The following is a 57671-nucleotide window of genomic DNA, read 5'->3' as shown; positions in this document are numbered from 1 at the left end:
GGCGATGGACTTGCCGCCGACGCGCACCGCGAGCACCTCGGGTTTCAACCGCGCCCCATGGCAGGCCGGGCACGGTACCTCCCGCATGTAGCCCTCGTAGCGTTCGCGGGACCAGTCCGAATCGGTCTCGGAGTGGCGCCGTTCGATGAAGGAGATCACCCCTTCGAAGCCGGTGGAGTAGGACCGCTCCCGGCCCCACCGGTTGCGGTAGCGCACGTGCACCTTGTGGTCCTTGCCGTGCAGGATCGCTTCCCTGGCGCGCTTCGGCAGGGCCCGCCACGGCACGTCCATGGAGAACTCGAGTTCCTCGCCCAGGGCGCCCAGCACCCGCTCGAAGTAGGCCGCCGACCCGGTGGTCCACGGCGCCACGGCGCCCTCGGCCAACGTCAGGTCCTCATCGGGGATGACCAGATCCGGGTCCACCTCCAGTCGCGTCCCGATCCCGGTGCACTCGGGGCAGGCGCCGTAGGGTGCGTTGAAGGAGAAGGTGCGCGGCTCGATCTCATCGAGTGTCAGTGGGTGGTCGTTCGGGCAGGCCCGGCGCTCGGAGAACCGGCGCACCCGCTCCGGGTCCTCCGGGTCGGCGTCGACCAGGTCCACCAGGAGGAGTCCCTCCGCGAGCCGCAACGCGGTCTCCACCGAATCGGTCAGTCGCTGGCGGATGTTCTCCCGGACCACCAGCCGGTCCACCACCACCTCGATGGTGTGCTTGAGGTTCTTCTCCAGCGGGGGCGGTTCTGCCAGCGGAACGGTCTCACCATCGACCCGAGCCCGGGCGAATCCTTGTGCGCCCAGGTCACGGAACAGGTCGGCGTACTCCCCCTTGCGGCCACGGACCACCGGCGCGAGCACCTGGAACCGGGTCCCCTCGGGCATCTGCCGCAACTGATCCACGATCTGCTGCGGGGTCTGGGCGATGATCCTCTCGTCACACACCGGGCAGTGCTGGGTACCGGCCCGGGCGTACAGCAACCGCAGGTAGTCATACACCTCGGTGATCGTGCCCACCGTGGAGCGCGGGTTGCGGTTGGTGGATTTCTGGTCGATCGAGACTGCGGGTGACAACCCCTCGATGAAGTCGACATCCGGCTTGTCCATCTGCCCCAGGAACTGGCGGGCGTAGGCGGACAGGGATTCCACGTACCGGCGCTGCCCCTCGGCGAAGATCGTGTCGAAGGCCAGCGACGACTTCCCCGAACCCGACAGCCCGGTGAAGACGATCAACTGGTTCCGGGGAAGGTCGAGGTTGATGTTGCGCAGGTTGTGTTCCCGCGCGCCGCGGATCAGGAGGTGGTCACTCACGTCGCCAATGGTAAACGCTGGCACCGACATCGTACAACTGTTCGACGGCTTGCGTTCGGCCACACCGCGTCCGCCGGTCATCTGCGGTGCACCGGCCGCACCGGCACAATGGGTCGATGAACACCTCCGCAGACTTCGTCCCCGGCCACGCCGAGCCCGGGGGTCCCAGCATCACGTGGGACCTGGGCGTCGTGCAGATCCGCAAGGCCTCGGTATCGGAGCAGGACAACAACGCCTACCTGCTCACCGAGACTTCCTCCGGAGCGCACCTTCTCATCGACGCCGCCGATGATGCCGACCGACTGTGTGCGCTGCTCGCCGAGCCCGGCCCCGCCGGCGAGGTCGCCGCGATCGTGACCACGCACCAGCACTGGGACCACCACCGGGCCCTCCCGGCCCTGGTCGAGCACACCGGTGCGCCCGCCCTGGCGGGAGCCGACGACGCCGCTGCGCTGCCGGTGCCCGTGCACCGTCACCTCCGGCACGGGGACCACGTGCGGCTGGGCACGCAGCATCTGGACGTGATCGGACTGCGCGGACACACCCCCGGGTCGGTTGCGCTGGCCTGGACCGACACCAGCAGCGGGGTGGTGCACCTCTTCACCGGCGACAGCCTGTTCCCCGGGGGGGTGGGCCGAACCACGAGCGAGGAGGACTTCGACTCACTGCTCACCGATGTACAGACCAGGATCTTCGACGTCTACGGCGACGATGCCGTGGTCCACCCCGGGCACGGCGACAACACCACCCTGGGCGCCGAACGTCCCCAACTGGACCACTGGCGCGAACGCCGGTGGTGAGCCTCGCGTACTAAGGTCGGCGCATGACGATCTTCGCCGTCGAGTACATCTATGACGTCCAGCGCACCGAGGACCTGAACGAACTGCGGCCCTCGCACCGGGAGTTCCTCGGGAGGCTGCACGACGAGGGCGCGCTCCTGGCCTCCGGACCATGGCTGGACAATGCGGCCCCGGGTGCCCTGCTGGTCCTGCGCGGCGAGTCCGACGCCGAGGTGTCCCGGCTACTCGACGACGACCCGTTCCAGCGGGCCAAGTTGATCACGCACCGTACCTTGCGTGCCTGGAAGCCGGTTTTCGGGCCGTTCGAGGACGACTGAGCAATCCTCAGTTCCCCAGTGCCCGCGGTGGTTTCACCGGCTTGGGCTTACCCTTCCGCCGGCGTCCGATGGTCAACGAGGCCACCGTGGTGACGATCAGGATGCTCAGGACCGCCAGCAGGGAGACATTCGTCGGGATCTCCGGCACCACCTCGATCGGCTCACCGCTGTTGAGGAAGGGCAGGTCGTTCTCGTGCAGAGCGTGGATGATGGCCTTCACCCCGATCAGCGTCAGGATCGCGGCGAGTCCGTAATGCAGGTAGACGAGCTTGTCGAGGAGCCCGTCGATCAGGAAGTAGAGCTGGCGCAGGCCCAGCAGTGCGAACGCGTTCGCGGTGAGGACCAGGTAGGTCTCCTGGGTGACGGTGAAGATCGCGGGGATGGAGTCCACCGCGAACAGGACGTCGGCAGACCCGATCGCGATCATCACGATCAACATCGGGGTGACGTACAGGAGGCCGTCCTGCCGGACGAAGAGTTTGTCGTCGGCGTAGTCGTCGGTGGTCCGGAACAGCCGGCGCACCAGACGCAGCATGGCGTTCTCCTGGTACTCCCCCTCCTGTTCCGAATCCTGGCGCAACTGACCGATCGCCACCCAGATCAGGAATGCGCCGAAGATGTAGAAGATCCAGGCGAACTCGTTGACCGCGGCGGCGCCGACGAAGATGAAGATCGTGCGCAGCACCAGCGCGATGACGATGCCGATCAACAGCACCTTCTGCTGGTACTGCCGCGGCACCCGGAAACTCGACAGGATCAGCACGAACACGAACAGGTTGTCCACACTCAGTGACTTCTCCAGCACGTAGCCGCTGAAGTACTGCTGGCCGTACTCCGATCCCCAGGTGACCCACACCACGACGCCGAAGATCAGCGCGATGAGCACGTAAGCGGCAGACCAGAGGCCCGCTTCCCTCAGTTGGGGCTCATGCGCCTTGCGCACGTGACCGAGGAAGTCGACCAAGAGCATGGCCAGGATGACCCCGACCGTGACACCCCACACCCACAGGGGCACATCCATACCTAACCTCCGGCGACACTCATGATGGGCACCGGAGGTCTCTCCCACCCACGCTCGTGGGCTGGCGGCACCGGATGGGCACCTACGCTCATCGTGATGACGACGCCGCCATGGTCGGGATACTCCCCTCCAACGGGCTCACGCTAACAGGTGCCCGCGCAGTTCGACACCCGCAAGCCCCTGTCACCTCCATCACAGCGGGACCGACGCGGTTGGTCAACGAGCTCCGAAGCGAGCCGACCGAAGGTAACCTTCGTACATCCCGCGGCTCGCTACCTCGAACCCACCACCCGGAGGCCTCACGTGAGCATCCAGTCCCAGATCCAGGCCAAACGCGGCTTCCTGGCCCCTTCGATGCAGCGAGTGGCCGATGTCATCCTGACCGACCCCCACGTGGTCCTGGAAGGCACGATCTCCGAACTCGCGCGCCGCTCGTCGACGTCGGAGACCACGATCGTGCGGTTCTGTCGGACCCTCGGGCTGCACGGCTATGTGCAGTTGCGCCTGGCCCTGGCCACCGAGATGGGCCGCGAGGATGCACGCCGCCTGGACACCTCCTTCCACGGGGCCGACCTGACCGGGGGCGCGGAGGCCGACGACACGTCCCTGGGGTCGATGATCGCCACCATCGGTTTCACCGAGAGCCTGGGCATCGAGGAGACCATCGCGAAACTGGACCTCGGGGTCCTGGAACAGGTGGTCTCGGCCATCGACCGAGCGGACCGCATCTCCGTCTACGGCGTCAGCGCGTCCGGCTGGTCGGCGGCAGACCTGCACCGCAAGCTCTTCCGGATCGGGCGCCACTCGTCCCACTTCGTCGACGGCCACGAGGCGGTCCTGTCCACTGCGTTGATGCGGCCCGGCGACGTGGCGATCGGCCTCTCCCACCGTGGCACGACCACGGAGGTGATCGGCTTTCTCGCCGCAGCCAAGAGCCGGGGGGCCACCACGGTCGGGATCACCAACGTGGCCGGGTCTCCGGTCGCCACAACCTCCGACCTCACCCTGTTCACCAGCGTGCGCGAATCCCAGTTCCGGGCCGGTCCGATGGCCTCCCGGACCGCGCAACTCGTGCTGGTGGACTGCGTCTTCGTGGGTGTGGCCCAGCGCCGGCTGGATGACTCGGTTGCGGCGCTCCGGGACACCTACGACACGGTTGCCAAGTACCGGCAGACGTGATGGACGGCCTGGAGGCGACCCTGCAACGGGCTCTGGACTCGGCGACGCTGGCCGCGCGCGTCCCGGTCACGCCACCGGGTCGCCACGGCGAGCCGGGTGCGGAACCACGAAGGGGTACACCCGCTGCGCACGCGGTGATCGCTCACCGGGGTCATGTCGTGGCGACGGCGCACGCCGGTGCCGCTGAACTCTTCACGCCCGACGGCGGCCTGCTCGCCGACCCACGCCCGCTGGGTCCCGGCGATGTCTTCGACCTCGCCTCGCTGACCAAGGTGCTCGTCGCGGTGACCGCGCTGACCCAGGTGCGCTCCGGCGTCATCGGCTTGGAGGATCCGGTAGTGCGGCACCTGCCGGCGTTCACCGGCGACGGGCGCGAGGACGTGCTGGTGCGCCACCTGCTCCTCCACACCTCCGGCCTGCCCGCGATGTTCGAGCACTGGGACACTCCGGCGCACCGGGGCGAGCGGGTCGCGGTGGTGCTCGCCCAGCGCCTGCGGCACCGGGCCGGCCGCGTGCACACCTACTCGTGCGTGGGCTACCAGGTACTCGGCCTCCTGCTCGAGCAGGCCACGGGGCGCCCGCTGCCGGAGTTGCTGGCGCGGGAGGTCACCGACCCCCTGGGCATGGCCGATACCGGCTACCACCCCGCCGAACCCGACCGGGTGGTGCCCACCGAGTACCAGCACGACCCGGCCCGGGGGCTGGTGCGCGGCCAGGTGCACGACGAGGCCGCGTGGGTGCTGGGCGGCGCCGGGAACGCCGGGGTCTTCGCCACCGCTGCCGATGTCCTGACCTTCGCCGAGGCGATCCGTACCGCGACCGGTCCGATCGATGACGCCGTGCGCAACCTCCTCAGCACCGATCTGCTCGATGCCCGCGGGCGCGTCGCCGCCGGGTTCGGCCAGGCCGTCGGTCTACGGGTGGGCGACGCCTCATTCATGGGCGTCGACGCCGACGGGCTTCTCGGGCACACCGGATTCACCGGCACCTCGCTGGTCATCGATCCGGCCCGGGAACTGTCGGTGGTCCTGCTGACGAACCGGGTGCACCCCTACCGCTCGGCGTTCACGGTGATGGGGTTGCGCCGAGCCGTGGTGGAGTTGGCCCAGGCATGGGTGGATCGGGCCTGATCAGCCCTGTTCCAACGCCACCCGCAGCACGCCCCCGGCCTGGTCCAGCGCCTGCTCGGCGCCGGTCCGGTCCAGTCCGTGCCGGATCATCAGCGCCGCCACCGGAACGCGCAGATCCGATTCATCCAACGCGCGGCTCGCCTGTGCCCTATCCACACCGGTGACCGCCATCACCAGCCGCTCGGCCCTGTCCCGCAACTTCGCGTTCGTCACCGATACGTCCACCATGAGGTTGCGGTAGGTCTTGCCGAGCCGGATCATCACCCCGGTGGAGATCATGTTCAGCACCTGTTTGGTGGCCGATCCCGCTTTCAACCTGGTGGAGCCGGCCAGCACCTCCGGTCCCACGGCTACCTCGAGTGCGTGATCGACCACGAGGCCGAGTTCCGATCCGGTGTTACAGGCCAGTCCTACTGTCAGCGCTCCGGCCTCGCGGGCAGCACGGAGCGCACCCAGCACATAGGGCGTGCGCCCGCTGGCTGCGATCCCCACCACCGCATCACCGGCTCGCACCGAGGCGGCGGTAACGTCCTGGGCGCCTTGGTCCGGGGAGTCCTCGGCCCCCTCGACGGCATCGAACATGGCGGTGCGGCCACCGGCGATGATGCCCTGGACCAGGGAGGGATCGGTGTGGAAGGTGGGTGGGCACTCGGCCGCGTCCAGCACTCCGAGCCGCCCGGACGTCCCGGCCCCGATATAGAACAGGCGGCCACCGGCCCGCAGGCAATCCGCGACGGCGTCGACCACCGCCGCGATCGCCGGCAGCACCGCGGCCACCGCCGCCGGGACCTGCCGCTCCGCCTCGTTCATCGCCGCCATCACCTCGAGGGTGGGAGCCAGGTCGAGTCCCTGGTGGCGGGGATCGACCTGTTCGGTGGCCAGTGCGTCGATCGTTCGATCAGGTGGGGTGGGGGCGTGGTGACTTGTCATGTTCGGCACAACGCTGGTGCGCAACCAGCCGACTCCTCGGGATCGCCGGCGAGGCAGACTCGCCGCTGCGTGGGGGTGGGCCCGTCCTCCCGCGGGCCGCGGGAGAACAGGGTGGGCGGACTATTTCATGGTTCCCTGGGCGACCGACCCCTGGAGGCGACGCTGGAAGATGACGTAGATGACCAGCACCGGGATGACCGTGATGACCACGGCGGCGAACATGGCGCCGTAGTCGGTGCGGTAGCCGGCCGAACTGACGAAGGAGGCGATGCCCTGGGACAGCACCCAGTTGTCCCGGTTGGTGTTCAGCGCCACCGGGAGCAGGTACTGGTTCCAGAGCCCGAGGAAGTTGAAGATCGCCACCGAGGCCATCCCCGGTACCGCCATCGGCAGCATGACCGAGAAGAAGGTCCGCCAATGCCCGGCGCCGTCGACCTGCGCTGCTTCGCTCATCTCCACCGGCAGACTGCGGAAGAACGCGTACAGGAAGAACACCGTGAACGGAAGTGCGAAGGCCACGTACACAACGATCAGCCCGGGAAGCGTGTTGCGGATGCCCAGGTTCTCCATGACGAAGAACAACGGCACGATGGCCAGGAAGACCGGGAAGGTCAGCCCTGCCAGCATCATGTAGTAGATGCCCCTGCGCCCGGGAAACTCATACCTGGCCAGGATGTAGGAACACATCGCCCCCAGCAGCATCACGAGGAACAGTGCTCCGCCCACCACCAGGACGGTGTTGACGAAGTACCCGCCGATCCCGTGCTGGGTCCACGCCGTGACGTAGTTGTCCAGGTTCACCCCCGTCGGCAATGCGAACGGGGAAGAAAAGATGGCCGTGTTCGTCTTGAACGAGGACATCAAGGTCCACAGCATCGGGAGGATCACGACAATGGCCCAGATCGCCAGCACGACGTGGGCGCTGCCCATCACCACCCGGTCCCCGCCGTCCTCGCGACGGTGGCGCACCCTCACCGCCCCCGCCGCCGGGGGCCTGGCTTCCGTTTGCAGGCTCATCAGGATGTTCCCTTCTCATCGCGCCCGCCGAGGAGACGGTTGACGCTGAAGACGATCGCCGCGAAGAGCAATGTCACCAGGGCCAGCACCACGCCCATCGCGCTGGCGATCCCGAAGCGTCCATCGGTGAAGGCCGTGCGGAACAGGTACTGCGACATCACCAGGGTGTCGTTGGCCGGACCGCCACTGGGGTTGAGGGCTTGGACGTAGACGAAGCCGTCCAGGGCGATGATGCCCAGGTAGATCCAGGCCGTCTGCACGTTGTTGCGGATCAACGGCAAGATGATCGAACGGATGGTCCGGAACCGACCGGCCCCATCCAGGCGGGCGGCCTCGAACGTTTCGGCCGGCACCCCCTTGATCGCCGCGATGAACAACAGCATGTAGAACCCGACCATGCCCCAGATGATCACGAACATCGTCACCGGCATCGCGGTGGCCACCCGCCCCAACCAGGGATAGGACTCGAACTGGTCCAATCCGAAGGCGGTTAGGATCCCGTTGATCAGACCGATATTCGGGTCGAAGATCAACCGCCACATCAGCGCGATCACGATCGCCGGGATCGCGTACGGGAAGAAGGACACCACCCGGTAGAAGTCCGATCCGGCCAGGCCACGCACATTGCCCCTGCCGGCACCACCCACGGTGATCAGACTGGCGAAGATCAGCGCAATCGTGATCGTGACGAACGGCACGACCAGGGCCAGGCGGGTGCTGTTCCACACGGCGGTACGGAACAGATCATCGTTGAACAACCGGACGTAGTTGGACATACCGATCACGTCGAACTCGGCGGTGAAGCCGGTCCAGTTGGTTACCGAGTAGTAGGCCGCTTGCGCGAACGGCCAGATCACGAAGACGAGGAACAGGCCCAGGGGCAGGCCGAGGAACATCACGAAGAAGCTGATGTAATCCAGAGTCAGCGGGTGGCGCCGACGACGCCGGGGGGGCTTGACACCCCCCGGCGTCGGCCCAGCCGTGACGGCCAGGGCACGCCCTGGGTCCTGGCTGGTGGCAGTCACGTCACCTCAATGATCTCGATCGAGTCGTCCTCACGGATCTGGTCGCTCTGCGACTGCAGCGCCTCAGTGAGTTCGTCCACGCTGGTCTGGCCATCCAGGAAGGAGTTCCAGTGCACCAGCATCTCCTGGTTCATCCCATAACGACTGACGAAGTCGTGGGTGTAGATCGCTCCGGAGGCCGCTTCCAGCATCTCCGTCTGGGAGACCAGTGCGGTGGATCCGAAACCATCCTCGGGTACGGTGCCGGCGACGATGGTCGGAGCCAGCTTCTCCCGAGCGAAGTACTCCGCCGCCTCACGAGAGAGCATCGTGCGCAGCAGTTCCTTGCCGGCCGCGAGGTTCGCGGCGTCGGCGGGAACGATGAACGGCTCACCAGCGGTGGAGTGGAGCGCGGTTGCACCCAGAGCCGGACTGTCGGTCAACGACATCGCGGGGAATCCGCGCATCTCGAAGCCGTCGGCGGTCTGGTCGGACATTTCGTTCTCGATCCAGGAGCCCGAGGGGTACAGAATGGCCTGCTGCTCCTGCGACCACTGTGCCTGCGCAGCAGTGAACTGAGTGCCGGAACCACCGGGCAGGAAGTAGCCGGCGTCCACGATGTCCTTCATGTGCTGGAAGACCTCCTGGAGCGCATCGTGCCTCCAGGCATCCGGCTCCAGGTTCTCCAGGGCCAGTCGGAGTTCGTCGCCGGCCTCCTTGATCGCCGAGTCGATGGCCAGCGTCTGGTAATAGGTCGCAGCCTCCTGGCCCCACACGAACAGGTACAGGTCCTCCTCCTGGGCTGCCGCCCCGAGTTCCTTGGCCTCATCCCAGGTGGTCGGCGGCTCCCAGCCGTACTCCTCGAACAACGACCCGGAGTACCAGAGGCCGTAGACGGTCAGCACATAGTTGATCGCGACGAACCGGCCACCGAAGGTGCCCGGCTCCAGAACGCCGTCGAACAGGGTGTCCCGGATCGTCTCACCCTCCAGGTTCGGAGCGTCGATGACGTCGTCGAGTTCCTCGAGCTGGTTGAGAATCGTGGTGAACCCGATCTGCTGGGCACCGGCGTTGTCGATCAGGTCCGGTGGGTCACCACCGACGAACCGGGGCTGCAGTTCCGGCGCGATGTTGACGGTGCCGGAAACGTCGAAATTCATGTCGGGGAAGCGTTCCGCCATGATGTCCGCGGCGAACTCGACGTAGTCGATGCCGTAGCCGCCGTCGAAGATCACCGCCTCCACCGATGACGTCTCGTCCACGCCGAACGGGTTCTCCGTGTCGACTTCTTCCGCCTCGCCGTTGCCGTCCTCCGTCGGGTCCTCGGTCGGGTCACCGTCGGAGCCGCCAGTGGCACAGGAGGCGAGGGTCACGCCCAGGGGCGCGCCCATCGCGGCAATCAGAATGCTACGTCGCTTCATCGACGTGCCGTCGTTGGTCATCACTGACACCTTTCTTCGGGGTTTCGTGCTGCGGCGGGCTCTGCCGCAGCCGGGTCGGGGTGGATGCGTGTGTGGTGTCCCGGGCATGGACCGCCTTGATCGCTCACTGCGGCACCGCCTGGGCCGGACGTTCGTGCCGGTCCGGTCGCTCGGCAAGGCGGTCGGTCCGGCCGGGCCTGCGGTGACCAAGCACCGCGGCGGCCGAGGCGGCGATCCGCTCGAGGGTGGCGTCGTAGTTGCGCTGGGCCACCAGCAGGTAGAGCAGGTCCAGGACGAACAATTGCGAGTGCTTGGCCGACAGGTCCGCCGGGTGCAGGTACCGCTCGGGCACCGAGGCGATCAGGCAGGCATCAGCCAGTTGGCCCAGAGGCGAGGTGAGCCGGTTGGTGATGGCCACGGTGTAGGCCGCGGACGACTTCGCCCGCCCTAGCATCTCGATCGTCTCGCTGGTCAGCCCGGAGTTGGAGATCCCGATCGCCACGGTGTGCTCATCCTGGATCGAGGCACTGGCCAGACCTGCGTGCACATCTCCCCAGGAGTGGGCGTTCACCCCGATGCGATAGAGCCGGTTGCGCAGTTCCGATGCCATCGCCGCGCTGCCACCGGTCCCATAGATGTCGAGGTGACGGGCGCCCGCGATCCGGTCGGCCACCTGACCGCAGAGTTCCAGATCAAGCAGCGCGGCGGTGGCGCGCAGAGAGCGTTCGTGGGCGTTCAGCACGTTGCGCAGCACGTCCTGGGCGGAGTCGTCCGGGCGCAGACTGCGGCCGATGTCGGCACGGCGTTCCTCGTCGGAGGTCCGAGCGGAATCAGCCGCGACTGCCACGCGGAACTGCACGTATCCCCCATACCCCAGAAGCCGGCAGAACCGGGTCACCGTGGCAGCCGACGTGCCCGCCCGGTCAGCGAGGTCGGTGATCGACAGTTCCAACGGCGCCGTGGGCTGGGCCAGCAGGAGTATGCCGATCTTGGCCATCGTCTCCGACATCTGCGGTAGCAGCGCCTCGATCCGCTCGACCACCCGGACGGGTGCATCGGCGGAAAGTGACGACTCTGACCTCATGAAAATTCCTCTCACGCAACCGTGCGCATACGTGAAAGATATTCTCACAGCCGCGTGCGGTCAAGGATCCCTTGGTCACAGGTTGATTACAGGTGCTCGCGGGGGTTCGGAAAGCGTCATCCGTGAGCACGACAAGGTCGAGAGCGTCGCACCGGCGCCCGCCTCCCGGGACTGAGCCGTCTCAGGCGGTTGCCTCGCTCATCTGTCGCAGCTCCTTCTTCAGATCGGCGATCTCATCGCGCAGCCGTGCGGCCAGTTCGAACTGCAGTTCCTCCGCCGCGGTATGCATCTGATCGGACAGTTCCTGGATCAGCCCCGCCAGGTCCGAGGCGGCCGCGCCGGCCAGAGCCTGCCGTCCGGTGGTCTGGCTACGCGGAGTCGGTGCCTGCCCGCGCCCCTTGCCCTGCTGCCGGTAACCACCGGCCAGGAGCTCGGCGGTGTCGATGTCCTCACGCGCGAGCATGTCAGTGATGTCCCCGATGCGCTTGCGCAGTGGCTGCGGGTCCACACCGTGGGTGGTGTTGTAGGCGACCTGCTTCTCCCTGCGCCGGGCTGTCTCCTCGATCGCGGCACGCATGGAGTCGGTGATCCCATCGGCGTACATGTGCACCTGGCCGGACACGTTCCTGGCCGCCCGTCCGATCGTCTGGATCAAGGAGGTGCCCGAGCGCAGGAACCCCTCCTTGTCCGCATCGAGGATGGACACCAGGGATACCTCGGGCAGGTCCAGGCCCTCACGCAACAGGTTGATCCCGACCAGCACGTCGAACACCCCCGAGCGCAGTTCCCGGAGCAGTTCCACCCGGCGCAGGGTGTCCACCTCCGAGTGCAGGTACCGCACCCGCACCTGTTTCTCCAGGAAGTAGTCGGTCAGGTCCTCGGCCATCTTCTTCGTCAGGGTGGTGACCAGCACCCGCTCATCGCGCTCGGCGCGCGCGTTGATCTCGGCGAGGAGGTCATCGATCTGGCCCTGGGTCGGCTTGACCACCACCTCGGGGTCCACCAGGCCGGTGGGCCGGATGATCTGCTCGACCACCCCGTCGGACTGGGACAGTTCATACGGGCCCGGGGTCGCCGAGAGGTAGACCGTCTGGCCGATCCGGTCCAGGAACTCCTCCCAGCGCAGCGGCCGGTTGTCCATCGCGCTGGGCAGGCGGAACCCGTGCTCGACCAGGGTGCGCTTGCGGGACATGTCCCCCTCGAACATCGCCCCGATCTGGGGCACCGTGACATGCGACTCGTCGATGACGAGCAAGAAGTCCTCCGGGAAGTAGTCCAGCAATGTGTGCGGTGCCGATCCGGCGGGCCGGCCGTCGATGTGCCTGGAGTAGTTCTCGATCCCGGAGCAGCTGCCGATCTGGCGCATCATCTCGATGTCGTAACTGGTGCGCATCCGCAGCCGCTGCGCCTCCAGCAGTTTGTTCTGCGACTCCAGCACCTGCAGGTGCTCGGTCAGTTCCTCCTCGATGGATGTGATCGCCTTCTCCATCCGCTCCGGCCCGGCCACGTAGTGGGAAGCGGGGAACAGGAAGCTCTGCGTCTCATTGCGCAGCACCTCCCCCGTGAGCGGGTGCAGCGTGTAGAGCGCCTCGATCTCATCCCCGAACATCTCGATCCGCAGCGCCAGTTCCTCATACACCGGGATGATCTCGATGGTGTCACCGCGCACCCGGAACGTGCCCCGGGTGAACGCCATGTCGTTGCGGGTGTACTGCATCTGCACGAACTGGCGCAGCAGGTCATCACGCTCGATCTGCTGGCCCACCTGCAGCGGCACCATCCGGTCCACGTACTCCTGCGGAGTGCCGAGTCCGTAGATGCAGGAGACCGAAGCCACCACCACCACGTCGCGGCGGGTCAGCAGGGAGTTGGTGGCCGAGTGCCGCAGGCGTTCCACCTCGTCGTTGATCGATGAGTCCTTCTCGATATAGGTGTCCGACTGCGGTACGTAGGCCTCGGGCTGGTAATAGTCGTAGTAGGAGACGAAGTACTCCACCGCGTTGTTCGGCAGCAGGTCACGGAACTCGTTCGCCAACTGCGCCGCGAGCGTCTTGTTCGGGGCCATCACCAGCGTGGGGCGTTGCACCTGTTCGATCAGCCAGGCCGTGGTCGCCGATTTCCCGGTACCGGTGGCACCCAGGAGCACCACATCCTTCTCCCCGGCCTGCAGCCGCTGGGTCAACTCCGCGATCGCCGTCGGCTGGTCGCCGCTGGGGGTGAACTCCGAGATTACCTCGAACGGTGCCACCGTCCGCTGCAGATCGGTCACTGGTCGCATGGTTCAACACTACGACTTCCCTCCCACATCGGCCCAAGAGGTTCACCCTCAGCACAGCCCTCGAACGCCGAGCAGGCCCGAGCACCGAGCAGCCTGAGCGCGACCTGACACGGACGCAGGGGCTCCCCGCTGACACGAACGCACTCGCTCCCGCTGGCCGCGGGCCCGTTTCGCCGGGTTGCCCGGCGAACCCGCCCATAGACTGATGGCGGCCCAACCGACAAGGAGAGCGCGATGAGTGAGGCGGGCGACGGCCAGCAACGGTCCCGCAGGGCCGCGGACAACCCGAACAGGCGCGACCAGGACGACGTGCCACCGTGGCGCACCGAGGGCTTACCCGACGACTCCGAGCCCCCGCGACCCAAGTGGGGGCGGATCCTGCTATGGATCGGGCTGGGCTGGCTGGTCCTGTTCGGTATAACCACCACCCAGGACGTGATGAGTTCCCAGGTGGTCACCGTGCCGTACTCGGAATTCACCCGCCAGGTCAAGGAAGGCAACGTCGAGTCGATCTACGCCCGCGGGCAGAGTATCGAAGGGGTGCTCTCCGAACCCGCCAGCCACCCGGAAACGGACGAGAACTACGAGCAGTTCACCACCGAGCGCCCAGTGTTCGCCCAGGACGATCTGCTGGCGGAGTTGGAGTCCCAGGACGCGATCGTGCAGGCGACCCCCGTGGTGCAGGAGCGAGGTGTGTTCTCCAACCTGCTCATCTCCCTGCTCCCCCTGGCCCTCATCGTGCTGTTCTGGGTGTGGTTGTTCCGCCGCCAGGCCCGGGCGATGGGTGGGGGCGCTGGCGGCATGCTCGGCAGCGGCAAGAAGGTCAAGCCGGTGGAACCCGACGACGTGCGCGCCACGTTCGACGACGTCGCAGGCATCGACGAGGTGAAGGCCGAGCTCAACCAGGTGGTCACCTTTCTGCGCGAACCGGAGCGGTACTCGAAACTCGGCGCGACGCTACCCAAGGGCGTCCTGCTGGAAGGCCCACCGGGGACGGGGAAGACGCTCATCGCCCGGGCCACCGCCGGCGAAGCCGACGTACCCTTCTTCTCCGCCAGCGGCTCGGAGTTCATCGAGATGATCGTCGGTGTGGGCGCCCAGCGAGTGCGCCAGCTGTTCGAGCAGGCACGCAAGGTTGCCCCCGCGATCGTCTTCATCGATGAGATCGACACCATCGGCCGGTCCCGCTCCGGTACTCAGGCCATGGGGTCGAACACCGAACAGGAACAGACCCTGAACCAGATCCTCACCGAGATGGACGGGTTCAGCGGCGCCGAAGGAGTGGTGGTGCTCGCGGCGACCAACCGCTCCGACGTGCTCGACTCCGCGCTCACCCGTGCCGGACGCTTCGACCGCAAGATCGCCGTCTCCCCACCGGACCAGGTGGGCCGGGAGCAGATTCTGAAGGTGCACACCCGCGGCAAACCACTGGGTGCGGACGTAGATCTGGAACAGGTCGCCAAGACCACACCGGGAATGACCGGCGCGGACCTGGCGCACCTGGCCAACGAGGCGGCGATCATGGCCGCCGAGCGGGGTGATACCCACCTGAGCGCGCGGGACTTCGCCATCGCCCTGGAGAAGACCCAATTGGGCAGTGAGCGAGCGGTCGTGATGCCCGAGGAGGAACGCATCCGCACCGCCTATCACGAGGCCGGCCACGCGGTGCTCGGCATGGTCCACCCCGGCGCGGACCCGGTGCGCAAGATCTCCATCATCCCCCGTGGGCGCGCGCTGGGCGTGACGTTGTCCACCCCGGAGTCGGACCGGTACGGCTACGACGCGGAATACCTTAAGGGCCGCATCATCGGAGCCCTGGGCGGGATGGCCGCCGAGCAGGAGGTCTTCGGGGTCATCACCACCGGTGCGGAGTCGGACCTGCAAACGGCGACTAGGATCGCCCGGCAGATGGTGGGCCGCTGGGGCATGTCCGACACCGTGGGCCCGATCCAGGTGTACCCGCGTGAGGGTGACCCCCGGCAGAGCGGTGCCTCGGACCAGTTGCTGGCCGCCGTGGACGATGAGGTGCGCGCGTTGATCCTGGAGTGCTACGAGAAGGCACGGGATCTCGTGCGCCGGTACCGGCCGCAGTTGGACGGCATCGTGACGGCGTTGCTGGAGCACGAGACCCTGGATGAGCAGCAGTCCTACGAGGCGGCCGGCATCACCCAGGCCCCGGCCCCGCCGTTGCTGGTCGGTGCCCGCCCGGACGCCCCCGGGAAGGACGACCGGGGGGACGACGGGCAGGACGCCGGCGACGGGGACCCGGCCCGGGCGGACGACGACGCACCGCCCCGATCCTGACCCACGCCCCGGGAGACACTCACCTCGTGAACACCACACCGACGCTGCTGTCCATCGATGAGCAGGCGACCATCTGGTCCGTACCCGAAGCGGAGCGGCTGGAGGCGCTCACTGACCGCCCGTTGCTGCTGATGCTGCATGGATTCGGCTCGAACGAGCGGGACCTCGCCGGATTGTTCGAGGCGGTGGGCCCGGACTATCTGATCGCCAGCCTGCGCGCGCCACTGCCCCTGCCCGGGATGGCCGGCTCCTACGCCTGGTTGCCGCTTGATCCGGAGCGGGTGGGACATCCCGATCCGGCCCTGGCCGACGCCGCGGTGCGCGGCGTGCTGCGCTGGCTGGAGGCGATGCACGCCCAGGTGCGCAGTCCCGGTCCGGTAGGCCTGCTGGGATTCAGTCAGGGTGCGGCGATGAGTCTGCAGTTGTTGCGCCACGAGCCGGAGTCGTTCCAGTGCGCGGTGCTGCTCTCCGGGTTCGCGGTCCCGGGCCTGCACGGCGGCGATGAGGCCATGGCCCAGATCCGCCCGCCGGTGTTCGTCGGGCACGACCCGGCCGACCCGATCATCCCGCCGGCGGCGCAGGAACGGCTGGAAGCGTTCGCCCGGGAGCACACCACCCTGTCCGCCCGCACCTACCCCGGCGTCGGGCACGGAGTCTCCTCGGCGGAACTGCACGACGTCGTCACGTTCCTCGAGGAGCACCTGCCTCGCAGTTGAGGCGATCCGGCCCCTCAGCCCCACCGCGAACGTGTTAGAGACATGCCGACCACACCGCATCCACCTCGCCCCGATCCCGCCGAGGATCCGCAGGCCAGCGCCGGCAAGTCACGAATTCTGCAGGCTGCCACCGAACTCTTCGGAGAGCGGGGCAGCAGCGCCACGAGTTTCAAGCGGATCGCCAATCGCGCCGGCGTCGCCCCAGCCCTGATCGTGCACCACTACGGTTCGAAGGAAGGGCTGCAACTCGCCTGCGATCAATACGTCGTGGACACGGTGCACCGGGTCAAGACCGAGGCCGCGCCGGGCGGCTCCCTCGACCCCCTCGGCCCGCTCTGGGAGTTCAAGCAGTACGGACCCGTGATGCGCTACCTCGCCCGCCGCCTCGGTGAGGACAGTGAGCACGTCAACGACCTGGTGGACAGCATGGTTGATGACGCCACGCAGCGAACCGGCGAGGCCGAGAAGATGGGCATCATCCGGCACAGTGACGACCCCCGCACCATGATCGCCGTGCTGACGGTGTGGTCGTTGGGCGCGCTGGTGATGCACGGCCACCTGGAGCGGCTCATCGGTGAGGATCTGCTCGGCGGCTCCGGACCGCCGCTCTCCTACCTGCGCGCCGCCACCGAGATCCTCGGCGAAGGGATCCTCACCCCCGAGGCCTACCAGGCGGTCCGCGCCGACATCGCCAACACACCCACGGAAAGGGAGAGCAGATGAATCCCGTGATAGAGACAACGAACCTGGTCAAGACCTTCGGCTCCACGCGTGCCCTGGACGGCCTCGACCTGCGCGTAGAGGCCGGGGAGGTGCACGGTTTCCTCGGACCCAACGGTGCCGGGAAATCGACCACCATCCGGGTGCTGCTGGGCCTGCTCCGTGCCGACGGTGGCACAGCCAGGCTGTTCGGCTCCGACCCGTGGGCGCAGTCGGTCTCGCTGCACCGGCGCCTGGCCTACGTGCCTGGTGACGTCGAACTCTGGCCCAAACTCACCGGAGGCGAAGCGATCGATGTGTTCGCGCGCCTGCGTGGCGGAGTGGACCAGCGTCGCCGCGACCGGCTGGTCGAGCGGTTCGACCTGGACCCCACGAAGAAGACCCGCACCTACTCCAAGGGCAACCGGCAGAAGGTGGCACTGATCGCGGCCCTGGCCTCCGATGTGGAGCTGCTGCTCCTGGACGAGCCCACCGCGGGCCTGGACCCGCTGATGGAGGTCGTCTTCCAGGAGACCATCCGAGAAGCACGCCAGCAGGGCACCACCGTGCTGCTCTCCAGCCACATCCTGGCCCAGGTGGAGGTCCTGGCCGACCGGATCTCGATCATCCGGCAGGGTCGGATCGTCGAGAGCGGCTCACTCCGTGACCTGCGGCATATGACCCGCACCACGTTCATCACCGAGACGAAGGCCTCGCCGGAGGCGCTGGGCGAACTACACGGGGTGCACGACGTGGCCCGGCAGGACGGCCAATGGCGCTTCGACGTCGACGGTGACCGGGTCGACGAGGTGGTGCGCGCCCTCAGCACACTGGGAGTGCAGTCCATCGTTGCCCAGCCCCCGACGCTGGAGCAGTTGCTCATGCGCCACTACGGGGACGACGTCGCGGCGCGGGTAGAGCAGACCCCGGGCGAGCGGTCATGAGCACCACGACCACGCGACCCGCGGAACACGCGGAGCGGGCCGAGCAACGCAACAGCCCGGGTACCGGTACCGCCGCACTGGTGCGCCTGGCACTTCGACGCGATCGGGTCAGGATCCCCGCATGGGTGGCCGGCTTGGGGCTGTACGTCCTGTACGTCTCGACCGCACTGCCCGTGATCGCCGGCACTGAGGAAGAGCTCGGCGCCCTGGCGCCGCTGTTGGAACAGCCCGTGGGACGGATGTTCACCGGACCCGCCTACGGCATGGACGCGCTGACCCATGAGCGATTCTTCGCCAGCGGCTACGTGCTGTACCTCTTCGTCCTCGCCGCACTGATGTCCATCCTGCTCGTCACCCGGCACACCCGGGCCGAGGAGGAGTCCGGCCGGGCCGAACTGGTCCGTGCCAGCGTGGTCGGGCGGCACGCGCATCTGACCGCGGCTCTCATCGTGGCCGCACTGGCCAACCTCGGCGTACTGGTGGTCATCACGGCGATGTCGGTGGCCGGAGGCTATGGCGCTATGGGCTCGCTGCTGATCGGAACGGGCACCGCCCTGGTCGGCATGGCCTTCGCCGGGATCGCCGCAGTCACCGCGCAACTCAGCGAGAACAGCCGTCCTACCTCCGGCATGGCCGGCGCCGTACTCGGGGCGGCGTTCGCGTTGCGCGCCCTGGGCGACATGGCGGCGGTAGGTGGCACGGCGCTTTCGTGGGCCTCGCCCCTGGGCTGGGCCTCCCAGACCGCGCCGTTCGTGCACGACCGGTGGTGGCCGCTCGCCCTGCTGGTCGCCCTGGCCATCGCGGCCGTCGCGGCCGGTTTTGCCCTACAGCACCGACGGGACCTGGGCGCAGGCCTGCTGGCGTCATCGAAGGGCCCGGCGCGGGCACGCGACGTCCTCGGCACTCCCCTGGGGCTGGCCGCGCGGCTGCAACTCGCCGCCGTCGTCGCCTGGGGGCTGTCGATCACCGCCCTGGGCGTCCTCAACGGTGCCTTCACCCAGTTGATGGTCGAGGCCGCCGACGACATGCCCGAGGCATTCCGGGACGTGTTCGGTTCCCAAGCACTGATGGAGGGCTACCTGGCGTTCATCGCCGCGTTCAACGCCTACATCATCGTGGCCTACATCGTCTTCGCCGTCCAAGGGCTGCGAGCCGAGGAGACCGGCGGGCGCGCCGAGGCGGTGCTGGCCACCCCCACCAGCCGGGCCGCGTGGGCAGGATCGCACCTGCTCGCCATCGCACTCGGTGCGACGGTGATCATGGTCGTGGCCGGTGCGGGAACCGGGCTGGGTGCGGCCATCTCCACCGGGGACCGGTCGCTGGTCGGCACCCTCCTGGGCGTGCATCTCAACCTGCTTCCCGGGCTGCTGTTGGTGCTCGGGCTGTGCGGGTTGCTGTTCGGCTGGCTTCCCACGCTGATGGCCCCACTCGGATGGACAGTGGTGGGTCTCGTCGTGGTGGCCGGCGTCTTCAGCGACCTTCTCGACCTGCCCGACTGGGTGCAGCAGTTGTCACCGCTGAGCCACCCGGCGCAACTACCGGTGGAGGACTTCGCCGGGATGCCGTTGGTGTGGCTGGGCGGGCTGACGGTGCTCGGTGTGGGGCTGGGGTTGGTGGGCCTGAGCCGGCGCCAGATCTACGTGCGGTGAGACCTGCGGACGCGCCGGCGCGAGTGCGGTGAGAGCTGCGGACGCGCCGGCCCGGCTGCGGTGAGGTGCCCACCACGTGGGACGCCTTGCCGTGAGTGCCGACTCCGGCTGCGCCTGGCGCGGGGAACAGGCAGGATGGCCACGTCACTGAATCCACGGATGAGGAGTACACCATGGCTGTTGTCAGCAAGGCGAGCACCGCTTGGAAGGGCGACCTGTTCAACGGCTCCGGAGCCACCAGTCTGCAGACCTCCCAGGTGGGCACCTTCGACGTCTCCTGGAAGGCACGGGCCGAACCGGGCGCGGGCACCACGAACCCGGAGGAACTGATCGCGGCGGCGCACGCCTCCTGCTTCTCCATGGCCTTCTCCAAGGAGTTGGCCGACAACGAGACACCCCCCACGGCACTGGAGACCAGGGCCGAGGTCACCTTCGAACCGGGCACCGGCATCACCGGGATCACGCTGCGCGTGACCGGCACGGTCGAGGGCATCAGCGCCGCGGACTTCGAGCGGCTCGCCGAGGGCGCCAAGGACGGGTGCCCGGTCTCCCAGGCGCTGGCCGGGGTCGAGATCCAACTGCAGGCCACCCTCGCCTGAGCGGGGCGCGGGGCCGCGGTTCACCCGTGGTCTGGATGCCAGCCGGTCTTCCCGATCCAGGCCTGCAGGCGAGGCCAGGCGGCGGTGAACCACGGCTCCTTGGCCTGTGCGTACTCACCGGTCGTGGCCGTGCCGGCGACGGTGCGTCGCTTCAGGTCGGCATACTCGGCCCGCGCGTCCCCGTCGGCGCGCAGCCAGTCCCGGAACGCCAGCGCGTAGCGCCAGCCGGGGCCACCCACGTGCCGCACGTGCAGGTTCACCGGCCTTCCCGGGTCGGCGTTGGTGTAGAGGCGTTTGCGCCACTGCGCCGGTTCGGGTGCGTGGGGTTTGGGTACATCGCGCTCGATCGCGGTGTGCCGGATGAACCCCGCGGTGCGTAACGGCTCATCGAGGTCCACCGCGGCGTCGAGGTCGACGACGCCCAACTGCAGGTCGATGACGTCCTTGGCCACCAGACCGGGGACCGCGGTTGAACCGATGTGGTCGGCCGTCTCGACCTGCTCCCCCACGGCGCGCCGGATCCGGGCGAGCAGGTGCTCGGCCTGCACGTCCCAGGGACGATCCAGCCCGGTCGGACCGGCACCGGTCGCGGCACGCGCGCCCCCGGGAGGCTCCATCAGCATTGCGGGGCCCGGCCCACGCTCGGCCCGCCGGTTCTGCGCGATGTTGTGCGCGAACGGCGCCAGCCGGGTGTGCCACAGGTCCTCGATCTCCTCGCGCACCTGCGCCTTGGGTCGCTCGGTTTCCAGCCACACGTCCGCCACGGCTCGGCGCCGCTGATCGTCGGTCTGTGCCCGTATCCGCGACCAGGCATCTGCCTCGGAGAGTCCGCGCCCGGACACCAGGCGGCGATGGCGCTCGATCTCGCCCGCTCCTGCCACCAGGACCAGGTGATACCGGTCGGCCAGGTCATTCTCCACGATCAGCGGTACGTCGTGCACCACGATCTGCCCTGGTGGCATCCGGCTCAGGAGTGCCCGGGTTCGGTCGGTGACCAGCGGGTGAACCACCGCCCCCAGGCGCGCGCGGGCCTCCTCGTCGTTGAACACGATCCGGCCCAGGGCCGGCCGGTCCAGGGAGCCGTCGGGTTGCAGCACCTCGGGCCCGAAGGCCCGCACCACCTGGGCCAGGCCGTCGGTACCCTCCTCGACCACCTCCCGGGCGAGGACGTCGGCGTCGATCAGGCGTGCGCCGAGGTCGGTCAGCACCGCCGCCACGGTGGACTTACCGGCTGCGATCCCGCCGGTGAGGCCGATGTTGAGCACGCTCCGACAGTAGTGGTTCGGGCGGCGGTCGTGGTCCGCCCGGCTCCGCACCGTGCTCGTGCTCAGTCCACCGCGCCGTCAGGCACGACGTCGTCGGTCTCGGTGGCCAGGGCATACTCGACCGCCGCGACCACCGCCCGGGTGGCCCCGGCCACGCCGAGCACCTCGACCGGCGGTAGGTGGGCGAACCCGGCCCGCGTCGTCGTCGGCCCTTCCACCCGCCCTCCCTCTCCTGCGGCGGCATGCAGCCCGGCGTACATGACCGCGTTGCACCCGTAGATGCCCGCGCTCAGGGAGAGTTCTGCCTCGATGCCGACCTCATGGACCGCCGGCCGCATCGCCTTCACCGGCAAGGTGGTGAAGTAGGCGCTCGGGCCCCCGGGGATCACCGGTACGTCCACGGGCTGCTCCCCGGCGTTGTCCGGGATCCGCGCGTCGATGAGGTTGACCGCCACGCGTTCCAGGCCAAGGCGTTCCCGGCCCGGCGCGAGCCCCAGGCTGAGGACCACCTGCGGGCGGTGTCGCCTCACCAGATCGATGAGCCGCACGCAGCGCGAGAAGTCCACGGGGAGGATCTCGGTCTCCCAGCCGGGGTGATCCTGCAACGCGGTGGCCACAGCAAGGCCCCTCACCCGAACCCGGGTGAGGGGCCTTGCGCGGGCCGATCAGTGTTGATCAGCGTGAACGGCTCAGTTGCCGGTCAGCTTCTCCCGCAGGGCAGCCAGTGCCTCATCGGAGGCGAGGGTGCCGCCGGTGTCGGCCGGCGCAGCGGTGTAGCTGCTACTGGAGGACGAGGACGGGGAAGCGGACGAACCGCTGTCCTCCTCGCCGACCGGAACCTCGGAGTCGGCCTCGATAGCGGCGGCCACCTGCTTCTTGTGGGCCTCCCACCGGGACTGTGCCTCGGCGTACTGGGACTCCCACGCCTCGCGCTGGGCCTCGAAGCCCTCGAGCCACTCGTTGGTCTCCGGGTCGAAGCCCTCGGGGTACTTGTAGGTGCCCGCCTCGTCGTACTCGGCGGCCATGCCGTACAGCGACGGGTCGAACTCGTCGCTGTTCGGGTCCACACCCTCGTTGGCCTGCTTCAGGGACAGCGAGATGCGGCGACGCTCCAGGTCGATGTCGATGACCTTGACGAACACCTCATCGTCCACGGTCGCGACCTGCTCGGGCAGTTCGACGTGACGCTGGGCGAGTTCGGAGATGTGCACCAGGCCCTCGATGCCGTCCTCCACGCGCACGAACGCACCGAAGGGCACCAGTTTGGTGACCTTGCCCGGCACCACCTGACCGATCGCGTGGGTACGGGCGAAGGCCTGCCACGGGTCCTCCTGGGTGGCCTTGAGCGAGAGCGAGACACGCTCGCGCTCGAAGTCGACGTCGAGCACCTCGACCGTGACCTCCTTGCCGACCTCCACGATCTCGCTGGGGTGGTCGATGTGCTTCCAGGACAGTTCCGACACGTGCACCAGACCGTCCACGCCACCCAGGTCCACGAACGCACCGAAGTTGACGATCGAGGAGACGACACCGGGGCGGACCTGGCCCTTGGCCAGGGTCTGCAGGAAGGTGGAGCGTACCTCGGACTGGGTCTGCTCCAGCCAGGCGCGGCGGGACAGCACCACGTTGTTGCGGTTCTTGTCCAGTTCGATGATCTTGGCTTCGATCTCCTGGCCGATGTAGGGCTGCAGGTCACGCACCCGGCGCATCTCCACCAGGGAGGCGGGCAGGAAGCCGCGCAGCCCGATGTCCAGGATCAGGCCACCCTTGACGACCTCGATCACGGTGCCGGTGACGACGCCGTCCTCTTCCTTGATCTTCTCGATCGTGCCCCAGGCACGTTCGTACTGGGCGCGCTTCTTGGACAGCAGCAGCCGGCCTTCCTTGTCCTCTTTCTGCAGGACAAGTGCTTCCACGTGCTCGCCCACCTCGACGACCTCATCGGGGTCGACGTCGTGCTTGATGGACAACTCGCGGGACAGGATGACGCCCTCGGTCTTGTACCCGATGTCGAGGAGGACCTCGTCACGGTCGACCTTGACGACAGTGCCCTCGACGATGTCACCGTCATTGAAGTACTTGATGGTCGCGTCAACGGCTGCGAGGAAGTCTTCTTCCGAGCCGATGTCATTGACTGCGACCGACGGGACGCTGGTCGAGGCGGGGGTAGTGATAGTCATTGAGTAGTGGACTCCGTTGCGGACAGGGATTGTTGGGATATCTGACGTGGCACGCCGCACCCGGATTGACCGGGACGGGCCGAGTCTGATCACAATGACCGGACAACAGGCCCGCGTTCGACCGCGACACCACGTGGATGACAAGCCATCCGGGCATGCGGGCACGAGGCACCGACAACGCAGTCTAGTGCCTGCGGGCAACCGTGAGCAACGTGATCTGCACAGCCGGGTTCCGGCCCGTCCCGAGCCGCTTATGCGGGTTAGGCTCGGAGGATGCTAACCGAGCAGCGCACGCCCCGGGCCTTCGTGATCACCGTGTCCGATCGGAGCGCGGCCGGAGAACGTGAGGACCGCTCCGGTCCGCTGGTCGAACAGCACCTCACCGACCACGGTTTCGCGGTGACCCGTCGGATCGTGCCCGACGGCGTGGAAACGGTGCGTACCGCCCTCACCCAGGCGCTGGACAGCGACGCCGACGTCGTGCTCACCCTGGGTGGCACCGGCGTCAGTCCGCGGGACCGCACCCCGGAGGCGATCGCGCCCATGCTGGAACTGGAACTGATCGGGGTGGCCGAGGCGATCCGCGCACACGGGCTGAGGAACACGCCGACGGCCGCGCTGTCCCGCGGGCCGTGCGGTGTGATCGGTAGCACCGTGGTGATCGCTCTGCCCGGCTCCTCGGGTGGCGTACGCGACGGACTCGAGGTGGTGGTTCCGCTCTTGCCCCACCTGCTGGACCAATTGCGCGGAGGTGACCACTGATGACGGTGACGCACGAGGATGAACGCCTGAACATGATCCAGGTGACCGAGCAGACCCTGGATGTCGCGGAACACATGGCCGCAGTGGACGATCCCCGGTGCGGAGCGGTGACCACCTTCGTGGGGCAGGTGCGCGATCACGACCCGGGCGTGACCGGCACGGTCACCTCGATCAGCTACTCCGCCCATCCGGACGCCCAGTCGGTGCTCGAGCGGATCGTGGCCGAGGTCTCCGGCGGAGCCGATCCGCTGCGGATCGCGGTGAGCCACCGGGTGGGTGCCCTGGTTGTGGGCGACCTGGCCCTGGTGGTGAGCGTGGCCAGCGCGCACCGCGCACAGAGTTATGCGGCATCGCGTGAGGTCGTGGAACGGATCAAGGTCGAGCTGCCGGTCTGGAAGAAGCAGCACACCGCCGATGGCGCCGGCCACTGGAGCGGCATATGAGTTCCCAGCCGGTACCGGTGACGATCGGCTCCGCTCCTCCCCCGCCCCGGACGGTTCCGGACCCGGACCCGCGGCGCGGCAGCCCACTGGTGGACACCTTCGGACGAGTGCACCGGGACCTGCGCATCTCCCTGACCGACCGCTGTTCGCTGCGCTGCACCTATTGCATGCCCGAACAGGGCATGGAGTGGCTGGCCCGTTCCTCGATCCTCTCGGTGGATGAGATCGTCCGGGTCGCCCGGATCTGTGCCGAGGCGGGCATCTCCACGTTCCGCCTCACCGGCGGTGAACCGCTGCTCCGGCGCGACATCGTCCAGGTGGTCTCCGAACTGGCGGCGCTCCGCACCCCTGACGGCAAGCCGGTGCAGGTCGCCATGACCACCAACGGCATCGGCCTGGACAAGGTGATCACCGCCCTGGCCGATGCCGGCCTGGCCCGGTTGAACATCAGTTTGGACACCGTTCAACCCGAACGCTTCGCCGAACTGACCCGGCGCAACCGGTTCAAGGACGTGATGGCCGGTATCGAGGCCGCTTCCCGCTCCGGGCTGCGCCCGTTGAAACTGAACGCCGTGGCGATGCGCGGGGTCAACGACGACGAACTGGTCGACCTGGTCGAGTTCGCCCTGTCGATGCAGGCACAGATGCGGTTCATCGAGCAGATGCCGTTGGACGCCGGCCACACCTGGGACCGGAAGCAGATGGTGACTCGCGAGGAGATCCTGGCGGCCCTGGGCAAGCGCTGGGAACTCCACCCGGTGCCGGGGCGTGGCGGTGCTCCCGCGGAGAAGTTCCGACTCGATGACACCGACAGCCACGTCGGGGTGATCGCCTCGGTCACCGCCCCGTTCTGCGGGGCGTGCGACCGGCTGCGCCTGACCGCCGACGGCCAGTTGCGCAACTGCCTGTTCTCCACCGACGAGTACGACCTCATCCCGGTGGTGCGGGCCGAGGACCCGGAACTGAACACCGATGAGCGCATCGACGCGGTGCTGCGGGCCTGCATCGACGCCAAGAAAGCCGGGCACGGCATCAACGATCCGGGCTTCCTGCAACCCGCACGTGGGATGAACGCCATCGGCGGCTGAACCCCCGGGCGCCAGCCCGGCGCAGGGCGGGCGTCAGCCCCCGGCGAAGGGCGGCAGTACGTCCACGGTGGCGCCGGCGGGCACCGGATCCTGGGCCGAGGACGACCGGCGCCCGTTGACCAGGATCGAGCACCGGTCCAGCACGTCGCCGGTGCCCGGACCACCGTGTGCGGTCAGGTCCCGGAGCAGGTCACCGACCGTGCCTGCGGCGGACTGCACCTCGGTCCGCCCGATCATCTCGGCAGCGACGGCGAACAGCCGCACCCGCACACTCATGCCGTCCTCCGCGATCCATCGGCGGGCGCCGCGCCGCCCGCCGCGCCCACCGCCGGCGCCGGTGGCCCGTCGCCTGCCTCCTCACGGCGCCAGGACCCGGACCGGCCGCCGTCCTTGGCCTCGAGGCGTACGTCGGAGATCCAGGTGGCCCGGTCGATGCCCTTGACCATGTCCACGACCGCCAGGCCCGCCACCGACGCCGCGGTGAGGGCTTCCATCTCCACCCCGGTGCGGTCCGCGGTGCGAACCGTGGCGACGATGCGCACCCCGCCCTCGGCCGGCTCGACGTCAACGTTCGCCCCGTGCACCCCGATCACATGGGCCAGCGGCAACAGATCCGCACACTTCTTGGCGGCGTTGATTCCCGCGATCCTGGCCACGGCGAACACATCGCCCTTCGGTGCGGTGCCGTCGTGCAGATGGCCCATCACCTCAGCGTTGCAGTGCACGAACGCACTGGCCGTTGCCGACCGGATCGTGGGTGACTTCTCGGTGACATCGACCATTCGGGCGTGGCCCGCCTGGTCCAGGTGGGTGAAGGCGGTCATAGATGTCCTCCCGGTTCGACGACGGCCTCGACGATGTCGCCGGGCTCGACATGATCGATGTGCCCGGGGACGATGGCGTACCCGTTGGCCCGTGCGAGGCTGGCCACCAGGTGCGACTGGGACCCGTGCCTGGCGGCCGGGCTGATCTCGGCGTGCCCATCGGCGCCGGGCCGCACCCGGGCGGGCAGGTACTGGTCACGCACCGGTGGGGTGCGCCATCCCTGGGTGACACGGGCCGGCACTGTGGCGGGCAACACGACGTCCGGCGGTGCACCGTGCAGCAACTGCAGCGCCGGCCGGACGAACACGTGGAAGGACACCCATGCGCTGACCGGGTTCCCGGGCAGGCCGAACAGCCACGCGCCGCCGTACCGGCCGAACGCCTGGGGCTTGCCCGGCTGCATCGCGACCTTGCTGAAGGTGACCTCCTCGGAGCCGGCGAACACGCGAGTCAACGGGTCGTAGGCGCCGGCGCTGACTCCCCCGGTCAGCACGATCACATCCGCCAGCGGCTCAACCTGGGCCAGGTGGTCGGCCAGTTCGGCGGGGTCGTCCCCGACCGGTGCGGCGCTCACCACCTCGGCACCTGCCTGGCGGGCCAGCGCACGGATGAGTAACGAGTTGGAGTCCGGGATCTGGCCCCGGGCCAGGTCCGCGCCCGGTGGCAGCAGTTCGCTGCCGGTGGCGATAACGGCGACCTTCGCCCGAGGGTGCACGCCGACCCTGCCCTGGCCGGTGGAGGCCAGCGAGGCCAAAGCCGTCGCGTTGAGGTACGTGCCGGCCGGGGCGACGAGGTCCCCTGGCATCATGTCCCCGCCGGCGGATCGCACGTGCCGGCCGTGCGTCTGGGGCTGGTTGACGGTCACGGTCGCGGCGAGTGCGCCGTGCGGGTCGGTGCGGTCGGTGTGCTCCAGTTGCACCACGGTGTCGGCGTCGGTGGGCAGCACCGCCCCGGTCATGATCCGGGCCGCCTGCCCCTGCCCCAGCGCCGGGTCCAGGCCGCTGCCCGCGGGCAGGTCGGCGACGACGTCGAGCGTGACCGGGGTATCTGCGGCTGCACCGGCCACGTCGGCGAACCGGACGGCGTAACCGTCCATGGCCGAGTTGTCCCATGGCGGAACCGGGAAGCGCGCGTGCACAGCTTCGACGAGGCGTAAGCCGTGGGCCTCGGTCAGCGGGAGGTGCTGGGCCGTCAGCGGCCGCATCCCGGACAGGATGCGCTCGCGCTGGTCGGACACCGCGATCAGGTCACTCATACCAGCTCCGGTTCCTGGCGTAGGTGGTCCACCGCTCCGGGGGCCAGCACCGCACTGGTCCAGCCGGCCCGGGTGAGCAAGCGGGTGGCCCGTGCAGCTCGGACACCTGCGGAGCAGTAGGTGACCACATCCTGCTCATCGTCCAGTCCGGCCCGGCGCAGCAGGTCCGTGACCGCCTGCGTCTCATCTGCCCCCCGGGCTGCCTGCAGCAGCGCGCTGATCGGCACGTTCACTGCTCCGGGCAACGCGTCATGGGCGGCCTCATCGGGCTCGCGCACGTCCAGCAGCACCGTCGCCGCTTTGTCGGTCCGGTCCCGGCGCTGCTGGAATGCACCCAGGTCCAGGGTGGTGACCCCGTCCGGTGGCCGGACCGCCCCCAGGGGGTCCCCGACTGCGGCGCCGGGCGCGGACGCAGTTTCGCCCATCGCCGGCACGGCCTCATGGGCGCCCCGGCCGGTGTGCAACGGGACCTCGTGAACTCGCATCGTGAGCGCGTCGATGACGGCGACCCGGCCCAGCAGCACCTGACCCATCCCGGTGATGAGTTTGATCGCCTCGGTGGCCATCATCGAGCCGGCGATGCCGCACAGGGACCCGATCACCCCGGCCTCAGCACACGAGGGCACCGTGCCCGGCGCCGGCGGTCGGGGGAACAGGTCACGCATCGTGACCGGCGCGGCGGGTGAGGGTGGCGCGGACCAGAACACCGACACCTGGGCGTCGAAACGCAGCACCGAACCCCACACCAGCGGGATCGCCAACTCCGCGCAGGTGTCTGCCACCAGATAGCGGGTGGCGAAGGTGTCGGTCCCGTCCAGTACCAGATCGTGCCCGGTGAGGATCCGGGCCGCGTTGTCATCGGTGAGCCGCTCTTCGTGCAGTCGCACCTGTGCACCGGGGTTGAGCCCGAGCACCCGCCGCCGGGCGTTCTGCGCCTTGGAGGATCCGAGGTCTTCATGGGCGTGGATCACCTGCCGGTGCAGGTTCGAGGCCTCGACCACGTCGTCGTCGATGATCGTCAGGCCGCCGACCCCGGCAGCGGCCAGGTACTGCAGCACGGGTGCACCGAGTCCTCCGGCTCCCACCACCAGCACGCGGGCGGCTGCGAGACGGCGCTGGCCGATCTCACCGAACTCCGGCAGCAGCGTCTGACGCGCGGTGCGGGCCGCTTCCGTCGCGGACAGAGCCGGCACCGGTTCGACCAGGGGCGGCAGGGACGTCATCGCTTCAGTCTAGGTCTGAAAAACTCCACGTGCCCTCGCCTACTCGGTCACCGTGACGATCCCCGAGGCACCTCGTTCGGCATCAGCCATCACGTGGCTGACCATCGGGTAGTTCCCGGCCTCGCCGAAGACGGTCTCGACGAACCCGCCCTGAGCCACCGCGACCGAGAGCGCCTGACTGCCGCCGCCGGTGTCGCCGAAGGCGTCCACCCCGCGGTTCAGGTGGTAGCCGCCCTCGTGGAAGACGGTGTCGAACTGCGAACCGACGATGTGGAAACTGCTGCCCCGGTTGGGGCCGGCGTTGAGCACCCAGAACCGCACCCGCTCCCCCACCCGTGCCGGGAGCGGCTGCTGACGGTACTGGAAGGCAATGCCGTTGAACGCGACCGCATCGGCGGAGCCGGCCCGGGCGCGGTCGGCGTCCACCTCGGCAGCGTTGCCCCGCCCGTGCCCGCTCGCCCGGAGGTAGGCCTCGGACTGGACCAGCACGTAGTTGCGGTCCACCGGCTCCAGGTCGTCGGGTTCGATGATGACCGCCCCGAACATGCCCGCCCCGATGTGGCTGGTCATCGGGTCGGTGCCGCAGTGATAGAGCCAGATCCCGGCCATCCCGGCAGTGAAGCGGTAGACCAGCGACTCCCCCGGGGCGATCGTGCGCATCGGCTCGTCGGGGGCCAGCGACCCCGCGTGGAAGTCGATCGAGTGCCCGATCGTGCCGTCGTTGACCAGGGTGATCTCGAAGACGTCCCCGACCCGCCCGTGCACCGTGGGACCGGGTACCTGACCGTTGAAGGTCCATCGGCGCTGCCACACTCCCGGGGCCACCTCCAGCTCCACCTCCTGGGCCGTCAGGGTGAGCTCGTGGACGGTGCCCGCGTCGGTGTCCAGCGGCGGCAGCCCGGGATCGACGAAGCCGGTGACTTCTGCCGCGTCGGGCAGGATCGACGGTCGTGGCCCGTCGGTATCGCCCTGCCCGCCTCGGTGCCCGGCGTGGCCGTGCCCGCCCGCCGCGGCGACGTCGTCATCGTCCCCTTCCGGCCCGGCCTGGTCGGCCGGCACCGGCGTACCGTCGGCGCCGACCGCGCTGACGGTGAGCACCATTCCCATCTGCCGGTGCCCCACGATGGTGCACCAGCCCTCCAACGACCCGGAGATGACACCGGCCTCCAACGTGGCCGACTCCCCGGTGGCCAGCCGCGGCGTCTGCTCACTGCCCAGGATCAGGTCGTGTACGTCGGAGGTGTCCTCATTGATCAGTTCGATCACGAGCCTGTTCCCCACGGGGACCTCGATGTGGTCGGGGCTGAACCGCATGTCGTCGGCCACCACCTGCACGGTCGTGGTCCGCCCGGTCGGGACGACGTCCTCGGCCGCGCCGGTCCCCGCAGTACCGGCGGGAGTGCCCAGACCGGCGGCGGCCGGATCCATACCCACCCCCACGGCGGTCGCCACCGCCAGCGCGGTGATCGCCCCCACGAACTGCCCACCCCGCCAGAACGGGCCCCGGGCATACTCCCGGGACACCGCCACGGTGCTCTCAGTGCGCTCGACGCTCCCGGCATCGGCAGCCGCTGCCTCCTGTTCCTCGCGCAGTGCCCGGCGGGCCCGGATCGCACCGAGCATCAACGGGATGAACCAGGCCAGACCGGCCAGCGTCACCACCGAGGTGGTCACCCGCACGGCACTGGGCACCGGAAGCAGGAAGATGACCAGGCCGAGGTTGATGAGGACCAGGCGGGCGGCACCGGCCCGGTTGAACCACCATTGGGTGGTCCGCACCGCCACCGGGCCCCCACCCAGCACCACCGGGATCAGGTAGGACATCGCGCCGGTGAGGAGCTGCGCGGCGAAGCCCGCCACGATCACCGCCACGACGGGGCCGAACCCGGCGGTCAGTTCCCCCCAGGTCGAACTCATCATGGTGTTCAGCGTCAGCCACCCCAGACCGACCACCGCCCAGATCATCGCGGCGGCCACCGAGGCCGGGGCGAACTCGCGCGGTGGACGGGTACGCGCGGGCCGCACCAGCGCCCGGCCCCACCAGACCAGCGCCAGAACGTAGGCCAGCAATCCCGCGCCGACCACGGCCAGCACACCGGCCAGCGCCCCGGTCAGGACCACCACCAGGGCCGCGCCGAACACCGGGAGAGCCCGCTTGGCCAGGCGCTCGGCCCGCTCGTCCATCCGGGTGCGCAGCATCGTGGGCCACAGCGTGATCAGCGTGCCGGTCACGGTGAGTCCCACCCAGCCGAGCACATTCAGCATCGAGTGCGCCAGGAGCAGCTGGCCGTGCAGGGGGTCGGCGTACCCGCGCGCCAGCATCACCCCGAACAGTGCGCCGACCGGGAGGAAGACGGCCGCGGCCAGGTAGTAATGCACGGTGATCCGCATCCGGCCCGGCAGCGCGTGCCGCAGCCGGCGCCACAGCGCCAGGAAGTGCGCCACCACAGCGGTGACCACCAGGACGGCGCCGGCCACCGTGAGGGGCCAGATCGTGGTGGGCACCCCGACCATCACCATTGTGACACCCACCAGCAGGGTGGCCAACCGCCTGGACTGACGACGGCGGTCATCCAGTTCCGTGGGAGTCTTCAGCAGGGCCTGGGCGAAGTAGACGCTCCAGACCATGATCGAGTGGGTGGCGGCGCCCAGCAGCACCAGGTGCACCATCAGCCAGCGGGACTCGGGCACGAACGGGTGGGCGATGGCCATGATCACCGCCACAACGAGCCACAGCAGGGCGGGCCGGTCCCGCATCGCCCAGACGCCCCGGGTGGTGGACGCACCCGCCTGCGGCGGGGAGGTGGTGGTTCTCATGCCCGGGCCGCCGGTGTCGTTCGGTTCCTGCCGGCCCAGACCGCCACGCCCACCGCGCTGAGTGCCAGCAGCAGCAATGCCGCGATCGTCAACAGGCCCCCGACCTGCCACACCGTGTTCACTTCCGTCACCATTCCCAACGTGCGAACCACCATCCCGGCGTGCAGCACCGTCAGGGGCGCCCACGACACCGGGTGGTAGGGCAGCGAGATCCTCAGTACCGCCGGCAGGATCACCGGGGCGTGCGCCAACACCATCGACATGCCGAAGCCCAGAAAGATCCCGTGCACCACCAGGTCGTACCAGTGCGGCACCCCGGCCGGTCCACCCATCATCCAGACCAGGCCCGCCAGGGCCAGCCACGCGTACCCGGCGAGCATCGCGGCCGCGGCGAACCTGGGCAAGCCCTTGGCCCGAACCATCCGGCGGGCCACATCATGCCACCCGAGGTAAGCGGCCAGGAGGAGCAGCGTGAGACCGAAGGCCGCCGCTCCCGCACGGGAGAAGACCATGGTCGCCAACGACGCGAGAACCAGCGCACCGGCCAGCATCAGGACGATCGGCTCGGCCCAGCGGGGCAGGGAGATCCGGGCCAGTTCCACCCGTTCGGCGACGATGGTGAGCACGATGAATCCGGACAACAGCGCGACCAGGTCCACAATCTCAACCCGGATCCAGAACGCGGCCGCGAACAGGGCCAGCAACGCACCGAGCAGTTGCACCAGCACGGTGTTGTCCCAGGACCGCCGCCAGAGTTGCACGTAGACCGCGCACAGCACGGCCGCCCCGTTGACCAGTAGCAGCTGGCCCAGCACCGGCGGTGCCGGGCTGAGCAGCGCCAGCCCGCCGCCACCGAGCAACGTCGGTGCGAGGAAGCCCCAGGCGCTCCGCAGCGCCACCGCGCGCTCAAGTGAGATCAGGGCGCCCAGGAAGCCCAGCACCATCAACATGCCGTGCAGCACGGGCAGGCCCGCCGAGGTCGCCGGGGCGGGCAGGCCCAGCAGCAGCAGGGCGGCATTCAGCCCGGCGAGCATGCTCACGCCGGCGGCTGACAGCAGTACCAGCCGGCCCGCTCTCGTGCTACGGCCGGTTCCGGTCGCCGGTCGGACCGGTGGCGCCGTCGTCGTCAATGACCTCTCCGTGCTAGTCGCGCTGCAGCCGCAGCCGCCAAGCCTCCGGGCCCTGCTCCAGGTAGGTCACCGAGATGCTGCCGGCCTCCCGTTCGGCGATCTGGGCCAGCAACGGCTTGGGGTCGTGCGGGGCTACCAGCACCATGGCCTCACCGGAACCGATCGCTGACAGCGCACCGAACACGCTCCCATGCCGGATCCGGTGCGGGATGGGGCGTACATCCAGTTCGGGCAGGTCACCATCGTGCTCACCGCAGGCGCACCCGGCGGGCTCCTGGATCACGTTCAGCATCGGGCGGGCGTCGGTCATCGCTGGCTCCTCGGGTGAGCGTCGGGCTTGGACGCCCAATTATTACATATCTGAGTTGTGCAAATCCCCACGCCGCCACGACACCCCTCACGCGCCCCGGGCGCACCGCGCTGGAGACCTGTCGCGCTGCCGGGCCGGAGCCGCGATGCGTCCTGGAAATCCGGTCAGGAATGCGCACGCGACGCAGCCGGCAAATGCCCGAACGGTCATCCCGCTGCATTCTCCGCGACGGTTGGAATAGAGCGCTCAAGCCGCATTTTCCAAGGCCAGCGTTGCCAAATTCAATGGTCAATTGATTGGGCAGGAACGCTTGCGGGGGCCCCGGGATCGGCCTAGATTGCTCGTGAGGGCAGTTCCTTCAAATTGCGAGGATCCAATGATGGACCGGCAACCGGTGGATGGTTTGGGAGTACTGGAGTCGCCGGTGCGCAAGGAACTCCTGGAACACCTGGTCGAGTTGTTCCACAGCCGTGACCTGGATTCCGCGACACCGCCCGGACGCACGGCCAGGGAATTGGCCGAGCTCACCGGCCTGCACGTGACCACGGTGCGATTCCACCTCGAGCGACTGGTCGGCGCCGGCTTCCTCGACGCCCACTTCGAGCCGCCCGCCGGGGTGGGCCGTCCGCGCAAGATCTACACCTCGCACCTGAGCCGCTGGCCCGCGCCCACCACGAGCCGGCACCACGAGGCGCTGGCCGGCCTCCATGCCGGTCTCGAGGCAGGCAAGGACGGACCCGCCCGGGCCGAGGAGGCCGGGCTGGCCTGGGCCCGGGCTCGGGTGCAGGCCGGACCCGGGCTCTCACCAGCCCCGGCCCGCACACCCGGCACCTGGCTGGCTAAGATCGGCCGGCTGATCGATGAACTGACCGATTGGGGCTACGGGCCGAACGTGCGCACCACCGGCGCGTCGGTGGAACTGACGTTGCACTACTGCCCCTTCCTTGCCCTGGCCACCGAGGATCCCGAAGTGGTCTGCGCGGCCCACCGCGGTCTGCTGCGCGGCACGCTCGAGGCCATCGGGGAACCCGAGGTGCGAGTCAGTCTGCAACCCAAGGTGGGCCCGCACGCCTGCCGCGCCCACCTACGAACGATGACACCGCTCACCGGAGGCCCAGCATGACCACCACCAAGCCCCCCACGATTGAAGGCCCCCTCAGCGGCGCCCTGGTGGGCACCCGGCGCTTCTTCGGTAGCGCCGAGGTCAGCGAGGACAAACGCAGCCTGCACCTGTCCGGAGGGCGCGCCGGGGACTCCTTCTACCGGGACCGGTGGAGCCACGACAAGGTGGTGCGCTCCACCCACGGGGTCAACTGCACCGGTTCGTGCTCCTGGAAGGTCTACGTCAAGGACGGGATCATCACCTGGGAGGCCCAGCAGACCGACTACCCATCCGCGGGGCCGGACCGGCCCGAGTACGAGCCCCGTGGCTGCCCACGGGGCGCGGCCTTCTCGTGGTACACCTACTCCCCCACCCGGGTGCGCTACCCCTACGTGCGGGGGGTGCTGCTGGACATGTTCCGCGCCGCGAAGGCCAAGTACACCGACCCGGTGGTGGCTTGGGGCTCGATCGTGCAGGACCCCGAGTCGGCGCGCACCTACAAGAGCGCCCGCGGCAAGGGTGGCATGGTCCGGGCCACGTGGACCGAGGTGGTGGACTTGCTCGCGGCCGCGCACGTCTACACGATCAAACGCTGGGGCCCGGACCGGATCGCCGGCTTCTCCCCGATCCCGGCGATGTCACCGGTCAGTTACTCCTCCGGCTCCCGGTTCCATGAACTCATCGGTGCGCCGATGCTGAGTTTCTACGACTGGTACGCCGACCTGCCCAATGCCTCTCCGCAGATGTTCGGGGACCAGACCGACGTGCCCGAGTCCGGGGACTGGTGGGACGCCGGATACCTGATCATGTGGGGCTCCAACGTCCCGGTCACCCGCACCCCGGACGCGCACTGGATGATCGAGGCACGCTACCGCGGGCAGAAGGTGATCTCGGTGGCTCCCGACTACGCCGAGAGCGTCAAGTTCGCCGACGAGTGGGTCGCCTCGGCTCCGGGCACCGACGGTGCGCTGGCGATGGGGATGGGTCACGTCCTGCTGAAGGAGTACTTCGCGGACCGGCAGGTGGACTTCTTCACCGACTACAACCGCCGCTTCACCGACCTGCCCTACCTGGTCACCCTCGATGAGGTCGAGGACACCGACGGCACCTACCGGCCGGGGAAGTTCTTGGTCGCCGGGGACTTCGACAACCCCCAGCGCGACAGTGAGAACGCGATGTGGAAGCCGGTGGTGCTGGATGAGATCAACGGCGAGGTCGCGGTCCCGAACGGTTCGATCGGGCACCGGTTCGGCCCGGAGGGGGCCGGGAAGTGGAACCTGGACCTGGGCGACATCGAACCGGCGCTGAGCCTGTACGGCCATGACGACGGCGGTTCGGCCGCCCTGGTGCAACTGCCGCGGTTCGACAATCCCGAGGGCGCGCTGAACCTGGACGTCCGGGGCGTGCCGGTTCGCCGCATCGGTGGGCACGTGGTCACCACGGTGCTGGATCTGCTGCTGGCCCAGTACGGAGTGGCCCGCCCGGGTCTACCCGGAGCCTGGCCGGTCGACTACGCCGACCCGTCGGTTCCCGGCACCCCGGCGTGGGCCTCCGACATCACCGGGGTCCCGCCGGAGCAGATCATCCGGCTGAGCCGGGAGTGGGCCCAGAACGCGATCGACACCCAGGGTCGCGGGATGATCCTGATGGGCGCCGGGACGAACCACTGGTACCACTCCGACCAGATCTACCGGGCGATGCTCCTGCTCACCACGATCACCGGCTGCCAGGGCCGCAACGGTGGCGGGTGGGCGCACTACGTGGGCCAGGAGAAGATCCGGCCGATCATGGGGTTCCAGCACCTGGCCTTCGCGCTGGACTGGATCCGCCCGCCCCGGCACATGAACCAGACCGCCTACTGGTACGTCAACACCAGCCAGTACCGGTACGACACCTTCGGTGCCGAGAACCTCAACGGCTCCACCGGGGTGTTCAACGGCAAGGGCACCATGGACCTGCTCGCCCAGTCCGCCAGGTTGGGATGGACCCCCAGTTACCCGCAGTTCGACCGGAGCAGCCTGGAGGTCGCCGACGAGGCCGCGAGGGCCGGGCAGGACGTAGGCCAGTACGTGACCCGGGCCCTCAAGAGCGGGGACCTGAGATTCGCCGTCGAGGATCCCGAGGCGCCGCAGAACCACCCGCGGATCCTGTCGCTGTGGCGAGCCAACCTGTTCGGGTCCAGCGCCAAGGGCAACGAGTACTTCCTCAAGCACCTGCTGGGCACCGACAACGCCGTCAAGGCCACCGAGGCGCCGCCGGAGCATCGTCCGGAGGGCATCGCGTGGCCCGAACAGGCACCGGAGGGCAAACTGGACCTGCTGCTCAGTCTCGACTTCCGGATGACCTCCTCCACCCTGCTCTCCGACGTGGTGCTACCGGCGGCGACGTGGTATGAGAAGCACGATCTGAACACCACCGACATGCACCCATACGTCAACTCCTTCAACCCGGCGATCGACCCGCCGTGGCAGTCCAAGACCGACTGGGATACGTGGAAAGCGATCGCCAAGCGGTTCTCCGAGCTGGCCGTCGACCACCTCGGTGTGCGCAAGGACGTGGTCACCAAGCCGTTGTGGCACGACACCCCGGAGGCGATGGCCACGGTGCACGGGCGGGTCAAGGACTGGAAGACCGGTGAGGTCGAACCGGTTCCGGGCAAGACGCTACCGGTCCTGGCCGAGGTGGTGCGGGACTACCCGGCCACCTACGAGCGGATGACGGCGGTCGGCCCGTTGCTGGAGAAGGTTGGCATGCTCACCAAGGGAGTGGCCTACGACGTCAAGCGGGAGGTGGATCTCCTCCGCCACCGCAACGGCACCGTGCGTTCCGGTTCGGCCAAGGGCATGCCACGCCTGGAGACCGATATCCAGTTCGCCGAGTCCATCATGCACCTGTCGGCCACCTGTAACGGGCACCTGTCCACGCTGGGGTTCAGGAACCTGGAGCAACGCACAGGTACCCGACTGCACGACCTGGCCGCCGAGCACGAGGGCAAGCAAATCACCTTCGCCGACACCCAGAACGCCCCGGTGCCGGTGATCACCTCCCCGGAGTGGTCCGGGTCGGAGAGCGGCGGGCGGCGCTACAGCCCGTTCACCATCAACATCGAGCGGCTCAAACCGTTCCACACCCTCACCGGGCGCCAACAGTTCTATGTCGATCACGACTGGATGCTCGGGATGGGCGAGGGTCTGCCGGTGTACCGGCCACCACTGAACATGACCGACCTGTTCGGTGAATCCCCGATCGGGAGCCAGAACGAACTCGGGGTCTCGGTGCGCTACCTGACCCCGCACAACAAGTGGTCGATCCACTCCGAGTACCAGGACAACCTGTTCATGCTCAGCCTGTCCCGGGGTGGGCAGACGATCTGGATGTCCGACGTCGACGCGGCCAAGATCGGGGTGGCTGACAACGACTGGATCGAGGCCGTCAACCGCAACGGTGTCGTGGCCGCCCGCGCCATCGTCAGCCACCGCATGCCCGAGGGAACGGTGTACATGCACCACGCCCAGGACCGGCTGATCGACGTACCGCTGACCGAGACCGACAACAAGCGCGGGGGGATCCACAACAGCCTCACCCGGATCCTGATGAAACCGAGTCACATGATCGGCGGATACGCCCAACTGTCCTACTTCTTCAACTACATCGGACCCACCGGCAACAACCGGGACGAGGTGACGATGATCCGCAGACGCACCGCCCCGGTGCGGTACTGACCCCCAGAGGCGCTGCCCACGTTCCCCGGCCGGGCCCTCCCGGCCCCGAGAAGGAGATCACATGCGCATCATGGCCCAGATGGCGATGGTGATGAACCTCGACAAGTGCATCGGGTGTCACACCTGCTCGGTCACCTGCAAACAGGCCTGGACGAACCGATCCGGCACCGAGTACGTCTGGTTCAACAACGTCGAGACCCGGCCCGGCCTCGGGTACCCGCGTGGCTATGAGGACCAGGAGGAGTGGAAGGGCGGCTGGGAACTCAACTCCCGCGGACGCTTGAAGCTCAAGGCTGGCGGCCGGATGAGGAAACTGGCCACGATCTTCTCCAACCCCAAGATGCCCTCCATCCAGGACTACTACGAACCCTGGACCTACGACTACGAGACGTTGCTGAACGCCCCCGCTCAGCAGACCTTCCCGGTGGCTACCCCGCAGTCGCTGATCACCGGGGAGCGCATGAACATCACCTGGTCGGCGAACTGGGACGATGACCTGGGCGGCTCCGGCGAGCACGCGGCCAAGGACCCGATGCTCGCGGGCATCGAGGACAAGGTGAAACTGGCCTTCGATGACACCTTCATGTTCTACCTGCCCCGGATCTGTGAGCACTGCCTGAACCCCAGCTGCGCGGCCTCGTGCCCATCGGGCGCGATCTACAAGCGCAGCGAGGACGGGATCGTGCTGGTGGATCAGGACAAGTGCCGCGGGTGGCGGATGTGCATCACCGGCTGCCCGTACAAGAAGGTCTACTTCAACCACAAGACCGGCAAGGCGGAGAAGTGCACCTTCTGCTACCCCCGGATCGAGGTGGGCATCCCGACGGTGTGCGCCGAGACCTGCGTGGGCCGGCTCCGTTACATCGGCCTGGTGCTCTACGACGCCGACCGGGTGCTGGAGGCGGCTTCGGTGAAGGACGAGCACGCCCTCCTGGATGCGCAGCGCTCGGTGTTCCTGGATCCTCATGACCCGCAGGTCCAGGCCGAGGCCGAACGGGCCGGCATTCCGCTGGACTGGATAGAGGCGGCCCAGCGGTCCCCGATCTACACCCTGATCAACACCTACGAGGTGGCGCTGCCGCTGCATCCGGAGTACCGCACCATGCCGATGGTGTGGTACATCCCGCCGCTGTCCCCGGTGGTGGACGTGATCCGGGACACCGGCCACGATGCGGAGGACCAGGACAACCTGTTCGCCGCGATCGACGCGCTACGGATCCCGGTGGAGTACCTGGCGAACCTGTTCACCGCCGGAGACACCGCCCCGGTGACCAAGGTGCTCCAGCGGCTGGCCGCGATGCGTTCCTACATGCGCGACATCAACCTGGGCCGGGAGGCACAGGCGATCATCCCGGAGTCGGTGGGGATGAGCGAGGAGGAGATGTATGAGATGTACCGCCTGCTCGCCCTGGCCAAGTACGAGGACCGCTATGTGATCCCCTCGGCTCATGGCGAGGACGCCCACGCCCTGGAGGAGATCGCCACCGACTGCCCGGTGAGCGGCTTCGACGAGGACCTGATGACCGGTTCGGGACCCTTCGGAGAAGGGTCCGGGCACGGCCAGGGCACCAGGGTGGCCGCGGAGAATTTCGCGGTGCTGCAGGAGCGCCAGACCTCCGACACGCTGGTGGGCGGGCAGCCCAAGTCCGGTCGGGTCAACCTGTTGAACTGGGACGGCAAGGGTGTGCCGGAGGGGATGTTCCCACCGGCGCCGGAGTCCGAGGAGTCGGGGTCCCGATGAAACGTTGGCTGCGGCACCGCCGCTCCCGGCCCACGCTGAGCCCCCGGGAGCAGGCCGACACCTGGCAGATCGTGTCCTTGCTGCTCGGTTACCCCGAACCCCGGCTCCTGGCCCTGTTACCCACCCTGGCCGAGGTTGCCACGAGCCTGCCGGATCGGGTCGCCGGACCACTGAACGACTTCCTCGAGCATGCCCGGCGCTGTGAGCCCGCGGAACTGCAGACCCAGTACGTGGACACCTTCGACGTCACCCGGAAGTGCTGTCTGCACCTGACCTACTTCCTGCACGGGGACACCCGCAACCGTGGCGCGGCCCTGGTGCAGTTCAAGCAGGCTTATCGCAAGGCCGGGGTGGTGCTCCACGATGAGCGTGCCGAGCTGCCCGATCACCTGTGCGTGGTGCTGGAGTTCGGTGCCACGGTGGACGCCGACGCCGCCTGGACGCTGCTGAACCATCACCGGGTCGGTATCGAACTGCTGCACCAGGGCTTGCTCCGCCGGTCCTCCCCGTGGATCGACGTGGTGCGGGCATTGCGAGCCACGTTGCCGGATCTGGATGAGGACGACAATCTGGCCCTGGCCCGTCTGATCGCCGAGGGACCCCCGCACGAGGACGTCGGTATCGACAACGCGCCCTACGCGCTGGATCCGGCGCTGGACCAGTTGCGCACACCCCCCGGGTCCGATGGGTGTGGCACACCCACGGGCGCCCAGGAGCCCACGTTCCTGGGCTCCACCATCGATGTTGGAGTTCCGCGATGACCACGTTCCTGTGGGTGATCTTCCCCTACATCTGCCTGACGATCTTCGTGGGCGGTCATATCTGGCGCTATCGCTACGACAAGTTCGGCTGGACCACCCGCTCCTCGCAGTTGTATGAGTCACGGCTGCTCCGGATCGGCAGCCCGTTGTTCCATTTCGGGATGCTGTGGGTGGTGATGGGCCACTTCCTCGGACTGGTGATCCCCAAGACCTGGACGCAGACCGTCATCAACGATGAGGCGTATCACGTGGTCGCCGTGACCGGCGGCATGCTGGCCGGCGCCGCAGCCTTGTCCGGCCTGGTGATCCTGATCTACCGGCGCCGCATGACCGGCCCGGTGTTCTCGGCCACCACGGCCAACGACAAGTTCATGTACCTCGTGCTGGCGGTGGTGATCCTGCTGGGCTGCCTGAACACCATCCAGTCCTCCGGGATGATCGCGGTGGCGGGCACCGAGCACTACGACTACCGCGAGGGGGTGTCGGTGTGGTTCCGTTCCATCTTCTGGTTCCAGCCCCAGCCCGAACTCATGACCGGCGCCCCGTGGAGTTTCCAGGCGCACTCCCTGACGGCGTTCTTCCTGTTCGCGATCTGGCCGTTCACCCGCCTGGTGCACGTCTTCTCCGCCCCGTTGGGCTACGCGGTTCGGCCTTACATCGTCTACCGCAGCCGGGATGAGCGCCCCGTCGCCGCGGTGGGCAGCCGGGCCCCGAAGCGGGGCTGGGAACAGAACCGTTGAGCCCCGGGGCTACCCCCTCCTTCGACGTCGTGATCCTCGCCGGTGGCCGTGGACGCCGCATGGGAGGGCAGGACAAGGCCGCCCTGCCGGTAGCCGGGCGGCCGATGCTGGCTCGGGTGCTGGAGGCTGCGCAAGGGGCCCGCGACGTCGTCGTGGTCGGGCAGGCGCACACGCCCGACGGCGTACGGCAGGTCAGTGAGGAACCTCCCGGTGGCGGACCGGTCGCCGGGATCAACGCCGGTGTGGCCGCCCTCGGCGAGCCGGCACCGTGGACGTGTGTGCTCGCGGTGGACCAGCCGGGCGCCGGGGCTGCGCTGAGCGCGATCATCGGCGCTCTACCGGCCATCGACCCCCTGGTGGAGGTGGTGTGCCACCTCGATGCCACGTCTCACGCGCAGTGGCTCCTGGCCGCCTATCGCCACGACGCACTCGTCCAGGCTCTCGCCCCGCACGGAACCGGCCACGGCGTCCCTGTCGGGCGCCTGGTCTCGGGCCTGCGGTTCCAGTACCTGCGGGCCGGGGCCGAGCACGTCGGCGACATCGACACCTGGGCCGACCACGCCCGCTGGGAACAACGCCTCGGCGGGCTCTGAACCGCACCGCAGGCGCGCGGGTGTAGGCTAACTACCGCTTGTAGTACTACACCCCTCGTTCTGCGGGAGCGTCATGGAAGCGTTGGAACTGGCCCGGTGGCAGTTCGGCATCACCACGGTCTACCACTACTTCTTCGTGCCGATCACGATCGGGCTGTCCCTGCTGGTGGCCATCATGCAGACCTGCTGGTTGCGCACCCGCGATACGCAGTGGCTGCGGCTGACCAAATTCTTCGGCAAACTCTTCACGATCAACTTCATCCTCGGACTGGTCACCGGCATCGTGCAGGAGTTCCAGTTCGGGATGAACTGGTCGGACTACTCCCGGTTCGTCGGCGACATCTTCGGCGCACCCCTGGCGATCGAGGCCCTGCTGGCGTTCTTCCTGGAGTCGACCTTCCTGGGCCTGTGGATCTTCGGCTGGGGCCGGATCCCGGAGAAACTCCACGCGGCCAGTATGTGGATCATCCATATCGGCACCGTGCTGTCGGCCTACTTCATCCTGTCCGCGAACTCCTTCATGCAGAACCCGGTCGGGTACCACATCAACGAAGAGAACGGCCGAGCCGAACTCACCGACTTCCTCGCCGTGCTCACCAACAAGGTGCAACTGGCGGCCTTCCCGCACGTGCTCACCGCGGCCTGGATGACCGGCGGGGCGTTCGTGCTGGCCTTCACGCTGTGGCACCTATGGCGCAGCACCGACCAGACGCCCGCGGCGGACAAGCCGATGTATCGCAAGGGCGCCAAACTGGGCGCCTGGGCGCTGCTGATCTCCGGGGCGCTGGTGATCGTCACCGGTGACGTGCAGGGCAAGGTCATGTACGACGTGCAGCCGATGAAGATGGCCGCCGCCGAGGGCCAGTACCACGACGTCCCGGAGGGAGTGGGCGCCCCCTTCTCCATCATCACCGTGGGCACCCTGGACGGTCGGGAGGAGATCTGGGCGTTGACCGTCCCCAAGTTGCAGTCCTACCTGGCCACCGGGTCACTGACCGGTGCCGTGGAGGGTATCAACCACATTCAACAGCGCTACGAGATGACCTACTCCGGCCACGAACTGACCGAGGCGGATGACTACCGCCCGATCATCCCGGTGACGTACTGGAGCTTCCGCCTCATGATGGGACTCGGCTTCGCCGGAATGGCGGTGGCCGCGGCGGTGCTCTGGCGGTTGCGGGGCCGGGGCTCGGAGCACGATGAGGACCGGGTCAGCCACCGGTACTGGCTCTGGGCGGCGGCGACGGTGCTGTTCATGCCGTTGCTGGCCAACAGTTTCGGGTGGATCTTCACCGAGATGGGCCGCCAGCCCTGGTTGGTGATGGGCCTGATGACCACTCGCACCGGCGTCTCCCCGGGTGTGACCACCTTCGAGGTGGCCACCTCCCTGGCGGTCTTCACCCTGCTCTACGGGGCTCTGGCGGTGGTGATGGTGAGGCTGAGCCTGCGCTACGGCCGGGCCGGCGCCGAACACGTACCCGAGGACGCCTCCTTCGACCCGGGCGAGCGGTCCGACGACGACGAATTCGTCTTCACCTACTGATCGGCGCGGAAGGACTACGACTGATCATGGAACTGACCACCATCTGGTTCGTCCTCATCGCGGTGCTGTGGGTGGGGTACTTCGTGCTCGAGGGGTTCGACTTCGGCGTCGGCATGCTCCTGCCGGTGCTCGGCCGGGACGATGTCCGCACCGACAGCCTCGACGTGAAGCCGGAGAGCGGCGAGACCCGGCGGCGTCAGATGCTCTCCTCGATCGGCCCGGTATGGGACGGCAACGAGGTGTGGCTGCTGACCGCCGGCGGGGCGACCTTCGCGGCGTTCCCGCACTGGTACGCCACCTTGTTCTCCGGTTTCTACCTGCCACTGCTGTTGATCCTGGTGGCGCTGATCGTCCGCGGTGTGGGGCTGGAGTACCGCGGCAAGGTTGACTCGGCGCTGTGGCGTGCCCGGATGGATGTGATGATCGTCGTCGGCTCGCTGCTTCCCGCGGTGTTGTGGGGGGTGGCGTTCACCAACATCGTCCGGGGGGTTCCCATCGATGCCGACATGGAGTACGTCGGCGGGTTCTGGGCCCTGCTGAATCCGGTGGCCCTGCTCGGCGGGTTGGTCACGCTGGCGCTGTTCCTGGTCCACGGCGCCTTCTTCATCGCATTGAAGACCGATGGGCAACTACGTCACGACGCGCGCGCCCTCGGCCTCAGACTCGGGGGTGGTGCCGCGGCGCTGGCCGTGGTCTGGTTGGTCCTCATGCAGTCCGGGACCGGCACGGCGCTGTCCTGGGCGATGGCGATGGCTGCGGCCGTGGTCTTCCTCGGCGGCCTCGTGATGGCCCGGCGGGGACGGGAGGGGTGGGCCTTCACCGGCACGTTCGTGACGCTCGGGCTGGCAGTGGCCTCCCTGTTCGTCGCGCTCTTCCCCGACGTGATGCCCTCCACGCTTGATCCCGCGAACTCCTTGACGGTGCACAACGCGGCATCCTCGGAGAAGACCCTGGGCATCATGACCTGGGTCGCGGTGATCTTCATGCCGGTCGTGCTGGCCTATCAGGCATGGTCCTACTGGATCTTCCGCAAACGGGTCTCCGGGCACCACATCCCCACCGGTGTGCATATCGCCGCGGTGACCGAGGAGAGCACCACGCAGCGATGAAACCGTTCGACCCTGGTCTGCTGCGTGACCTGCCGGCTATCCGAGGGCCGGTCGGGTGGCTCGGCGTACTCGGCGTCGTCTCCGGGGTCGCTGCGATCGCACAGGCGGTGCTGGTGGCCGTCGCTGTGGCCAGGGTGGTCACCGGCACGCCCTGGGGCTGGGTGCTGGGGGCGGTGGTGGGCCTGATCGTCCTGCGCGGACTGCTCGCTGCCGCGGCCGAGTACGTCGCCCGGGTCACGGGGCAGAAGGTGGCCGGCATTGTGCGTCTCACCGTGCTGCGGCACTGGTTGACCCATCCGGCGGAGCAGCGCCCCAGCGACGATGAGGCGGTGACCCGCGCCGGGGAGGGCGTGACGACGATCGAGCCGTACATCTCTCGGTACCTACCGGCGCTGGTGACCGGTGTGGTGGTGCCGGTCCTGGCGGTGGCGACACTGCTGTGGGTGGACTTCTGGAGCGCCCTCATCGTGCTGCTCACGCTGCCCCTGCTGCCGGTCTTCGCGGCACTGATCGGTCAGCACACCGCGGCCGAAACCGAACGACGCTGGGCGGCGATGGAGTTGCTGTCCGGCCACTTCCTGGATGTGGTCAAGGGCCTACCCACCCTGGTCACCTACGGGCGGGCCCGCGCCCAGGTGGGCGTCGTCCGCAGTGTCGGCGAGCGCCACCGCCGGGCCACCGGGAAGACGCTGCGCACCGCGTTCATGACCACCACCGCCCTGGAACTGTTGGCAACCATCTCGGTGGCGCTGGTGGCGGTGGCGGTCGGGCTGCGCCTGGCCTACGGAGCGATGGACCTGCAGGTCGGCCTGATGGCGATCCTGCTGGCGCCGGAGGCCTACTGGCCGATCCGTCGCGTCGGTGCGGAGTTCCACAACGCCGCCGACGGCGCCACCACCCTGGACCGGTTGCGCGGGAGTTTGCGCACGAACCGACCGCACCGGGGCGGGTCGCCGGTACCGCAGGTGGGACCCGCATCCACGGCCACAGTCGGGCTCAGCCACGTCAGTTACGCCCACCCGGGTCGCACCCGAACGCTCGCCGACGTCACCCTGAACACCCCGGCCGGCCCCGGCCTGACCGTGCTGACCGGCCCATCCGGTGCCGGCAAGACCACCGTCCTGGAACTCATCGCCGGGCTGCGGGAACCCGCCGGCGGCGTCGTGCGCGGCGGTGATGTGCATCTTGCCGCGCAACGTCCGGTGATCCTGCCGGGCACGGTCCGGGACAACCTGGCCCTCGCCGGTGCGAGACCGGACGAAGCACGCGTCGCTGCCCTGGACCGGGTCGGTCTGTGGCCTGCGCTACGTGACCGGGACGGTCTGGACACCGACCTGGGCGACGACGGCTTCGGCCTGTCCGCCGGGCAGTTGGCACGCCTCGCCCTGGCGCGCGCGCTGCTGAGCGCGGCCGACCTGGTGCTCCTGGACGAGCCCACGGCCAATGTGGCCGCGGCTGCGTTGCCGGCGCTGCATGAGGCGATCACCGAACTGGCCAGGACCCGGCGAGTCATCGTGGTCACCCATGATGAGGACCTGGCCGGGCTCGCCGACCAGCGCTGGCGGATCGATCCCGCCCCTCATCCGGCCCCGCCGACGACGCCGGTCCGGCCCGTGACCGAAGCCGATCCTGGAGCAGACGCGGAGGGCGCGCGGGCCGCTACCCCGCGCCCCGGGCAGGTCGCCCCGATCGTCACCCCGGACGGCCGGCGCGGCCTGATCCTGGCCTGCGTCCTGGGTGGACTCGCCCTGACGGCCGGGATCGCCCTGACTGCCACGTCCGGGTGGCTGGTCGTGCAGGCCTCCACCCAGCCGGTGATCCTGACGTTGCTGGTCGCGATCGTGGGGGTGCGCGCCTTCGGCCTGGCTCGTCCGGTGTTGCGCTACGCCGAGCGCATCGTCTCCCACGACGTGGCCCTGGAGGACCTGGCAAGCCGCCGGGCGGACGTCTTCGCCCGGCTGATCCCGCTCACCCCGGCCCGGTTGGGCCGGCGCAGCCGCGGCCAGTTGCTCACCGCGCTCGTCCGGGACCTGGACGACGTGGTCGATGACCAGATCCGGGTCACCGTGCCCGGGTGGTCGGTCGCCATCGCCTCGGTGATCGGTAGCGGCATCGCGCTCTTCCACTCACCGGCCGCAGCCGGGGCGGTGCTGGCCGGGTCCGCGGTCGTGGGGATGATCGGGTGGCTTGCCACCCGCGCCGAACTGACCGCCCAGCACCAGGCGGTCGCGAGCCGGGGTGAACTGCAGCATCGCACGACCGCGGTGGCCGGGCGGATGCTTGCGGTCCAGGCGGCCAGCGGCATCCGGCGCCTGCGTCATGACACCTCGGCATTGCTGGCCCCGGTGGCCCTGGCCCAGCGTGCGCACCAGCGTGCCGAGCGCCGCCTCATCGGGGTGCGCGCGGGGGCCCTGACCGCAGTCTGGCTCACGCTCGCGGGCACGGCCGCGGTGGTCCTGATGCTGGCGTGGCAGGCGCACTCGGTCGGGTCACTGTCGGCTCCCTACGCCGCGTTACTGGCACTGCTGCCCATGGCCCTTGCCGACGTGTGGGGGGAGGTGCCGGACATCGCCGGTGCCCGGGCCCGGGCGCGCGCCGCCGCGAGCCGGGTCTCGGCGCTCCTGGACTCCGAGCCCGCCGTCGCCGATACCGGCGAGAGGCCGGTGCCCGGCGAACAGCGCCACGGCCCGGACCTGGCGTTGGACCGCCTCACCGCGCGGTGGTCCACCGATCCCCTCCGGCCACCCGCGCTGACCGGGCTGGACCTGGACCTGCCCCCGGGCGCACGGGTCAAACTCACCGGGGCGAACGGGTCCGGTAAGTCCACCGCTCTGGCCGTGCTGGCTCGCCACCTCGATCCATTCGCAGGCCGGTACCTGCTCGGTACGGCGAGCACCACCGACCTGCAGACCGAGCACGTGCGGGCGCTGCTCGCCGTCGTCGACGACGAGCCGCATGCCTTCGCCGGGCCGCTCCGGGCCAACCTGGCCCTGGCCCGGCCCGATGCCGCCGACGAGGAGCTGGTCGCCGCGCTCGGGGCTGCGCACCTGAGTGACTGGTACGCCACCCTCCCCCACGGGTTGGACACCACCATCGGCGGCCTCTCCGGTGGCGAGCGTGCGCGCCTGGCCCTGGCCCGTGCGGTGCTGTCCCGGCGCCCGGTCGTGCTGCTGGATGAGCCGGCCGCTCACCTGGATGAGTTCACCGCGCAGACGACGCTGCGCACCGTGCTGGAGGCCCTGATGCCCGGGACCACGATCGTGCTGGTCAGCCATCGCAGGGTGCCCGGCGCGCACTTCGATGAGGTGGCCCTGGGCGGCGCTGGATCCGGGACCGGTGGCACGCAGGCGACGGCGTTGGCTGGAACCAGCGGCTGAGCAACGCCGGCGGTCATACTGGGCTGCATGGGTGAACTCACCGGAGCCGGCTACGTCGAGGTCGACCGCGAGGCGGCAGCACACGCCAACCGGGACTGGTGGAGCGCCGTGGCCGATGACTATCTGGGCGAGCACGGCCCCTTCCTCGGCGACGCCGACTTCTGCTGGTGCCCGGAGGGCCTGCGCGAGAGCGAGGCGCGGCTCCTCGGTCCGTTGGAGCGGCTGCGCTCCGAGGAGGTGCTCGAGGTCGGCGCCGGGGCGGCGCAGTGCTCCCGGTGGCTGCGCGGCCAGGGAGTCAACGCCATCGCCTCCGACGTGGCGCCGGGGATGATCGCCGCCGCCGCAGACCTGGACCGACGCACCGGGATCGCCGTGCCGGCGCTGGTGGCCGACGCTCGCGCGTTGCCGTTCGGCGACGACTCCTTCGACGTGGTCTTCACCGCCTTCGGTGCCATCCCGTTCCTGGCCGATGCCGACCGGGTGCACACCGAGGTGGCCCGGGTGCTGCGCCCCGGTGGCCGGTGGGTGTTCTCCGTGACCCACCCGATCCGTTGGGCCTTCCCCGATGACCCCACGAGGCACGGCATGTCGGTGGTGCGCTCCTACTTCGACCGGACCCCCTATGTCGAGACCGGACCCGACGGGGAGGTGCTCTACAGCGAGTTTCACCGCACCCTGGGCGATCACGTCGGCGACCTGGTCGGCGCCGGGCTGCAGGTGACCGGTCTGGTCGAACCCGAGTGGCCGCCGGGCAACACCAACATCTGGGGCGGATGGGGGCCCGAGCGCGGGGCCTTCCTCCCCGGAACCGCGATCTTCGCCACCACCCTGCGATGAGTGGTCCCATCGGCGGGCGGCGGAAAATGAGGGTGACATTCCGCCGGCGGCTCGTACCGTACTTCCATGGCTTCCACGACATTCATTCCCGTCGGATTCAACCCCCCGACTTCCCTGGTCACCGACCAGTTCCGGCTCGAGCCCCTGGGCCCCCAGCACAACGATGCCGACCTGGCGGCATGGACATCGAGCGTGGAGCACATCCGGAACACCCCGGGCTACCCCGATGGCCGCTGGCCTCCGCATGAGGGGATGTCACCCGAGGACAATCTTCGGGATCTGCAACGCCACGCGGACGACTTCGCCGCCGGAAAAGGATTCACTTTCACGGTCCTGGACCCAGCAGGCGGCGACGTCATCGGCTGCGTGTACCTCTACCCCGCCGCCTCGCCGGACTACGACGTCGACGTCCAGTCGTGGGTGCGGGCCGACCGCGCCGATCTGGACACGCCGTTGGCCGACGCATTGCACTCCTGGCTCCGCGCGGCCTGGCCCTGGCAGCGGCTGCACCGCTTCGGGCGCTGACACCGGCGCAGGTCACCGGAGCCGGCCCCCGGAGCGGCCGATGCTCAGTGGCCGGCGGTGCGCCAATCGGTGCCCACGCCCACCGAGACCTCCAGCGGCACCGTCAACTCGGCGGCACCGGACATCTGCTCGCGCAGGATCTGCTCGACCTCCTCGCGTTCGCCGGCCGCCACCTCCAGGACCAGTTCGTCGTGCACCTGCAGCAGCATCCGGGAGGCCAGGCCGCGATCCAGGAGGTCACGCTGCACACCGAGCATGGCCACCTTCATCAGGTCCGCGGCGCTGCCCTGGATGGGGGCGTTCAGGGCCATCCGCTCGGCCATCTCCCGGCGCTGGCGGTTGTCGCTGGTCAGGTCCGGCAAGTAGCGACGCCGACCCAGGATGGTCTCGGTGAACCCGGTGCTGCGGGCATCCTCGACCACGCCGGTCAAGTAGTCGCGCACCCCACCGAAGCGTTCGAAGTACTCCTCCATCAGGGCCCGCGCCTCGGCGGTGGCGATCTTGAGCTGCTTGGACAACCCGAACGCGCTGAGGCCGTAGGCCAAGCCGTAACTCATCGCCTTGACCTTCGCCCGCATCGGGGCACTCACCTGGTCAGGTTCCACCCCGAACACCCGCGAGCCAACGAAGGAGTGCAGGTCCTCGCCGGTGCGGAACGCCTCGATCAAACCCTCATCACCGGACAGGTGGGCCATGATCCGCATCTCGATCTGGGAGTAGTCGGCGGTGAGCAGGGTCTCGAATCCGTCGCCCACCACGAACGCCTGCCGGATCCGGTGACCCTCCTCGGTGCGGATCGGGATGTTCTGCAGGTTCGGCTCCGCCGAGGACAACCGGCCCGTGGCCGCGATCGTCTGGGAGTAGGTGGTGTGGATGCGCCCGTCCTCGGCCACGGTGCGCAACAGCCCTTCGACGGTCTGGCGCAGCCGGATCAGATCCCGGTGGGTGAGCAGGTGCTGCAGGAACGGGTGCTCGGTCTTGACGAACAACTCCGCCAGGGCGTCGGCGTCGGTGGTGTAACCGGTCTTGGTCTTGCGGGTCTTGGGCATATCGAGTTGGTCGAAGAGGACCTCCTGGAGTTGCTTGGGTGAGGACAGGTTCACCTCCCGGCCGATCACGTCGTAGGCGCTCTGCGCGGCCTCGCGCACGCCGGCGTCGAACTCCGACTCCAGGCCGCGCAGGTAGCCGGAATCGGCTGCGATGCCGACCTTCTCCATCTGTGCCAGCACCTGCGCCACCGGCAGTTCCAGGTCCTGCAGCAACCCCGTCGCCGCCCGGGACTCGACCTCCTCGGCGAGCGCGTCGCCCAGCGCCCGCACTGCGGCAGCCCGGGTGGCGCTGAGGGTGGCCTCATCGGGGCCGTCCAGATCCAGGGTCTGCTGCCCGTCGGACTCCTCGGTCCGTAGTTCGCGCTGTAGGTGGCGCACGGTCAGGTCCGCCAGGGCGTAACTACGCTGATCCGGATAACACAGGTAGGCCGCCAACGCGGTGTCGAATCTGACCCCGGCCAGCGCCAGCCCCCGCCCGCGCAGCCGGTGCCAGGCACTCTTGGCCTCGTGCATCACCTTGGGTGCGTCCGGATCGGCCAACCAGCGCGCCAGTACCTGCTCCTGCTCGGGCGCTACGTCGGCGAGGTCCACCTCGATGGCGTTGCCGTCGTCGTCGGCGATCGCCACCGCCCACGCGTCCGCACCGGCCGGCCCTCCGCTGCCGCGCACATCCAGCCCGAGCACCTTCCCGGTCCGGGTACCCAGCCACTCCCCCAGTGGTTCGGTGGCCAGGGTGACGTCGAAGGCACCGGCGTCGGCTGACTCGGCGTCGGTGGGTTCCATCGCGAACAGCCGGTCCCGCAGCACCCGGAACTCCAGGGCATCGAAGACTTGGTGCACCTGTTCCCGCTGGTACGCGCGCCGGGCCAGATCGTCCAGGGTGTAGGGGAGCTCGAGATCCCGGCGCAGTTCGTTCAGTTCCCGGTTCAGCATGACCTGATCGAGGTGGTCGCGCAGCTTCTCCCCGACTTTGCCCTTGATCTGCGGGGCCTGGGCGATGATGCCGGCCAGGTCCTCATACGCCCCGATCCACTTCGCGGCGGTCTTGGGGCCGACGCCCGGAACTCCGGGCAGGTTGTCACTGCTCTCCCCCACCAGGGCGGCCAGGTCGGAGTAGCGGGCCGGGGGCACCCCGTACTTCTCCTGCACCGCCTCCGGGGTCATCCGCACCAGGTCCGAAACGCCCTTGCGCGGGTACAGCACCGTGGTGGCGCCATCGACGAGCTGGAAGGTGTCCCGATCGCCCGAGCACACCAGCACCTCCATCCCCGCCCCCTGGGCCCGGGTGGCGTAGGAGGCGAGGATGTCATCAGCCTCGAAACCCTCGATTCCCACCGTCGGCACGGCCAGGGCGGCCAGCACCTCCTCGATGAGGGGAATCTGCCCCCTGAACTCATCGGGGGTCTCATCGCGGGTGGCCTTGTAGTCGGGGTAGGTCTCCTTGCGGAACGTGGCGCTGGAGACGTCGAAGGCGACCACCACGTGCGTGGGGGCCTCATCGCGCAACAGGTTGATCAGCATGGAGGTGAAGCCGTACACCGCATTGGTGGTCTGCCCGGTGGTGGTGGCGAAGTTCTCCGCCGGGAGGGCGAAGAACGCCCGATAGGCCATCGAGTGGCCATCGATCAACAGGAGCCTGGGTCGCGCGTTCTCACTCACGCCTGACAGCCTATGACCCATGACCGACACCGACGAGAACAACACCATCTACACGCCCGAGGAACTGGCCCGCACGCTGATCGTCCGTCTGGGCATCGAACTGGACCAGATCGGTGCCGAGCGCGCCACCGGACGGATGCCGGTTGCGGGCAACACCCAGCCGGCAGGACTCTTGCACGGCGGCGCCAGCGCGGCCCTGGCCGAGACACTGGCGTCGGTTGCCGCCCACGCCCACGCCACGGCCGGCGCAACGGGCGGCCAGTCCCGCAGCGCCGCAGGGGTGGACCTGAACATCACCCACCACCGGGCGGTACGCAGCGGCTGGGTGCACGGGAAGGCCCAGGCGTTGTACCTGGGCGGGCGCACCGCCAGCTACGACGTGGTCATCACCGACGACGACGGCGCCCGCGTGGCGACCGCGCGCCTGACCTGCCAGCTGATCACCATCCGCTGACCGCCTCGGCCCCCCGAGCGCCTACGCCCGCCCGTCTACTCGCGGATACGTGCTCCGTCGGCGAGGAGGTCCTCGGCCCGGTCAGCCAACTCACTCAGCGACACACCGGCCGGTGGCGTGGGCGGAAGCCCCCGGGAGCGCCGCCGTCGGGCGATCAGTTCGTCGATACCACGCCCGCGCCGCTCCCGACCCTTGGCCTGTTGCTCCAGCCGACGTAGCAAGGCTGCGGTGGGAGTCATCCGGCGCGCGCCCACCACGGTGAAGCCGAGTCCGGAGAGGAAGCGCTGCTCGCTACGTGAGCCGCTGATCGGCATCGTGACCACCTGCTCGGCACCCGCCCGGGCGCCCACCAGGCCCAGTTGACCCATCAGCGCCCGGCCGGCACCCCGGCGTCGGAACGCGGTCTGCACGTAGAGGGCCTCCATCTGCAGGTAGGCCACGTCGGAGAACAGGTTCGCCTCGATCACCTGCGCCAGGGCGACCCCCACGACCTGGTCGTCGGCCTCGGCGAGGACCATGGAGGCGTTCGGCAGGGCGTACCAGGCACGCAGGTGCCCGTCCAGGTCCGCATCGGGGTTGACCAACTGCGCACCCAGCGGGGATTCGGCACGCACCGAACGCAGCACCGGGACGACGGCATCCAGGTCTGCGGGCTCAGCGAGCCGGGCCTGCACTACGCGCACCAGTAGTTCCCTTCGACGACTTTCGGCACCTTAGCGCAATTTGTTGCCGAATTGTGACCTTCGACCTCAGTCGTCGGAACGGCCGCCGACCTGCTCGATCACTGCGTCGGCCACCTCGCGCATCGTCAGGCGCCGGTCCATGGAGGTCTTCTGGATCCACCGGAACGCCTCCGGCTCGGTCAGACCCATCTTGGTCATCAGCAGTCCCTTGGCCCGATCCACCCGCTTGCGGGTCTCGAACCGATCGGTCAGATCGGCGATCTCGGACTCCAGGGCGGTGATCTCCTTGTGGCGCGACAGTGCGATCTCCAACGCCGGGAGCAGGTCCTCGGGTGTGAACGGCTTGACCACATAGGCCATCGCGCCGGCGTCCCGGGCCCGCTCCACGAGCTCGGTCTGGGAGAAGGCGGTGAGCAGCACCACCGGAGCGATGCGGGCCTTGGTGATGCGCTCGGCCGCGGAGATGCCGTCGAGCTGGGGCATCTTGACGTCCATGACGACGACGTCGGGCTCCAGTTCGGTAGTCATCGTGACGGCGGTCTCACCATCCCCGGCCTCACCGACCACCTCGTAACCGGCCTCCTGCAGGGTCTCCACCACATCCAGGCGGATCAGGGCCTCGTCCTCGGCGACCACGACGCGGCGCTTGGGCCGATCCGGTTCGCCTCCGCCACTGCGCTCAGCAGCGGGGACCTGGATGTCGTCCAGGTCCAGGGGCTGGTTGTCCTTGGTGCTTTCCGGGGCCGCAGCGCCGTTCTGATCCTCACTCACAGAGACAAACTCTATCCCTCTCGGGCGTCCGAGCGCGCGGCTGTTGCTGCGTGGGCTCGTGTGAGACTGGCAACAGTGTTCTCGCTAGGCTGTCCGGCAGCGGTAGGCTGGTGCCGCATCCGCCCCGATAGCCCAACCGGCAGAGGCGTTCGGCTCAAACCCGATCCAGTGTGGGTTCGAATCCCACTCGGGGCACTTCTGTGTCATGGCACCTAGGTTCATCCAGATACGGATATCCGCGTGAGTGCGCGCCCCGGGGCCACGTGCTGGGCGTTACTCCCGTCTCAGCCGTCCGCTGCCGCGATCTGCCGGGGTTGGTGGCGGGCGCGGTTTGTCGCGGGCCGTTAGTCCCAGGGCTTCACTCTTTGGTGACCGTAGCCTGGAGGCGCAAGAGCACCTTGGGAGGTGACCTCATGACCACCTTCGCCGTCCAGTCTGAACTCGGCCATGAACCCGCGTGGCGCGGGTTCACCGTGGGGCCGTGGACCCAGGCGATCAACGTGCGCGACTTCATCGCACGCAACTACCAGCCCTACCACGACGGGCCGGAGTTCCTGGCCGGTCCCACTACCAAGACCCGTGACCTCTGGGAGACACTGGAGCGCGACTACCTGTCCGTAGAGCGAGAGCGGCGCGTCTATGCGGTGGACACCACCACCCCGGCGGACATCGACGCGTTTCCGCCCGGGTACATCAGCGATGACGATGACGTCGTCGTCGGGCTGCAGACCGATGTGCCACTGAAGCGCGCGATGATGCCGACCGGCGGATGGCGGATGGTGGAGACCGCGATCGGTGAGACCGGCGGCGAGGTGGATGAGCGGATCAGGGAGATCTTCACCAAGTACCGCAAGACCCACAACGACGCGGTGTTCGACATGTACACCCCGCGGATCCGCTCAGCCCGTTCGGCGCAACTGATCACCGGGCTGCCCGATGCCTACGGACGCGGCCGGATCATCGGTGACTACCGGCGGGTGGCCCTGTACGGCGTCGATGCACTCATCGCGCAGAAGACCCAGGCGCTGGCGGACATGGCAGATGAGGGGTTCTCCGAGGAGTGGGCCCGGTCCCGGGAGGAGCACGCCGAGCAGATCAAGGCCCTCCGCAAGTTGATCACGCTGGGCACCCAGTACGGGTTCGACCTGACCCGCCCCGCGACCGACGCCCGGGAGGCGGTGCAGTGGACGTACCTGGCCTACCTGGGGGCGATCAAGTCCCAGGACGGCGCGGCGATGAGCATCGGCCGGCTGTCGGGATTCTTCGACATCTACATCGCCCGGGACCTCGACGCGGGCGTGCTGACCGAGAGCCAGGCCCAGGAACTCATCGATGCCCTGGTGATCAAGTTGCGGATCGTGCGGTTCCTGCGCACGAAAGCCTACGATCAGGTCTTCTCCGGCGACCCCTACTGGGCCACCTGGACCGACGGCGGCCTGGATGAGGACAGACGGACCATGGTCACCCGCACCTCGTTCCGGCTGCTGCAAACGTTGCGCAACCTGGGCCCGGCACCGGAGCCGAACATCACGGTGCTGTGGGACGAGTCGCTGCCCGCGGCCTACAAGGACTTCGCCGCAGCGATCAGCGTGGAGACCTCCTCACTGCAGTACATCTCCGATGCCCACGTGCGCGAACACTTCGGTGATGACGCCGCGATCGCGTGCTGTGTCTCGGCGATGCGCATCGGCCGGCAGATGCAGTTCTTCGGGGCCCGGATGAATATCGGCAAGACGTTGCTGTACGCGCTGAACGGCGGCCGGGACGAGAGGTCCGGTCAGTTGGTGGTGCCCGGCTTCGAACCGGTGGCCGGGACCGGACCACTGGACTACGAGGAGGTCTGGGCGAAGTTCGACGCCATGCTCGGTTGGGTGGCTGAAACCTACGTCGAGGCACTCAACATCATCCACTACAGCCACGACAAGTACGCCTACGAGGCGATCGAGATGGCCCTGCATGACAGCCAGATCGTGCGCACCCTGGGTTGCGGGATCGCCGGGTTGTCGATCGTGGCGGACAGCCTCGCGGCGATCAGGTACGCCCAGGTCACCCCGGTGCGCAATGAGGCCGGGCTGATCACCGACTACCGCACTGAAGGGGACTTCCCCCGCTACGGCAACGACGACGACCGGGCCGATGACATCGCCCGGCTGGTGGTTACCACGGTGATGAACAAGATCCGTGGGTTGCCCCGCTACCGCAACGCGGTGCCCACCCAATCGGTGCTGACGATCACCTCCAACGTGGTCTACGGCAAGGCCACCGGGTCTTTCCCGTGTGGGCACCAGGCTGGAACTCCGTTCTCCCCCGGCGCTAACCCCGGCAACGGCCGGGACACCCATGGCATGGTCGCCTCGATGCTGTCGGTGGCCAAACTCCCCTACGGCGACGCGCTGGATGGGATCTCCCTGACCAACACGATCACCCCTTCCGGGTTGGGGCAGACCAAGGACGAGCAGGTGGCGAACCTGACCGGGGTGCTGGACGCCGGGTTCGGCTCAGGGTTGTTCCACGCGAACATCAACGTGCTGAACAAGGACACCCTGACCGATGCGATGCAGAACCCGGAGAACTACCCGAACCTGACGGTCCGGGTCTCGGGCTATGCGGTGAACTTCGTCAAACTCACCCGTGAGCAGCAACTCGACGTGCTGTCCCGTACCTTCCACACCTCCTCATGACGGCCCTGAATGGTGCGTGCGGGGCGGCCGCGCCGGGCGATGAGGGCTTCATGGCCCCCCGGCAGCGGCTGGCCGGCGCCGGCCTGGCCGGACTGCCCGAGGCGGCACTGGACCAAGGTGAGCGCTTCGCGGCCATGCGCAGTGGCGAGTTGGGCTCGGTGCACTCCTGGGAGTTGTCCACCGCCGTTGACGGGCCGGGCACACGGCTGGTGGTGTTCCTCGCCGGGTGCCCGCTGCGCTGCCAGTTCTGTCACAACCCCGACACGCTGCGGATGGAGGACGGGCACGCGGTGATGGCCGACGACGTACTCGCCCTGGTGCGCCGGTACCGCAAGGTTTTCGCTGCCACGGGCGGTGGGCTGACCCTCTCCGGCGGTGAGGTGCTGATGCAGTCGGCGTTCGCGGCCCGCATCCTGGCCGGGGCCAAGCAGATGGGCGTTCATACCGCGATCGACACCTCCGGGTACCTCGGCGCGGCCTGCACGGAGGCGATGCTGGGCGATGTCGACCTGGTGCTGCTGGATGTGAAGTCCGGTGATGAACAGACCTATGAGCGGGTGACCCGCGCGTCACTGGCGCCCACGCTTGAGTTCGGCGATCGGCTGGCCGGCGCCGGGGTGGAGATCTGGGTG

At 68.6% G+C, this 57671-nt stretch carries 47 protein-coding genes, 1 tRNA gene and 1 pseudogene (1 of these 49 running past the window's edge); 28 read left to right on the top strand and 21 right to left on the bottom strand.

Translation table 11 applies throughout. The features are described 5' to 3' along the window. Window positions 1–1302 carry the 5' portion of an excinuclease ABC subunit UvrA gene (gene uvrA / locus ACO0LV_RS00245; protein WP_424785851.1) on the bottom strand. 1644 nt of this gene lie to the left of the window's left edge, so 1302 of the gene's 2946 nt are visible here — the first part of the coding sequence; its start codon is at window positions 1300–1302; the stop codon falls past the left edge of the window. Between the two features lie 116 nt (window positions 1303–1418). Here uvrA and ACO0LV_RS00240 point away from each other — a divergent pair, with 116 nt between their 5' ends. Both ACO0LV_RS00240 and ACO0LV_RS00235 read left to right on the top strand, forming a co-directional pair. Continuing rightward, complete coding sequence (locus tag ACO0LV_RS00240) at window positions 1419–2102, top strand: MBL fold metallo-hydrolase (protein WP_424785850.1); 684 nt, start codon at window positions 1419–1421, stop codon at window positions 2100–2102. Window positions 2103–2125: 23 nt separating this feature from the next. Continuing rightward, window positions 2126–2419 (top strand): YciI family protein, encoded by a 294-nt coding sequence (locus ACO0LV_RS00235; protein WP_424785849.1) that lies wholly within the window; start codon window positions 2126–2128, stop codon window positions 2417–2419. Between the two features lie 7 nt (window positions 2420–2426). Here ACO0LV_RS00235 and ACO0LV_RS00230 read toward each other — a convergent pair whose 3' ends face one another. After that, window positions 2427–3440, bottom strand: a complete 1014-nt coding sequence (locus ACO0LV_RS00230; RefSeq protein WP_424785848.1) for a TerC family protein — start codon at window positions 3438–3440, stop codon at window positions 2427–2429. A 303-nt stretch (window positions 3441–3743) separates the two neighbouring features. On the opposite strand from ACO0LV_RS00230, the gene ACO0LV_RS00225 reads away from it, so the two are divergent. After that, entirely contained in the window at window positions 3744–4619 is an 876-nt protein-coding gene (locus ACO0LV_RS00225) for a MurR/RpiR family transcriptional regulator (protein ID WP_424785847.1), read from the top strand. Continuing rightward, window positions 4619–5749: a serine hydrolase domain-containing protein gene (locus ACO0LV_RS00220; protein WP_424785846.1), complete on the top strand. Its 1131-nt coding sequence runs from the start codon at window positions 4619–4621 to the stop codon at window positions 5747–5749. The genes ACO0LV_RS00225 and ACO0LV_RS00220 overlap by 1 nt, the downstream gene beginning before the upstream one ends. On the opposite strand, the gene murQ is transcribed toward ACO0LV_RS00220, so the two are convergent. From murQ to uvrB, 6 genes are all read right to left on the bottom strand, one after another. Further along, entirely contained in the window at window positions 5750–6679 is a 930-nt protein-coding gene (gene murQ, locus ACO0LV_RS00215; RefSeq protein ID WP_424785845.1) for an N-acetylmuramic acid 6-phosphate etherase, read from the bottom strand. It lies immediately after the preceding gene. A 120-nt stretch (window positions 6680–6799) separates the two neighbouring features. Continuing rightward, complete coding sequence (locus ACO0LV_RS00210) at window positions 6800–7696, bottom strand: carbohydrate ABC transporter permease (RefSeq protein ID WP_424785844.1); 897 nt, start codon at window positions 7694–7696, stop codon at window positions 6800–6802. Next, window positions 7696–8721 carry a carbohydrate ABC transporter permease gene (locus tag ACO0LV_RS00205; RefSeq protein WP_424785843.1) on the bottom strand — a complete coding sequence of 342 codons (1026 nt, stop codon included), beginning with the start codon at window positions 8719–8721 and terminating at the stop codon, window positions 7696–7698. Before ACO0LV_RS00205 ends, ACO0LV_RS00210 begins: the two co-directional genes overlap by 1 nt. After that, the gene (gene ngcE / locus ACO0LV_RS00200) at window positions 8718–10142 is read right to left on the bottom strand and encodes an N-acetylglucosamine/diacetylchitobiose ABC transporter substrate-binding protein (RefSeq protein ID WP_424785842.1); all 1425 of its coding nucleotides are present in this window, start codon (window positions 10140–10142) and stop codon (window positions 8718–8720) included. Before ngcE ends, ACO0LV_RS00205 begins: the two co-directional genes overlap by 4 nt. A 103-nt stretch (window positions 10143–10245) precedes the next feature. Beyond that, entirely contained in the window at window positions 10246–11205 is a 960-nt protein-coding gene (locus tag ACO0LV_RS00195; RefSeq protein ID WP_424785841.1) for a MurR/RpiR family transcriptional regulator, read from the bottom strand. A 181-nt stretch (window positions 11206–11386) separates the two neighbouring features. After that, window positions 11387–13483 (bottom strand): excinuclease ABC subunit UvrB, encoded by a 2097-nt coding sequence (gene uvrB / locus ACO0LV_RS00190; protein ID WP_424785840.1) that lies wholly within the window; start codon window positions 13481–13483, stop codon window positions 11387–11389. Between the two features lie 234 nt (window positions 13484–13717). Between uvrB and ftsH the strand changes: the two genes are divergently transcribed. From ftsH to ACO0LV_RS00160, 6 genes are all read left to right on the top strand, one after another. Next, on the top strand, window positions 13718–15787 hold the full coding sequence (gene ftsH / locus ACO0LV_RS00185; RefSeq protein WP_424785839.1) for an ATP-dependent zinc metalloprotease FtsH: 2070 nt from the start codon (window positions 13718–13720) through the stop codon (window positions 15785–15787). Window positions 15788–15813: 26 nt separating this feature from the next. Further along, window positions 15814–16503 carry an alpha/beta hydrolase gene (locus ACO0LV_RS00180; protein WP_424785838.1) on the top strand — a complete coding sequence of 230 codons (690 nt, stop codon included), beginning with the start codon at window positions 15814–15816 and terminating at the stop codon, window positions 16501–16503. A 42-nt stretch (window positions 16504–16545) separates the two neighbouring features. Next, the gene (locus tag ACO0LV_RS00175) at window positions 16546–17226 is read left to right on the top strand and encodes a TetR/AcrR family transcriptional regulator (protein ID WP_424785837.1); all 681 of its coding nucleotides are present in this window, start codon (window positions 16546–16548) and stop codon (window positions 17224–17226) included. Beyond that, on the top strand, window positions 17223–18146 hold the full coding sequence (locus tag ACO0LV_RS00170) for an ATP-binding cassette domain-containing protein (protein WP_424785836.1): 924 nt from the start codon (window positions 17223–17225) through the stop codon (window positions 18144–18146). The genes ACO0LV_RS00175 and ACO0LV_RS00170 overlap by 4 nt, the downstream gene beginning before the upstream one ends. After that, window positions 18143–19795: an ABC transporter permease gene (locus tag ACO0LV_RS00165; RefSeq protein ID WP_424785835.1), complete on the top strand. Its 1653-nt coding sequence runs from the start codon at window positions 18143–18145 to the stop codon at window positions 19793–19795. The genes ACO0LV_RS00170 and ACO0LV_RS00165 overlap by 4 nt, the downstream gene beginning before the upstream one ends. Before the next feature lie 173 nt (window positions 19796–19968). After that, window positions 19969–20394, top strand: a complete 426-nt coding sequence (locus ACO0LV_RS00160) for an OsmC family peroxiredoxin (RefSeq protein WP_424785834.1) — start codon at window positions 19969–19971, stop codon at window positions 20392–20394. Window positions 20395–20414: 20 nt separating this feature from the next. Here ACO0LV_RS00160 and coaE read toward each other — a convergent pair whose 3' ends face one another. From coaE to rpsA, 3 genes are all read right to left on the bottom strand, one after another. After that, a complete protein-coding gene (gene coaE, locus ACO0LV_RS00155) occupies window positions 20415–21659 on the bottom strand; it encodes a dephospho-CoA kinase (RefSeq protein WP_424785833.1) in 1245 nt (414 codons plus the stop codon). Window positions 21660–21721: 62 nt separating this feature from the next. Further along, window positions 21722–22291, bottom strand: coding sequence for a pyroglutamyl-peptidase I (locus ACO0LV_RS00150; RefSeq protein ID WP_424785832.1), 570 nt, complete (start codon window positions 22289–22291; stop codon window positions 21722–21724). A 57-nt stretch (window positions 22292–22348) separates the two neighbouring features. Next, window positions 22349–23839 (bottom strand): 30S ribosomal protein S1, encoded by a 1491-nt coding sequence (rpsA, locus tag ACO0LV_RS00145; protein ID WP_424785831.1) that lies wholly within the window; start codon window positions 23837–23839, stop codon window positions 22349–22351. A gap of 273 nt (window positions 23840–24112) precedes the next feature. Here rpsA and ACO0LV_RS00140 point away from each other — a divergent pair, with 273 nt between their 5' ends. Genes ACO0LV_RS00140 through moaA form a run of 3 tightly spaced genes read left to right on the top strand, consistent with a single transcriptional unit; the run spans window position 24113 to window position 26132 of the window. Beyond that, entirely contained in the window at window positions 24113–24601 is a 489-nt protein-coding gene (locus ACO0LV_RS00140; protein WP_424785830.1) for a MogA/MoaB family molybdenum cofactor biosynthesis protein, read from the top strand. After that, entirely contained in the window at window positions 24601–25044 is a 444-nt protein-coding gene (locus ACO0LV_RS00135; protein WP_424785829.1) for a molybdenum cofactor biosynthesis protein MoaE, read from the top strand. Before ACO0LV_RS00140 ends, ACO0LV_RS00135 begins: the two co-directional genes overlap by 1 nt. Next, on the top strand, window positions 25041–26132 hold the full coding sequence (gene moaA, locus ACO0LV_RS00130) for a GTP 3',8-cyclase MoaA (protein WP_424785828.1): 1092 nt from the start codon (window positions 25041–25043) through the stop codon (window positions 26130–26132). The genes ACO0LV_RS00135 and moaA overlap by 4 nt, the downstream gene beginning before the upstream one ends. A gap of 33 nt (window positions 26133–26165) precedes the next feature. Here the strand turns inward: moaA and ACO0LV_RS00125 are convergent, their stop codons facing one another. The 7 genes and pseudogenes from ACO0LV_RS00125 to ACO0LV_RS00095 all read right to left on the bottom strand — a co-directional run bounded on the left by ACO0LV_RS00125 (window position 26166) and on the right by ACO0LV_RS00095 (window position 33692). Further along, the gene (locus ACO0LV_RS00125; protein ID WP_424785827.1) at window positions 26166–26408 is read right to left on the bottom strand and encodes a MoaD/ThiS family protein; all 243 of its coding nucleotides are present in this window, start codon (window positions 26406–26408) and stop codon (window positions 26166–26168) included. Window positions 26409–26488: 80 nt separating this feature from the next. After that, window positions 26489–26956 (bottom strand): annotated as a pseudogene (gene moaC, locus ACO0LV_RS00120) (cyclic pyranopterin monophosphate synthase MoaC); the annotation flags it as partial. Beyond that, window positions 26953–28212, bottom strand: coding sequence for a gephyrin-like molybdotransferase Glp (glp, locus tag ACO0LV_RS00115; protein ID WP_424785826.1), 1260 nt, complete (start codon window positions 28210–28212; stop codon window positions 26953–26955). The gene glp and the pseudogene moaC, both read right to left, overlap by 4 nt. After that, window positions 28209–29435 carry a ThiF family adenylyltransferase gene (locus tag ACO0LV_RS00110; RefSeq protein WP_424785825.1) on the bottom strand — a complete coding sequence of 409 codons (1227 nt, stop codon included), beginning with the start codon at window positions 29433–29435 and terminating at the stop codon, window positions 28209–28211. The genes glp and ACO0LV_RS00110 overlap by 4 nt, the downstream gene beginning before the upstream one ends. A gap of 39 nt (window positions 29436–29474) precedes the next feature. Continuing rightward, window positions 29475–32252: a multicopper oxidase domain-containing protein gene (locus tag ACO0LV_RS00105; protein ID WP_424785824.1), complete on the bottom strand. Its 2778-nt coding sequence runs from the start codon at window positions 32250–32252 to the stop codon at window positions 29475–29477. Continuing rightward, window positions 32249–33382, bottom strand: a complete 1134-nt coding sequence (locus ACO0LV_RS00100) for a hypothetical protein (RefSeq protein ID WP_424785823.1) — start codon at window positions 33380–33382, stop codon at window positions 32249–32251. The genes ACO0LV_RS00105 and ACO0LV_RS00100 overlap by 4 nt, the downstream gene beginning before the upstream one ends. A 13-nt stretch (window positions 33383–33395) precedes the next feature. Further along, window positions 33396–33692, bottom strand: a complete 297-nt coding sequence (locus ACO0LV_RS00095; protein WP_424785822.1) for a DUF2249 domain-containing protein — start codon at window positions 33690–33692, stop codon at window positions 33396–33398. Window positions 33693–34071: 379 nt separating this feature from the next. On the opposite strand from ACO0LV_RS00095, the gene ACO0LV_RS00090 reads away from it, so the two are divergent. The 11 genes from ACO0LV_RS00090 (at window position 34072) to ACO0LV_RS00040 (ending at window position 49742) form a co-directional block, all read left to right on the top strand. Continuing rightward, window positions 34072–34815 carry a helix-turn-helix transcriptional regulator gene (locus ACO0LV_RS00090; protein ID WP_424785821.1) on the top strand — a complete coding sequence of 248 codons (744 nt, stop codon included), beginning with the start codon at window positions 34072–34074 and terminating at the stop codon, window positions 34813–34815. Beyond that, window positions 34812–38516 carry a nitrate reductase subunit alpha gene (locus tag ACO0LV_RS00085; protein ID WP_424785820.1) on the top strand — a complete coding sequence of 1235 codons (3705 nt, stop codon included), beginning with the start codon at window positions 34812–34814 and terminating at the stop codon, window positions 38514–38516. The genes ACO0LV_RS00090 and ACO0LV_RS00085 overlap by 4 nt, the downstream gene beginning before the upstream one ends. Before the next feature lie 61 nt (window positions 38517–38577). After that, complete coding sequence (narH, locus tag ACO0LV_RS00080; protein ID WP_424785819.1) at window positions 38578–40257, top strand: nitrate reductase subunit beta; 1680 nt, start codon at window positions 38578–38580, stop codon at window positions 40255–40257. Next, the gene (gene narJ, locus ACO0LV_RS00075) at window positions 40254–41018 is read left to right on the top strand and encodes a nitrate reductase molybdenum cofactor assembly chaperone (RefSeq protein WP_424785818.1); all 765 of its coding nucleotides are present in this window, start codon (window positions 40254–40256) and stop codon (window positions 41016–41018) included. Before narH ends, narJ begins: the two co-directional genes overlap by 4 nt. After that, a complete protein-coding gene (narI, locus tag ACO0LV_RS00070) occupies window positions 41015–41758 on the top strand; it encodes a respiratory nitrate reductase subunit gamma (RefSeq protein WP_424785817.1) in 744 nt (247 codons plus the stop codon). The genes narJ and narI overlap by 4 nt, the downstream gene beginning before the upstream one ends. After that, window positions 41755–42351: a molybdenum cofactor guanylyltransferase gene (gene mobA / locus ACO0LV_RS00065; RefSeq protein ID WP_424785816.1), complete on the top strand. Its 597-nt coding sequence runs from the start codon at window positions 41755–41757 to the stop codon at window positions 42349–42351. The genes narI and mobA overlap by 4 nt, the downstream gene beginning before the upstream one ends. A gap of 73 nt (window positions 42352–42424) precedes the next feature. Then, the gene (locus ACO0LV_RS00060) at window positions 42425–43894 is read left to right on the top strand and encodes a cytochrome ubiquinol oxidase subunit I (RefSeq protein WP_424785815.1); all 1470 of its coding nucleotides are present in this window, start codon (window positions 42425–42427) and stop codon (window positions 43892–43894) included. Between the two features lie 26 nt (window positions 43895–43920). After that, window positions 43921–45003, top strand: coding sequence for a cytochrome d ubiquinol oxidase subunit II (gene cydB / locus ACO0LV_RS00055; RefSeq protein ID WP_424785814.1), 1083 nt, complete (start codon window positions 43921–43923; stop codon window positions 45001–45003). Then, window positions 45000–48380 (top strand): thiol reductant ABC exporter subunit CydD, encoded by a 3381-nt coding sequence (gene cydD / locus ACO0LV_RS00050; RefSeq protein WP_424785813.1) that lies wholly within the window; start codon window positions 45000–45002, stop codon window positions 48378–48380. The genes cydB and cydD overlap by 4 nt, the downstream gene beginning before the upstream one ends. A gap of 27 nt (window positions 48381–48407) precedes the next feature. Further along, window positions 48408–49217, top strand: a complete 810-nt coding sequence (locus ACO0LV_RS00045) for a class I SAM-dependent methyltransferase (protein ID WP_424785812.1) — start codon at window positions 48408–48410, stop codon at window positions 49215–49217. Between the two features lie 66 nt (window positions 49218–49283). Next, entirely contained in the window at window positions 49284–49742 is a 459-nt protein-coding gene (locus tag ACO0LV_RS00040) for a GNAT family N-acetyltransferase (protein WP_424785811.1), read from the top strand. Between the two features lie 44 nt (window positions 49743–49786). Here ACO0LV_RS00040 and polA read toward each other — a convergent pair whose 3' ends face one another. After that, the gene (gene polA, locus ACO0LV_RS00035) at window positions 49787–52471 is read right to left on the bottom strand and encodes a DNA polymerase I (RefSeq protein ID WP_424785810.1); all 2685 of its coding nucleotides are present in this window, start codon (window positions 52469–52471) and stop codon (window positions 49787–49789) included. Between polA and ACO0LV_RS00030 the strand changes: the two genes are divergently transcribed. Beyond that, the gene (locus ACO0LV_RS00030) at window positions 52470–52904 is read left to right on the top strand and encodes a PaaI family thioesterase (RefSeq protein ID WP_424785809.1); all 435 of its coding nucleotides are present in this window, start codon (window positions 52470–52472) and stop codon (window positions 52902–52904) included. The two genes, polA and ACO0LV_RS00030, sit on opposite strands and share 2 nt — an antisense overlap. A gap of 35 nt (window positions 52905–52939) precedes the next feature. On the opposite strand, the gene ACO0LV_RS00025 is transcribed toward ACO0LV_RS00030, so the two are convergent. Together ACO0LV_RS00025 and ACO0LV_RS00020 are read right to left on the bottom strand one after the other, a co-directional pair. After that, window positions 52940–53587 carry a GNAT family N-acetyltransferase gene (locus tag ACO0LV_RS00025; protein WP_424785808.1) on the bottom strand — a complete coding sequence of 216 codons (648 nt, stop codon included), beginning with the start codon at window positions 53585–53587 and terminating at the stop codon, window positions 52940–52942. Between the two features lie 66 nt (window positions 53588–53653). Further along, window positions 53654–54295: an ANTAR domain-containing response regulator gene (locus ACO0LV_RS00020; RefSeq protein WP_424786266.1), complete on the bottom strand. Its 642-nt coding sequence runs from the start codon at window positions 54293–54295 to the stop codon at window positions 53654–53656. 184 nt (window positions 54296–54479) lie between these two features. Between ACO0LV_RS00020 and ACO0LV_RS00015 the strand changes: the two genes are divergently transcribed. The 3 genes from ACO0LV_RS00015 to ACO0LV_RS00005 form a co-directional block, all read left to right on the top strand. Next, window positions 54480–54553 (top strand) — tRNA-Leu (locus ACO0LV_RS00015). A 218-nt stretch (window positions 54554–54771) separates the two neighbouring features. Beyond that, complete coding sequence (gene pflB, locus ACO0LV_RS00010) at window positions 54772–57039, top strand: formate C-acetyltransferase (RefSeq protein ID WP_424785807.1); 2268 nt, start codon at window positions 54772–54774, stop codon at window positions 57037–57039. Beyond that, window positions 57036–57671 (top strand): radical SAM protein (locus ACO0LV_RS00005; protein ID WP_424785806.1); only part of this gene is annotated, 636 nt, incomplete at its 3' end. The genes pflB and ACO0LV_RS00005, both read left to right, overlap by 4 nt.

Source organism: Pseudactinotalea sp. Z1739 (genome assembly GCF_049725055.1).
Lineage (GTDB): Bacteria > Actinomycetota > Actinomycetes > Actinomycetales > Beutenbergiaceae > CALKWS01.
Note: the sequence above shows the minus strand (reverse complement) of the source record. Positions and strands in the feature narration are given on the sequence as shown.

Excerpts from the sequence above, each read along its gene's own strand:
- ACO0LV_RS00240 (WP_424785850.1), top strand. The coding sequence starts at position 1,419 with ATGAACACCTCCGCAGACTTCGTCCCCGGCCACGCCGAGCCCGGGGGT.
- ACO0LV_RS00235 (WP_424785849.1), top strand. The coding sequence starts at position 2,126 with ATGACGATCTTCGCCGTCGAGTACATCTATGACGTCCAGCGCACCGAG.
- ACO0LV_RS00230 (WP_424785848.1), bottom strand. The coding sequence starts at position 3,440 with ATGGATGTGCCCCTGTGGGTGTGGGGTGTCACGGTCGGGGTCATCCTG.
- ACO0LV_RS00220 (WP_424785846.1), top strand. The coding sequence starts at position 4,619 with ATGGACGGCCTGGAGGCGACCCTGCAACGGGCTCTGGACTCGGCGACG.
- murQ (WP_424785845.1), bottom strand. The coding sequence starts at position 6,679 with ATGACAAGTCACCACGCCCCCACCCCACCTGATCGAACGATCGACGCA.
- ACO0LV_RS00210 (WP_424785844.1), bottom strand. The coding sequence starts at position 7,696 with ATGAGCCTGCAAACGGAAGCCAGGCCCCCGGCGGCGGGGGCGGTGAGG.
- ngcE (WP_424785842.1), bottom strand. The coding sequence starts at position 10,142 with ATGACCAACGACGGCACGTCGATGAAGCGACGTAGCATTCTGATTGCC.
- ACO0LV_RS00195 (WP_424785841.1), bottom strand. The coding sequence starts at position 11,205 with ATGAGGTCAGAGTCGTCACTTTCCGCCGATGCACCCGTCCGGGTGGTC.
- uvrB (WP_424785840.1), bottom strand. The coding sequence starts at position 13,483 with ATGCGACCAGTGACCGATCTGCAGCGGACGGTGGCACCGTTCGAGGTA.
- ftsH (WP_424785839.1), top strand. The coding sequence starts at position 13,718 with ATGAGTGAGGCGGGCGACGGCCAGCAACGGTCCCGCAGGGCCGCGGAC.
- ACO0LV_RS00175 (WP_424785837.1), top strand. The coding sequence starts at position 16,546 with ATGCCGACCACACCGCATCCACCTCGCCCCGATCCCGCCGAGGATCCG.
- ACO0LV_RS00170 (WP_424785836.1), top strand. The coding sequence starts at position 17,223 with ATGAATCCCGTGATAGAGACAACGAACCTGGTCAAGACCTTCGGCTCC.
- ACO0LV_RS00165 (WP_424785835.1), top strand. The coding sequence starts at position 18,143 with ATGAGCACCACGACCACGCGACCCGCGGAACACGCGGAGCGGGCCGAG.
- ACO0LV_RS00160 (WP_424785834.1), top strand. The coding sequence starts at position 19,969 with ATGGCTGTTGTCAGCAAGGCGAGCACCGCTTGGAAGGGCGACCTGTTC.
- rpsA (WP_424785831.1), bottom strand. The coding sequence starts at position 23,839 with ATGACTATCACTACCCCCGCCTCGACCAGCGTCCCGTCGGTCGCAGTC.
- ACO0LV_RS00140 (WP_424785830.1), top strand. The coding sequence starts at position 24,113 with ATGCTAACCGAGCAGCGCACGCCCCGGGCCTTCGTGATCACCGTGTCC.
- ACO0LV_RS00135 (WP_424785829.1), top strand. The coding sequence starts at position 24,601 with ATGACGGTGACGCACGAGGATGAACGCCTGAACATGATCCAGGTGACC.
- moaA (WP_424785828.1), top strand. The coding sequence starts at position 25,041 with ATGAGTTCCCAGCCGGTACCGGTGACGATCGGCTCCGCTCCTCCCCCG.
- ACO0LV_RS00125 (WP_424785827.1), bottom strand. The coding sequence starts at position 26,408 with ATGAGTGTGCGGGTGCGGCTGTTCGCCGTCGCTGCCGAGATGATCGGG.
- glp (WP_424785826.1), bottom strand. The coding sequence starts at position 28,212 with ATGAGTGACCTGATCGCGGTGTCCGACCAGCGCGAGCGCATCCTGTCC.
- ACO0LV_RS00110 (WP_424785825.1), bottom strand. The coding sequence starts at position 29,435 with ATGACGTCCCTGCCGCCCCTGGTCGAACCGGTGCCGGCTCTGTCCGCG.
- ACO0LV_RS00105 (WP_424785824.1), bottom strand. The coding sequence starts at position 32,252 with ATGAGAACCACCACCTCCCCGCCGCAGGCGGGTGCGTCCACCACCCGG.
- ACO0LV_RS00095 (WP_424785822.1), bottom strand. The coding sequence starts at position 33,692 with ATGACCGACGCCCGCCCGATGCTGAACGTGATCCAGGAGCCCGCCGGG.
- ACO0LV_RS00090 (WP_424785821.1), top strand. The coding sequence starts at position 34,072 with ATGGACCGGCAACCGGTGGATGGTTTGGGAGTACTGGAGTCGCCGGTG.
- ACO0LV_RS00085 (WP_424785820.1), top strand. The coding sequence starts at position 34,812 with ATGACCACCACCAAGCCCCCCACGATTGAAGGCCCCCTCAGCGGCGCC.
- narH (WP_424785819.1), top strand. The coding sequence starts at position 38,578 with ATGCGCATCATGGCCCAGATGGCGATGGTGATGAACCTCGACAAGTGC.
- narJ (WP_424785818.1), top strand. The coding sequence starts at position 40,254 with ATGAAACGTTGGCTGCGGCACCGCCGCTCCCGGCCCACGCTGAGCCCC.
- narI (WP_424785817.1), top strand. The coding sequence starts at position 41,015 with ATGACCACGTTCCTGTGGGTGATCTTCCCCTACATCTGCCTGACGATC.
- ACO0LV_RS00060 (WP_424785815.1), top strand. The coding sequence starts at position 42,425 with ATGGAAGCGTTGGAACTGGCCCGGTGGCAGTTCGGCATCACCACGGTC.
- cydB (WP_424785814.1), top strand. The coding sequence starts at position 43,921 with ATGGAACTGACCACCATCTGGTTCGTCCTCATCGCGGTGCTGTGGGTG.
- cydD (WP_424785813.1), top strand. The coding sequence starts at position 45,000 with ATGAAACCGTTCGACCCTGGTCTGCTGCGTGACCTGCCGGCTATCCGA.
- ACO0LV_RS00045 (WP_424785812.1), top strand. The coding sequence starts at position 48,408 with ATGGGTGAACTCACCGGAGCCGGCTACGTCGAGGTCGACCGCGAGGCG.
- ACO0LV_RS00040 (WP_424785811.1), top strand. The coding sequence starts at position 49,284 with ATGGCTTCCACGACATTCATTCCCGTCGGATTCAACCCCCCGACTTCC.
- ACO0LV_RS00030 (WP_424785809.1), top strand. The coding sequence starts at position 52,470 with ATGACCGACACCGACGAGAACAACACCATCTACACGCCCGAGGAACTG.
- polA (WP_424785810.1), bottom strand. The coding sequence starts at position 52,471 with ATGGGTCATAGGCTGTCAGGCGTGAGTGAGAACGCGCGACCCAGGCTC.
- pflB (WP_424785807.1), top strand. The coding sequence starts at position 54,772 with ATGACCACCTTCGCCGTCCAGTCTGAACTCGGCCATGAACCCGCGTGG.